General features: G+C 61.0%; 52 protein-coding genes and 1 pseudogene (1 of these 53 only partly in view). 17 read left to right on the forward strand and 36 right to left on the reverse strand.

The window, feature by feature from the left end; translation table 11 throughout:
• Nucleotides 1-1,048, forward strand: partial view of an AMP-binding protein gene (locus tag WBN73_RS14110; protein WP_337340595.1) — the 3' portion only. Its footprint begins 1,538 nt before the window's first position; 1,048 of the gene's 2,586 nt are visible here — the last part of the coding sequence; its start codon lies beyond the left edge, outside the window; the stop codon is at nucleotides 1,046-1,048.
• Nucleotides 1,049-1,265: 217 nt separating this feature from the next.
• Here the strand turns inward: WBN73_RS14110 and WBN73_RS14115 are convergent, their stop codons facing one another.
• From WBN73_RS14115 to WBN73_RS14125, 3 genes are read right to left on the reverse strand one after another with little or no spacing between them, the layout of a single operon-like run.
• Nucleotides 1,266-1,454, reverse strand: coding sequence for a hypothetical protein (locus WBN73_RS14115; protein ID WP_337340594.1), 189 nt, complete (start codon nucleotides 1,452-1,454; stop codon nucleotides 1,266-1,268).
• Between the two features lie 34 nt (nucleotides 1,455-1,488).
• A complete protein-coding gene (locus WBN73_RS14120; RefSeq protein WP_337340593.1) occupies nucleotides 1,489-1,710 on the reverse strand; it encodes a hypothetical protein in 222 nt (73 codons plus the stop codon).
• Nucleotides 1,711-1,748: 38 nt separating this feature from the next.
• Nucleotides 1,749-1,949 (reverse strand): DUF4192 family protein, encoded by a 201-nt coding sequence (locus WBN73_RS14125; protein WP_337340592.1) that lies wholly within the window; start codon nucleotides 1,947-1,949, stop codon nucleotides 1,749-1,751.
• Between the two features lie 563 nt (nucleotides 1,950-2,512).
• On the opposite strand from WBN73_RS14125, the gene WBN73_RS14130 reads away from it, so the two are divergent.
• Nucleotides 2,513-3,988, forward strand: a complete 1,476-nt coding sequence (locus tag WBN73_RS14130) for a DUF4041 domain-containing protein (RefSeq protein ID WP_337340591.1) — start codon at nucleotides 2,513-2,515, stop codon at nucleotides 3,986-3,988.
• 694 nt (nucleotides 3,989-4,682) lie between these two features.
• Here the strand turns inward: WBN73_RS14130 and WBN73_RS14135 are convergent.
• Both WBN73_RS14135 and WBN73_RS14140 read right to left on the reverse strand, forming a co-directional pair.
• Complete coding sequence (locus WBN73_RS14135; RefSeq protein ID WP_337340590.1) at nucleotides 4,683-5,372, reverse strand: hypothetical protein; 690 nt, start codon at nucleotides 5,370-5,372, stop codon at nucleotides 4,683-4,685.
• A gap of 1,831 nt (nucleotides 5,373-7,203) precedes the next feature.
• On the reverse strand, nucleotides 7,204-7,827 hold the full coding sequence (locus WBN73_RS14140; protein WP_337340589.1) for a TetR/AcrR family transcriptional regulator: 624 nt from the start codon (nucleotides 7,825-7,827) through the stop codon (nucleotides 7,204-7,206).
• Between the two features lie 186 nt (nucleotides 7,828-8,013).
• On the opposite strand from WBN73_RS14140, the gene WBN73_RS14145 reads away from it, so the two are divergent.
• From WBN73_RS14145 to WBN73_RS14160, 4 genes are read left to right on the forward strand one after another with little or no spacing between them, the layout of a single operon-like run.
• A complete protein-coding gene (locus WBN73_RS14145; RefSeq protein ID WP_337340588.1) occupies nucleotides 8,014-9,363 on the forward strand; it encodes an MFS transporter in 1,350 nt (449 codons plus the stop codon).
• Nucleotides 9,364-9,419: 56 nt separating this feature from the next.
• The gene (locus WBN73_RS14150; RefSeq protein WP_337340587.1) at nucleotides 9,420-12,107 is read left to right on the forward strand and encodes a family 78 glycoside hydrolase catalytic domain; all 2,688 of its coding nucleotides are present in this window, start codon (nucleotides 9,420-9,422) and stop codon (nucleotides 12,105-12,107) included.
• A gap of 59 nt (nucleotides 12,108-12,166) precedes the next feature.
• Complete coding sequence (locus WBN73_RS14155; protein ID WP_337340586.1) at nucleotides 12,167-13,399, forward strand: glycoside hydrolase family 1 protein; 1,233 nt, start codon at nucleotides 12,167-12,169, stop codon at nucleotides 13,397-13,399.
• On the forward strand, nucleotides 13,396-14,217 hold the full coding sequence (locus tag WBN73_RS14160; protein WP_178995623.1) for an SDR family oxidoreductase: 822 nt from the start codon (nucleotides 13,396-13,398) through the stop codon (nucleotides 14,215-14,217). Before WBN73_RS14155 ends, WBN73_RS14160 begins: the two co-directional genes overlap by 4 nt.
• Before the next feature lie 39 nt (nucleotides 14,218-14,256).
• Here the strand turns inward: WBN73_RS14160 and WBN73_RS14165 are convergent, their stop codons facing one another.
• The 10 genes from WBN73_RS14165 to WBN73_RS14210 form a co-directional block, all read right to left on the reverse strand.
• The gene (locus WBN73_RS14165) at nucleotides 14,257-14,895 is read right to left on the reverse strand and encodes a LysE family translocator (RefSeq protein ID WP_218652594.1); all 639 of its coding nucleotides are present in this window, start codon (nucleotides 14,893-14,895) and stop codon (nucleotides 14,257-14,259) included.
• Between the two features lie 146 nt (nucleotides 14,896-15,041).
• Nucleotides 15,042-16,232 (reverse strand): mannose-6-phosphate isomerase, class I, encoded by a 1,191-nt coding sequence (gene manA, locus WBN73_RS14170; RefSeq protein ID WP_337340585.1) that lies wholly within the window; start codon nucleotides 16,230-16,232, stop codon nucleotides 15,042-15,044.
• Nucleotides 16,233-16,268: 36 nt separating this feature from the next.
• On the reverse strand, nucleotides 16,269-17,210 hold the full coding sequence (locus tag WBN73_RS14175; protein WP_337340584.1) for a BadF/BadG/BcrA/BcrD ATPase family protein: 942 nt from the start codon (nucleotides 17,208-17,210) through the stop codon (nucleotides 16,269-16,271).
• Between the two features lie 15 nt (nucleotides 17,211-17,225).
• The gene (locus WBN73_RS14180; RefSeq protein ID WP_337340583.1) at nucleotides 17,226-17,711 is read right to left on the reverse strand and encodes a glycosyl hydrolase 2 galactose-binding domain-containing protein; all 486 of its coding nucleotides are present in this window, start codon (nucleotides 17,709-17,711) and stop codon (nucleotides 17,226-17,228) included.
• 9 nt (nucleotides 17,712-17,720) lie between these two features.
• Nucleotides 17,721-20,255, reverse strand: a complete 2,535-nt coding sequence (locus tag WBN73_RS14185) for a glycoside hydrolase family 2 protein (protein WP_337340582.1) — start codon at nucleotides 20,253-20,255, stop codon at nucleotides 17,721-17,723.
• A 5-nt stretch (nucleotides 20,256-20,260) separates the two neighbouring features.
• Complete coding sequence (locus WBN73_RS14190; RefSeq protein ID WP_337340581.1) at nucleotides 20,261-21,175, reverse strand: ABC transporter ATP-binding protein; 915 nt, start codon at nucleotides 21,173-21,175, stop codon at nucleotides 20,261-20,263.
• The gene (locus tag WBN73_RS14195; protein WP_178995633.1) at nucleotides 21,172-22,089 is read right to left on the reverse strand and encodes an ABC transporter ATP-binding protein; all 918 of its coding nucleotides are present in this window, start codon (nucleotides 22,087-22,089) and stop codon (nucleotides 21,172-21,174) included. Before WBN73_RS14195 ends, WBN73_RS14190 begins: the two co-directional genes overlap by 4 nt.
• Nucleotides 22,086-23,081 carry an ABC transporter permease gene (locus WBN73_RS14200; RefSeq protein WP_337340580.1) on the reverse strand — a complete coding sequence of 332 codons (996 nt, stop codon included), beginning with the start codon at nucleotides 23,079-23,081 and terminating at the stop codon, nucleotides 22,086-22,088. The genes WBN73_RS14195 and WBN73_RS14200 overlap by 4 nt, the downstream gene beginning before the upstream one ends.
• 13 nt (nucleotides 23,082-23,094) lie before the next feature.
• Nucleotides 23,095-24,084, reverse strand: a complete 990-nt coding sequence (locus WBN73_RS14205) for an ABC transporter permease (protein WP_337340579.1) — start codon at nucleotides 24,082-24,084, stop codon at nucleotides 23,095-23,097.
• Between the two features lie 3 nt (nucleotides 24,085-24,087).
• Nucleotides 24,088-25,788 carry an ABC transporter substrate-binding protein gene (locus WBN73_RS14210; protein WP_337340578.1) on the reverse strand — a complete coding sequence of 567 codons (1,701 nt, stop codon included), beginning with the start codon at nucleotides 25,786-25,788 and terminating at the stop codon, nucleotides 24,088-24,090.
• 151 nt (nucleotides 25,789-25,939) lie between these two features.
• Here WBN73_RS14210 and WBN73_RS14215 point away from each other — a divergent pair, with 151 nt between their 5' ends.
• Complete coding sequence (locus tag WBN73_RS14215) at nucleotides 25,940-27,211, forward strand: ROK family transcriptional regulator (RefSeq protein ID WP_337340577.1); 1,272 nt, start codon at nucleotides 25,940-25,942, stop codon at nucleotides 27,209-27,211.
• Nucleotides 27,212-27,228: 17 nt separating this feature from the next.
• Nucleotides 27,229-29,400, forward strand: a complete 2,172-nt coding sequence (locus WBN73_RS14220) for an alpha-galactosidase (protein WP_337340576.1) — start codon at nucleotides 27,229-27,231, stop codon at nucleotides 29,398-29,400.
• Between the two features lie 17 nt (nucleotides 29,401-29,417).
• Here the strand turns inward: WBN73_RS14220 and WBN73_RS14225 are convergent, their stop codons facing one another.
• Entirely contained in the window at nucleotides 29,418-30,323 is a 906-nt protein-coding gene (locus WBN73_RS14225; protein WP_307843795.1) for a LacI family DNA-binding transcriptional regulator, read from the reverse strand.
• A 59-nt stretch (nucleotides 30,324-30,382) separates the two neighbouring features.
• Between WBN73_RS14225 and WBN73_RS14230 the strand changes: the two genes are divergently transcribed.
• Complete coding sequence (locus WBN73_RS14230) at nucleotides 30,383-31,597, forward strand: ROK family transcriptional regulator (RefSeq protein ID WP_337340575.1); 1,215 nt, start codon at nucleotides 30,383-30,385, stop codon at nucleotides 31,595-31,597.
• Here the strand turns inward: WBN73_RS14230 and WBN73_RS14235 are convergent.
• The 4 genes from WBN73_RS14235 to WBN73_RS14250 all read right to left on the reverse strand — a co-directional run bounded on the left by WBN73_RS14235 (nucleotide 31,594) and on the right by WBN73_RS14250 (nucleotide 38,234).
• On the reverse strand, nucleotides 31,594-33,657 hold the full coding sequence (locus WBN73_RS14235; protein WP_337455589.1) for a glycosyl hydrolase: 2,064 nt from the start codon (nucleotides 33,655-33,657) through the stop codon (nucleotides 31,594-31,596). The genes WBN73_RS14230 and WBN73_RS14235 overlap by 4 nt on opposite strands.
• A 1,479-nt stretch (nucleotides 33,658-35,136) precedes the next feature.
• On the reverse strand, nucleotides 35,137-35,526 hold the full coding sequence (locus WBN73_RS14240) for a hypothetical protein (RefSeq protein ID WP_280627797.1): 390 nt from the start codon (nucleotides 35,524-35,526) through the stop codon (nucleotides 35,137-35,139).
• A 177-nt stretch (nucleotides 35,527-35,703) separates the two neighbouring features.
• Nucleotides 35,704-36,096 (reverse strand): hypothetical protein, encoded by a 393-nt coding sequence (locus WBN73_RS14245; RefSeq protein WP_337340573.1) that lies wholly within the window; start codon nucleotides 36,094-36,096, stop codon nucleotides 35,704-35,706.
• A 119-nt stretch (nucleotides 36,097-36,215) separates the two neighbouring features.
• Nucleotides 36,216-38,234 carry an alpha/beta hydrolase gene (locus tag WBN73_RS14250; protein WP_337681317.1) on the reverse strand — a complete coding sequence of 673 codons (2,019 nt, stop codon included), beginning with the start codon at nucleotides 38,232-38,234 and terminating at the stop codon, nucleotides 36,216-36,218.
• A gap of 100 nt (nucleotides 38,235-38,334) precedes the next feature.
• On the opposite strand from WBN73_RS14250, the gene WBN73_RS14255 reads away from it, so the two are divergent.
• The gene (locus tag WBN73_RS14255) at nucleotides 38,335-38,565 is read left to right on the forward strand and encodes a helix-turn-helix domain-containing protein (RefSeq protein ID WP_280627801.1); all 231 of its coding nucleotides are present in this window, start codon (nucleotides 38,335-38,337) and stop codon (nucleotides 38,563-38,565) included.
• A 25-nt stretch (nucleotides 38,566-38,590) separates the two neighbouring features.
• Here the strand turns inward: WBN73_RS14255 and WBN73_RS14260 are convergent, their stop codons facing one another.
• The 8 genes from WBN73_RS14260 to WBN73_RS14295 form a co-directional block, all read right to left on the reverse strand.
• Nucleotides 38,591-38,713 carry a hypothetical protein gene (locus tag WBN73_RS14260; RefSeq protein WP_280627802.1) on the reverse strand — a complete coding sequence of 41 codons (123 nt, stop codon included), beginning with the start codon at nucleotides 38,711-38,713 and terminating at the stop codon, nucleotides 38,591-38,593.
• A 164-nt stretch (nucleotides 38,714-38,877) separates the two neighbouring features.
• Nucleotides 38,878-39,147: a hypothetical protein gene (locus WBN73_RS14265; protein ID WP_280627803.1), complete on the reverse strand. Its 270-nt coding sequence runs from the start codon at nucleotides 39,145-39,147 to the stop codon at nucleotides 38,878-38,880.
• A complete protein-coding gene (locus tag WBN73_RS14270) occupies nucleotides 39,144-39,275 on the reverse strand; it encodes a hypothetical protein (RefSeq protein ID WP_337455590.1) in 132 nt (43 codons plus the stop codon). Before WBN73_RS14270 ends, WBN73_RS14265 begins: the two co-directional genes overlap by 4 nt.
• Nucleotides 39,276-39,308: 33 nt before the next feature.
• Nucleotides 39,309-39,434, reverse strand: coding sequence for a hypothetical protein (locus tag WBN73_RS14275; RefSeq protein WP_280627804.1), 126 nt, complete (start codon nucleotides 39,432-39,434; stop codon nucleotides 39,309-39,311).
• Nucleotides 39,435-39,642: 208 nt separating this feature from the next.
• Nucleotides 39,643-41,025 carry an MFS transporter gene (locus tag WBN73_RS14280; RefSeq protein ID WP_337340571.1) on the reverse strand — a complete coding sequence of 461 codons (1,383 nt, stop codon included), beginning with the start codon at nucleotides 41,023-41,025 and terminating at the stop codon, nucleotides 39,643-39,645.
• A 53-nt stretch (nucleotides 41,026-41,078) separates the two neighbouring features.
• The gene (locus WBN73_RS14285) at nucleotides 41,079-42,305 is read right to left on the reverse strand and encodes an NAD(P)/FAD-dependent oxidoreductase (RefSeq protein ID WP_337340570.1); all 1,227 of its coding nucleotides are present in this window, start codon (nucleotides 42,303-42,305) and stop codon (nucleotides 41,079-41,081) included.
• A gap of 3 nt (nucleotides 42,306-42,308) precedes the next feature.
• Nucleotides 42,309-42,632: a 2Fe-2S iron-sulfur cluster-binding protein gene (locus WBN73_RS14290; RefSeq protein WP_337340569.1), complete on the reverse strand. Its 324-nt coding sequence runs from the start codon at nucleotides 42,630-42,632 to the stop codon at nucleotides 42,309-42,311.
• Nucleotides 42,633-42,666: 34 nt separating this feature from the next.
• Nucleotides 42,667-43,983 carry a cytochrome P450 gene (locus WBN73_RS14295; protein WP_337340568.1) on the reverse strand — a complete coding sequence of 439 codons (1,317 nt, stop codon included), beginning with the start codon at nucleotides 43,981-43,983 and terminating at the stop codon, nucleotides 42,667-42,669.
• Between the two features lie 113 nt (nucleotides 43,984-44,096).
• Between WBN73_RS14295 and WBN73_RS14300 the strand changes: the two genes are divergently transcribed.
• The 3 genes from WBN73_RS14300 (at nucleotide 44,097) to WBN73_RS14310 (ending at nucleotide 46,313) form a co-directional block, all read left to right on the forward strand.
• Nucleotides 44,097-45,029 carry a LysR substrate-binding domain-containing protein gene (locus WBN73_RS14300; RefSeq protein ID WP_337340567.1) on the forward strand — a complete coding sequence of 311 codons (933 nt, stop codon included), beginning with the start codon at nucleotides 44,097-44,099 and terminating at the stop codon, nucleotides 45,027-45,029.
• Nucleotides 45,030-45,459: 430 nt separating this feature from the next.
• Nucleotides 45,460-45,597 carry a DUF5129 domain-containing protein gene (locus WBN73_RS14305; RefSeq protein ID WP_337340652.1) on the forward strand — a complete coding sequence of 46 codons (138 nt, stop codon included), beginning with the start codon at nucleotides 45,460-45,462 and terminating at the stop codon, nucleotides 45,595-45,597.
• Nucleotides 45,594-46,313 carry a glycoside hydrolase family 3 C-terminal domain-containing protein gene (locus tag WBN73_RS14310; protein ID WP_337340566.1) on the forward strand — a complete coding sequence of 240 codons (720 nt, stop codon included), beginning with the start codon at nucleotides 45,594-45,596 and terminating at the stop codon, nucleotides 46,311-46,313. The genes WBN73_RS14305 and WBN73_RS14310 overlap by 4 nt, the downstream gene beginning before the upstream one ends.
• Nucleotides 46,314-46,475: 162 nt before the next feature.
• Here the strand turns inward: WBN73_RS14310 and WBN73_RS14315 are convergent, their stop codons facing one another.
• From WBN73_RS14315 to WBN73_RS14325, 3 genes are read right to left on the reverse strand one after another with little or no spacing between them, the layout of a single operon-like run.
• Complete coding sequence (locus tag WBN73_RS14315; protein WP_280627811.1) at nucleotides 46,476-47,048, reverse strand: flavin reductase family protein; 573 nt, start codon at nucleotides 47,046-47,048, stop codon at nucleotides 46,476-46,478.
• A 2-nt stretch (nucleotides 47,049-47,050) separates the two neighbouring features.
• Nucleotides 47,051-48,097 carry a methionine synthase gene (locus WBN73_RS14320; protein WP_280627812.1) on the reverse strand — a complete coding sequence of 349 codons (1,047 nt, stop codon included), beginning with the start codon at nucleotides 48,095-48,097 and terminating at the stop codon, nucleotides 47,051-47,053.
• A gap of 20 nt (nucleotides 48,098-48,117) precedes the next feature.
• Nucleotides 48,118-49,110 (reverse strand): DUF1852 domain-containing protein, encoded by a 993-nt coding sequence (locus WBN73_RS14325; RefSeq protein ID WP_207597282.1) that lies wholly within the window; start codon nucleotides 49,108-49,110, stop codon nucleotides 48,118-48,120.
• Between the two features lie 120 nt (nucleotides 49,111-49,230).
• Here WBN73_RS14325 and WBN73_RS14330 point away from each other — a divergent pair, with 120 nt between their 5' ends.
• The 4 genes and pseudogenes from WBN73_RS14330 to WBN73_RS14340 all read left to right on the forward strand — a co-directional run bounded on the left by WBN73_RS14330 (nucleotide 49,231) and on the right by WBN73_RS14340 (nucleotide 52,749).
• Nucleotides 49,231-50,172, forward strand: a complete 942-nt coding sequence (locus WBN73_RS14330; protein ID WP_337340565.1) for a LysR family transcriptional regulator — start codon at nucleotides 49,231-49,233, stop codon at nucleotides 50,170-50,172.
• A pseudogene (locus WBN73_RS21460) lies at nucleotides 50,173-50,337 on the forward strand (amino acid permease); the annotation flags it as partial.
• 350 nt (nucleotides 50,338-50,687) lie between these two features.
• Complete coding sequence (locus WBN73_RS14335) at nucleotides 50,688-51,656, forward strand: alpha/beta hydrolase (protein ID WP_280627824.1); 969 nt, start codon at nucleotides 50,688-50,690, stop codon at nucleotides 51,654-51,656.
• Between the two features lie 94 nt (nucleotides 51,657-51,750).
• The gene (locus tag WBN73_RS14340; RefSeq protein ID WP_337340564.1) at nucleotides 51,751-52,749 is read left to right on the forward strand and encodes a hypothetical protein; all 999 of its coding nucleotides are present in this window, start codon (nucleotides 51,751-51,753) and stop codon (nucleotides 52,747-52,749) included.
• 852 nt (nucleotides 52,750-53,601) lie between these two features.
• Here WBN73_RS14340 and WBN73_RS14345 read toward each other — a convergent pair.
• From WBN73_RS14345 to WBN73_RS14365, 5 genes are all read right to left on the reverse strand, one after another.
• A complete protein-coding gene (locus WBN73_RS14345; RefSeq protein WP_337340563.1) occupies nucleotides 53,602-54,606 on the reverse strand; it encodes a fatty acid desaturase family protein in 1,005 nt (334 codons plus the stop codon).
• Between the two features lie 252 nt (nucleotides 54,607-54,858).
• Nucleotides 54,859-55,572 (reverse strand): GAF and ANTAR domain-containing protein, encoded by a 714-nt coding sequence (locus WBN73_RS14350; protein WP_337340562.1) that lies wholly within the window; start codon nucleotides 55,570-55,572, stop codon nucleotides 54,859-54,861.
• A 9-nt stretch (nucleotides 55,573-55,581) separates the two neighbouring features.
• Nucleotides 55,582-56,268, reverse strand: coding sequence for a GAF and ANTAR domain-containing protein (locus tag WBN73_RS14355; RefSeq protein WP_280627827.1), 687 nt, complete (start codon nucleotides 56,266-56,268; stop codon nucleotides 55,582-55,584).
• Nucleotides 56,269-56,432: 164 nt separating this feature from the next.
• Complete coding sequence (locus WBN73_RS14360) at nucleotides 56,433-57,167, reverse strand: GAF and ANTAR domain-containing protein (RefSeq protein WP_280627828.1); 735 nt, start codon at nucleotides 57,165-57,167, stop codon at nucleotides 56,433-56,435.
• 72 nt (nucleotides 57,168-57,239) lie between these two features.
• Complete coding sequence (locus WBN73_RS14365) at nucleotides 57,240-57,470, reverse strand: zinc-ribbon domain-containing protein (RefSeq protein ID WP_280627829.1); 231 nt, start codon at nucleotides 57,468-57,470, stop codon at nucleotides 57,240-57,242.
• Nucleotides 57,471-57,671 lie beyond the last annotated feature (201 nt).

The raw sequence follows: 57,671 nt of genomic DNA on the forward strand, positions 1-57,671 counted from the left end.
GCAGGAACTCGGTTACCTTCGGCGGGGATGGCATCTGATGCCCATCCGCGAGCTCACCCCCGGACTGAAACAGGCCGAGCGCGCCGGGCATACCGCCAAACCGATCCATGGGCGGGTACGCACATGGCAAAAGCGGTTGCTTGCACCGATGGAGACAAGCGTCGTCCTGCGGGCAGTGGCCATCGTCTTCATCGTTTCCACGCACATCGGCCTGTTCTCCTGGGAAGGAACAGCTCACGTACTGATGGCCGTCGCCGGCTACAACTTTGCCCGGTTCCAGCTTGAGGGAAATCGGCGTTCCCGTTTCGGACGGCACTTGCGGGCCATTGCCCGGATCGTGGTTCCCAGCGTGGCGGTGATAGCAGTCGCATTCGCTGTCACTGATGACTACGCCTGGCACAACGTTCTCCTTCTGAACTCACTCGTCGGCCCGCAAGGGTGGACGGACATGTCCCGCTTCTGGTTCGTCGAGGTGCTGGTTCACATCCTTCTCGGACTGGCGCTGCTTCTGGCTATCCCGGCCGTCGATCGGGCCATGCGTAGATGGCCTTGGGCTTTGCCGCTCGCGTTGGCGGGCTTGGATCTCCTGCAACGGTTCGACGTCGTTGAGCTGCCCTATCCCGGCCAGGGGCCTGTTCTGTGGCTCTTCGCCTTCGGCTGGGCTGCCGCCGTGTCCCATACGCTCTGGCAGCGCATCCTTCTCACCGCTGTTGCCCTATGCACGATCCCGGGATCCTTCGAAGACACCTACCGCAGCGCCACGATTCTCGCGGGCTTCCTCGTTCTCCTCTGGATTAACACCTTGCCCGTCCCGCGCGGCATGCACAGGTTCGTCGCCCTAATGGCCAGTGCTTCGCTGTATATATACGTCACCCATTGGCTCGTATACCCAATGGTCATTCAGATTGATAAGGGTCTGGCGGTGTGGGCATCCCTGGCCGTCGGCGTGGCCTATTGGGCTCTTATGATCAGGGTCATGGGGGCTGCGGAAGGTTGGCTGCGACCAGCGCGTCCCACTGCTGTTGAGCGACCTGGTTCCATGTCCTGATATGGATGTCGCCTAGCTGCCTTATCCCGGACCTGGTGGGAAGCCTTGCTGACACGGCCTCTCGAGACGACTAGGGGACAGGGACCGCCAGAGTCTTGCTGCGAGAGATGAAGGTGAACTGTAGCTGAATAAAGCAGCTTTCTGGATACCTACGGCCACGGTACTGTCCCAGTGCTCGAATAGATCGCCGCTCTGGACACGTCCAGCGCTTGGGAGTTCAAAGGATGAGCTGGTCGCGGATGTGCGGGAACTGGAAGTTGGCGATTAGGGCAGTGGTTTTTTCTTCTGTGAGGTAATCGCGGCTGTCGGGCATTGTGGTCCAGAGTTCGTGTGCCTGCCGGACGGCTTTCTCGGGGTTTAGTGACTTGATGGCGATCATGTGGTTTTCGATGACGGTTGCTTCCACAGCCTGGTGCGTTCGTGGTGGCAGGGTGATTTGGTCAGTGGGGGGCGATGGTGCTGCCGCGGTAGATGAATTCGGCGTTGACTTGGCTGTAATCGGTAGTGCTGAGTGGCAGGGTGATGTCCTGGCCCGCTCCGGTGTCATAGGGGGCGGCCGTGTCGCTACCGACGAAGATTCCGTTGCGGATGGTGACGCCGGTTCTGCGAGGACTCGGGGAGCGCGGCGTGGCCTTTCGACTGGCCAGGTTCGGAAGCGGCACTGGTATACAGGGCGAAGACAATGCTTGTGGCTTTGGAGTCATTTGTGAGGTAGCTTGGCGACGGTCCGGGCGCAGAGGACTTCGTGGCATGGCTGGCGGGAGAGGTCGATGGGGAGCGTTGCGCCTACTTTGCTGTTGTCGAGGGTGATGCAGACGAAGCTCACCTGTGGCCAGAAGCCGAGGGTGTGTCCGATGAAGCTGAGTAAATCTGCTGGGTTTTTGATGGTCAGCGAGTTCATGGTCCTGTTCCTTGCCCTAATTCGGTGTGCATGTGGTTTGTTGGGGTTGGGTGTCCTTCTGTTAGGAACCCGGGCGCTGGGGTAGGGGCTGTAGTGCAACCGGGGGGACCGGGAGTGCCGGAAAGTTCGTGAGGATGGGAGCGACGTAAGAGCGCAGAGCGAAGTTCCGGGCCGGGTCGCCGCGTCAGCGCCTTGGAATTTATGGATGAGGTGTGTCGGTCGGCTGGAGAGGGCGGGTGGTCCAGCAAGGAAAAGTGGTCGGACGTGAGACTTGTTCAGGGCCCGCAACTTTGACGCCGTGGGCAGTTGAGCCGGTTCAGCGGTGTCGGACCGTCATGCTGTTGGGAAAATGTGAGTTCCCGCGGAAGAGTCAAATGCCCGCGTTCCCTTGACCCCGCCAGAAATGTTCGTGGATTTTGAATTGCGGCACGAAATGTTTTGGAGACTTCTTCAGCTTTCCGGCACGGGTAGGGCAAGATCATGCTGGGGGAGCTAGGCATGTTGATCTGAACTGCTGGGTGATGAACCCAGCTGTTTATGTTTCGACGACGATAGGTCCCTTTGTGAGCGTTCCCGCCGGCTGGTACACCGACCCTCAAAACTCTGCACTTGTCCGCTACTGGGACGGTATGCGTTGGACCGATCACGTCCAACCTGTCCAGCCCGCACAGCCGGCGGATTTACCGAGTGCTCCCCGGGAGCCGGCCCCGGCGCGTCAACATTCTCAGGAACCGCAGGAACTGAATCAGGGACGCACAGGAGGCGCGCGCAAGGTCGGATTCTTCGGTGCCAAGAAGACAGCCGAGACCGCCCTCGCCGACGTCGAGCGACTGCAAAGAATCCTGGATGAGCGCGGCCTGCTCGAGTTCGACCAGATAGAAGCCAGCAGGGATGAACTTCGCCGCACGGTCGAGAACGAACGCCGGGAATGGGCATCCGAAAACCAGCAGCTTCAGTCTCACCTGCAGGCACTGCGTTCGGAACTTGCCGAAGCCGAAGGCCAGCTGGTGACAGCTCGCGCCTCGGCGGCGCTGCAAGAGGTAGGAATCTTCGACTTCGACCACCCAGCAGAACACTCCGCACACCTGGCAGCCAGACTGGATTCCGTCCGTGCCCAATACAAGGAAATGGCTCGGGCAAAACAGGCCATCCACGCGACATCGAACTTCACGTTCAACAACTCCGCGAAGCAGGGCATGAAGTTCGTGCACCAGATGTCGACCATCATGTTGCGTGCCTATAACGCCGAAGCCGAGAACTGCGTGAAAACGGTTAAAGCTGGAAACCTCGCAACCGCGACAGCGCGCTTGACCAAAGCGAAAGAACAGATCGAACGCCAAGGCACCATGATCAACCTACGAGTCGACGAGACCTACCACCACCTGCGCATCCAGGAAATGGTCCTCGCCGCCGAACACCTCCAAGCTCTTGCCGCGGAGAAGGAACTGGAGCGCGCCCGCCGCGAAGATCTGCGCGAGCAAAAGAAAGCCGAAGCGGAACTCGCCGCCGCCCGTCAAAAGCTCGCCAAGGAACGGGCCATGCACCAGGCAACCTTGGACGCACTCATAGCCAACGGCGACCTCGAAGGCGCAGAACGAATGCGGGCCAAAATCGCTGAAGACGAACTCGCCCTCGCCGACGTTGAACGCCGCGCTGCAAACATCCGCGCCGGCTACGTGTACGTGATCTCCAACATCGGCGCTTTCGGGGAAAGCATGGTCAAGATTGGGATGACCCGCCGGTTGGAGCCTATGGACCGAGTCAACGAACTCGGAGATGCGTCCGTACCGTTCCGGTTCGATGTCCATGCGCTCTTTTACTCCGACGATGCCCTCGCCACCGAGGCAATGCTGCATCGGACGTTCGCTGAGCAGCGCGTCAACAAGGTCAACCTCCGCCGCGAATTCTTCCGTGTCACCCCGCACCAGGTACTGGAAGTGCTGAAAGAACACCACGTCGAACTCGTGGAATTCACCGAACTGCCGACCGCCGAAGAATTCCGCCTCAGCACGCCGGAGGCAGAGGCTTTGCCTGTGTAACGCACAGCGGCCAAGTCCCGGTGAACGCATCCATAGCGCGAATGGAGTCGGCCGTTCGATCGGCGCATGTCATAGGCGCCGTTATCGGCATCCTGCGAGTTGGAGGATTACTCTGAGCCTCTCCGCATGTCACGGACTAGACGCTCTGGGCGCAGGCCGCGGACGAGTCGTCACTTTCGGTCTCATGGACGGGGTGACGGGGGAGCCCCGGGCGGGCGGGGCTTGGCAACGTTCTCGTGGTTGTGTCATGCGCGAGATCTTTTCTTGAGGCAACCTTGGCTTGAAAGGGTTGTGTGCATTGCCAAGGTCTTGATGGCCGTCGGTCGTCCCGGCGCGTGTAGAGCCGAGGTCAACTTTGCAGTGGAATGCCGCGCCCTACGACTTAACAAAAGAGGGCAGCGACGCAGTGGTGCTGCGTTGCTGCCCTCATTTCGAGAGAGATAGAGCTCTACGGTTGAACTTTGGATCCGTTGAGCAGATCGTCATTTATCCATTTTCGTACAAGAATAATGTCGATTACCACACTCACTGCCACGATAGCGAAGAATAGCCAAAGTGGCATTTGCCATAGTACTACTGTCAGCATGAGTAGAAGGATAATTCCTGCTGTGATGTAGCCATAGGCGCGACGGCCGGTTGTTGCGCGGCGTGCTTCTGCGGCCTCGCGAATATAGTTCAACAATTTTTTCTCCAATTACTGGCAGTAGCCACCAGTGTAGCGGAATGCCATTACGCCGATCGGAGCAGGTGCAAGAAGTACGCACTCGCCGCGTGCGTTGGCCACCGCGGCTTGGGCCGCGACTTGAACGGCTGAGATGGCGCACGCTGCGTACCCGATTGGAAGTCCCGCAGCGATTTTGCCACAGACCGACAGAACTCCAGCGGTAACCCTGGCGGTGCTGGTTTCGGCCTTGTTGAACCGAACAACCGGGAATGGTCCATTCCAGCCGAACTGCGGATCTGCAACGATCGGATAGACGGACGTGGCCGAGGGTGAAACGTTTTGGATCAGGCGACCACCCTCAACGCTGTAGCTGGTCGCTACATCGTTTCCGTTAGCGTCCCTTGCCCACGGCGCTTCCACGTAGTTGACGACCCGACCTGTCGCATCCATGACCACAACGCTGCCTGTAGAGCCGACGCTCAGCTGCGCCGGAGCCCCGTTGACCTCGATATCGAAGCCGAAGGATCGGGCTGCCGAGGCGTCCTTGAGAACGGCGAACCCCGCTCCGGAGGCGCCTTCCCTGGCGGCGAATACGAAGGAAGTGGACGGAGCAACTGCAATCTCGGAGGAGCTTACGTCGCCCGCTTCTGTGAGACTCACATGCCCATCGGCACTCGCGCTGACGCTTACTTTGTCGCCTTTTGCGGATCCGATCGTCATGGATCCGTCGGGGGACAACGAAATTTTTTGATCGTCGTCCACGGCTTGAGATGCATCCGTAAACGGTTGGGCGTCCAGCACGCTCTCCAAAGCAGACGGATCTGCATTAGAGGGTGCTGCTACCGCAGTCGCTGGAAGGGATGAAGAGAGAATAAGTGCCGCAGCAATCCCGGATGCCGCTAAGCCCTTACTGAATAAACGATGCATTGATTCCCCAATATAATTCCGTCGTGACACGTGAGTACACGCGGTTTGTACTGCCCTCCTGTGAGAAGGCATGGAAGCAAGCATATACGAAACAAATGATGCGATTGTGCATTTATCAGCGAGTGGTTGTTGTCGCGGCGCAGATAAGGTTGACCAGTAAGTGGTCCAGGTTGAAGAGCCTTTAAGATCATTCAAGTCAATCCGGCGGAATCCTTGCACAGTCGCTCAAATATTTCCAGTCAAATTGCATGATCAATCACTGAAGTCGTTGAATTGCATAGCAACTTGGCATCCTTGCAGATGGGCGGAGATATTTCCAGTCAACTGATTCCGCATACGAGTCGCCGAGCATTGGTTCCCGGATGCTCAGCTCCGAGCAATTAAGTGTTGTGGCCGATGTATCCGGTGCTCGATGTTGTGGGGCTGGCGGTCAACGGAAGATCCACCGTCAAGTCATACTGAGCTCGCCGGAGTGGCGGGCTCCCTTATTGCAGGGGTTCCGGACCTGACCTTCCAGTGTCGTCAGCGCGTGAGTCATTTGGTTTCGGTCACGACCTCCCTGATACATGCGAAGAAGGAGGCGTCAAGCATGCATACCCAGTTCGGAGGTGCATTCTGCTGGCGCAGAAGCGGTGTACCCGCGGAGTTAGGGCGCGTGTACTCAGTCGCGACTGAGTGCATTTGCTCGGCCGCGATACAAAGAAGAAAGATGTGTTGACATTGTCCGCACGTCTCGCCCCGGACTGCCTCGGACGGCCGCCGGTTTGGCCCGGATTCCGCATGTTTCGGCCACTTCCTAGCGTTTGTGTGCCCGGGAATCACGTTCGAGTCCCACCTCGGGCACAGCATACCCCCTCGCCAGAGGGGGTTTTTGCTTTAACGTGTTGACAATTGTTGACACGGGTCTCTGATGTGTGGTGGCGGCTTGTGCCTGACCGCCGGTTGGCCTGTTCAGTTTCGGGGAGCGGGTTCAGGGTCGTGGCTGGTGGGCCCTCCGCTGGCTCGGAAGTGGGGTTCTGCGGTCCTCTCCTGGCTCGTCCGGTGGGACATTGTTGCCCTATACCCCCTCATGGGTAGCAGGACTGAGCGCAACATGACTTCGAGATCCTGCGTCAAAGTTCTTGGTTTCGGCTTGTTGGTGGAGTTAGGAGCGTTGTATTGCGTTGACCTTCCAGAACGGTGAAGCCGCAGGGGTGCAGCCGCATCTTCATGGCCAAACCGTTGTCTATGAATCGTCTTGTTGATCCAAGGCGAACCCGCGGAAGCTGGACCGGACTCGCCGGGTATGACGAAGCAACCCGGATATACTTCGAAGCCATCGCCCAGACCCGGGCAACCGCTAGTGAAAAAACAATCACCGACTTCCGCGAGGACATCCGCCGGCTGGGACGTACTTAACCCTTAACCGGCCCTAAACCCAAAGAACCAGCCACAACCGCGAAAATAATTTCAGCGTGATCAGGACTGCGCTTCCCGCGTCCTGTGCCGCCTGGCACCATGGGTTGTCCTCCGGCTGCAGTCGGCGAACGTCTCTCATCGCCACAGATATCCGGTTAGGGGAAGGTGTCGTCGCTGGCGGCCGCGCTCTGCCGATCTTCGCGGGTCGCACGCTCATCCTCCAGCTTTAATCGTCGTCTGGGGATGCGATGAACCGCATCAGCGTTTCCATGAGGTGCAGGGATTCCCGTTCGGGGTCCAGGAGGTACTGGATCCGAAGGCCGTCCACCATGGCCATCACCATGGTGACTTTGTCGTCGGCGGTCAGTTCCTGGCTGTCTTCGGTGGTGGACAGTTTCTTGCTGGTGAAGTGATCGCGCATCTTTACGCGCCGGGAGATGAAGAAGTCGTGCGCCGGGTGGTTGGGGTTTGTGGCGGCGATGGTGATGGCGAGCCAGTTCCGGAGGTGCTCGGGGTGGGCGAACTCTTCATGAAGAATACTGCTCAGTACCTTCTCGCGAGGAACTTTTGATTCCAGGATGCGGTTGGCGAGGTCGGTGTCATCGACGTCTCTCTGGGCCAGGGCGGCCAGCAGGAGGTCGTCTTTGGTGGCGAAATGGCGGAGGAGTGCGGCGTGGGTGACGTTCGCGCGTGCGGCGATGTCCCGGAGGCTGGCCCGTTCGTAGCCGTGTTCAGCGAAGCTGGCCGAGGCGGCCTTGACTATTTCCGCGCGCCTGGCAGGTGTGGTGGCGTAGGGGCCGCGCCGGCGGGATGCTGGTTTGGAGGTTGCTTGTTCGGTAGTTGTGGTCACGGCGCCAAACCTTCTTTCCAAAGCTGCAGGCAATTTCGACGGAGGGTCTTGTCAATTGTAACCACCATGACTACTATTCACGAATAGTAACCACGATGGTTACTCTTTACTTGGTTCGACGATGTCGTCGCAGGGCCACGCTGCGGATGCCGGCAGCGGGCGACCACTTTCTTGAAGGAGTCATTGGTGACTACGAACAATCACGAGGCCCCCAGCCTCGCCGGGGGCGTCGCCGCCGCACAGCCGGTCCCTGGCAACCAGCCGCCAACCGCGGATGCGAGCACTCAACTGATGCAGGAACCTCAGAGTCCCGTCAGCAGGAGTTACATTTTTTGGCTGATGCTCGCCAGCTTCGGAGCGTCCATTGCCATGATGGTGCCGCTTTCATACGGCATCGCTGTGAGGATCACGGAGCTCGCCCCCGGCCAAGAACAGGTACTGGGCTTCATCACGGGCATAGCCCAGCTGGTCTACCTGATCATCAGCCCGATCGTGGGGATCTGGAGCGACCGGACGAGGTCCCGCTTTGGTCGCCGTAGCCCGTTCATCTTCCTGGGGACGGCCATCGGTCTGGTCGGCCTGGTAGTCATGGGTCTGGCGCCCAACCTCCTCGTGGTAGGAGCCGGATGGATCCTTGGTATGTCCGGTTGGTCGATCTCCGGCGCTGCCATTCAGAACCTGATGGCGGACAAACTGCCGGAAGCGCAGCGCGGACGGGTCTCAGCGCTAACAGGCCTCATGACCCAGATTGCGCCCGTTTTGGGCATTGGTGTTGCCTACGCTGTCTCCTCAAACACTCTCCTGGTCTTCGTGGTCCCAGGCGTCATCGGTGCAGTACTCTTGGCACTCTTCCCGCTCATCAAGCCGGAGGGCAGCTCCAAAGAAGTCGTCATTGATTCGCAGGTAACGTTCCGCTCGGTGGTTGCCAGCTACGGTTTCAGCGTCCGGAAGTACCCCGATTTCGCGTGGAACTGGTTAGGCCGCTTCGTCTTTTTCATGGGCCTGTACTTCAACACCACCTTCGGCACGTTCTTTTACGCGCAGCGCCTTGGTCTGCCCGTCCGGGAGGTCGCCGGAGTTGTGGCCACGATCGGCATGTTGGGTGTCGTCGCGGCAGCAGCAGGTGCCCTGCTGGGTGGATTCCTCTCGGACAAGCTCAGGCGGCGCAGGCTGTTCGTCATCATCGCTGCTTTGATCTTCGTGGCAGGGGCCTTGGCTGAGGCTTTCGCCTGGTCGCTTCCGCAGCTGATCATCGGTGCAGTCCTCATGCAGACTGCCATCGCCGTGTTCGCGACCGTTGACCAAGCCATCATCTTCGCCATCCTGCCCAACCGCACGGAAACTGCGCGCTACATGGCGGTGGTGGCCTTCGCGCAAAAGATCCCAAGCGCCGTTGCACCTCTGATCGCATCGGTGATCATCACCATCGGCATTACGGGAACGGACAAGAACTACACCTTCCTCTATCTGGCCGGCGCTGTCCTTGCGCTCCTTGGCGGCTCCGTCATCGCTCTCAAGGTTAAGTCCGTTCGCTAATGGAAACACCGTTCGAATCAACACCGACGAAAGTAGAACCAACCACCATGGACCACATGCCATTCGGGCTTACCGTAGACAGCGGCGGGGATCAGTTCCCTGTCACAGGGCCGGCCCCACGGTTGTCTTGGAAAGTCAGCGCAGGGATCCCGGCAAAGGCCTTCGAGCTTGAGGCGACGGTCGACGGCGTGGCGCAGCCACTTGCGTCCACGGGCGGGCGCCTCTTTGTTCCCTGGCCTTGGGCTGAACTGCGCAGCAGGCAGCGGGTCACCTGGCGCGTGCGCGCGGCGGAACCAGCGGCCGCTTGGTCGGCATGGTCCTCTTTTGAGGCGGGTCTTTTCGACGCCGACTGGACGGCTTTCTGGATTTCACCAGTTGAGAAGGGAGACAGGCCATACGGCCAGCGTCCAGCCCACGTGCTTGCTACGGAGTTTGATCTGGGAGACCTGACCGGCTCCCAGGCCGTGACCTCGGCCCGACTCTACGCCACAGCACTGGGCGTTTACACTGCCGCGATCAATAGTCAACGTGCCGGAACAGCGGAACTGTCCCCCGGGTCGACGTCGTACGACCGTACTCTCTACGCCCAGGCGTCCGACGTGACGTCGCTGGTTCGGTCGGGCGGGAACCGCATGGAAATCGAGCTCTCGGACGGTTGGTACCGGGGACAGGTGGGAGCGTTCCGGCACCCCGCGCAATGGGGAACGAAGCTCGGTGCCCGGGCTGAACTACACCTTGAATTCGCTGACGGTTTCCACCGCGTTATCGGAACGGACGGCACGTGGACCAGCGCACCATCGCCCACGACCCGTGCGGATCTCATGGAAGGTCAAACGGTCGACTTCACGGTTCCGTCCGCGGCTCCGTCCGTGGTTTTGGTGGACGAAGTGACCGCCCCGGGAATCGAATGGTCACCCGCCCCGCCGGTCAAAGTGATCGCTTCGCGCCCAGCTGAGAGTCTTCATGAACTGCGGCCCGGTGTCTGGATCGCAGACTTTGGCCAGAATGCCTCCGGTTGGATCCGGCTCGACGATCTTGGACCTGCCGGCACGCGTACCGTCATTGACTATGGCGAGCACCTTGGCCCTGACGGTGACCTGTCAACCTCGCATCTTGATTCACATCGGCCAGGTGAACCCGCCCGGATCTTCTCACAACGGGACGAAGTCTCGGCAGGGGAGGAGCGTGCTGTCTTTGAACCACGGCACACGGTCCACGGATTCCAGTACGCGCGCATCACCCGCGACGCGACAGGCATGGACCTGGCCCCGTTGGATCATGCCGGCGTCACCATGCAGGTGGTTCACAGTGACCTGCCACAAACCGGTGATTTCTCCTGCAGCGACGCGGACCTGAATGCCCTGCACCGAATCGGGGAGTGGAGCTTCCTCGGCAACGCAGTGGACGTCCCCACGGATTGCCCCACGCGTGAACGCCTGGCATGGACGGGCGACTACCAGGTCTTCATTTCCACAGCCACGCGACTGCGGGACGTGCTGGGGTTCAGTCGCAAGTGGTTGCGGTCCGTCCGTGACGACCAACTCGAGGATGGACGGATTGCAAACTTCTCTCCCGACGGCCGCCGCATCAAGAATCACCTGGATGACCAGTTCGCCATGATGACCGGTTCGGCCGGTTGGGGAGACGCCATCGTGGCGGTGCCGTGGGAGCTCTATGTGGCTTATGGAGATGAAGCAGTTCTTGCCGAGAACTGGGAGGCCATGGTCCGGTGGGTCCAATGGGCACTGGAGATGGCACGGACAACCCGACACCACGAGCGCGTGAAAGCATCGGCCACGCCCGAGCCCTACGAGCAGTACCTGTGGGATGGCACGTTCCACTGGGGCGAATGGACTGAACCCAAGAAGCGCGACGCCGAAGGGCACCTGATCGACCCCGTCCAGGACGACCCCATGGCCTGGTTCATGGAAGACAAGGGAGAGGTCGGGACGGCGTATCTGTACCGGTCGGCCGCGACTCTTGGGCGCATCGCCGGGGTTCTGGGACAGACGGAAGAGGCAACGAAGTACGCCACCATCGCGGAAGCCGTCCGCGATGCATGGCGCCTGGCCTACCTTCGGGACGATGGAACGACGGCGGCCGACACCCAGGCAAGCTACGTCAGGGCGTTGTCCTTCGGACTGCTTCCTGCAGATCGGCGCGGGCAAGCCGCGGACCGGCTGGTTGAGCTGATCCGCGAGGCAGGAACCCACCTCGGTACGGGCTTCCTGTCCACTGGCGACCTGCTTCCCGTCCTCGTCGAAGCGGGGCGATCCGACGTTGCCCATGAGCTCCTTTTCCAGCGCACGGCACCGTCCTGGCTATCCATGGTGGACAAGGGCGCAACAACCATTTGGGAGTCCTGGGAAGGGATCGACGAGCACGGTCATGCGCACGATTCCCTCAACCACTACAGCAAAGCCACTGTCCTCAGGTTCCTGCACGAGCGCACCCTGGGACTGAGGCAGGCGCCGGGATCCATCGCTTGGCGCTCCGTAGTGATCGCCCCGACGCTGGCTCCGGGCATCACTTGGGCCAAGGGAACCCACGAGTCCCCGTACGGCACCATCCGCGTTCACTGGCAGCTCGACGGCGACACCCTGCGGATCGATGCCGACATCCCGGCCGAAACAGAAGCGCGCATCGTCTTCCCGGACGGCTCCGAGCACCACGCAGGACCAGGTCGCTTCCGGGCCAGCGCACCCGTATCCATGCACGAACCCGAGGCCGTACCCGCGATTTGACGCCATACCTTCCAAACCGCTCCGAAAACACACTGACTTAACGAAAGAAGAGAACACCCATGACCACTTTCCCCGCCGACTTTCTCTGGGGCGCGGCAACCTCCGGCCACCAGATCGAAGGCAACAACGTCAACAGTGACTGGTGGGCACGTGAACTGACCATGCCAGGCATGGAACTCTCCGGTGACGCTTGCGACAGCTACCACCGTTACCGTGAAGATATCGACCTCTTGGCCGACGCAGGCCTGACCTCCTACCGGTTCAGCCTCGAATGGTCACGCATTGAACCCGCGCCCGGAGCATTCTCCAAAGCCGAGCTGGCCCATTACCGCCGCATGATCGAGCACTGCTTCGCCCGGAAGGTCACGCCCGTGGTCACTTTGCAGCACTTCACCACTCCGCAGTGGTTCGCGAACGACGGCGGCTGGTTGGCCCCGGACGCTTCGGAAAAGTTCCAGCGGTACGTCACAGAGGCCACCACCATCCTGGAAGACGTGGAGTGGGTGGTGACCATGAATGAACCCAATATGCAGGCAGCGATCATGACGGCCATGCGCCGCATGCAAGTGGCAGAGGGCGGCCAGTGGCAGAGTCCCACTGTTGAGGGAACGGAAGAGACCAAACAAACACACAGCGACTTCCTCACCTACGCGGATCCGGAGATAGGGCGGGCATTCACCGCCATCCACCACGCTGCACGAGACATCGTTCGAGCCCGTACCACCGCGAAAGTCGGGTGGACCATCGCCGCAGGGGCTCTCACCGCGGCTCCTGGCGGGGAGGAGAAACTCCTCGAAATCCGCTACGGCAAGGAAGACGTCTACTGGGAAGGCAGCCGCGGCGATGACTTTGTTGGAGTGCAGGCATACTCAAGCCAGGAAGTGGACGCCAACGGCTTGGTACCTCACCCTGCCAACCCGGACAATACGCTGGTGGGCACCGCCTACCGCCCCGACGCCCTCGCCATGGCCGTACGCCACGCATGGTCTGTAACCGGAGGTGTGCCGGTGATGGTCACCGAAAACGGTATTGCCACGGCCGATGACAACCAGCGGATCCGTTACACCACCGAAGCCCTGCAGGGGCTTCATGATGCTATGACTGACGGGATTGATGTGCGCGGTTACCTGCATTGGTCCCTGCTGGACAACTTCGAGTGGGGCCACTGGGAACCAACGTTTGGCCTGATTGCCGTGGATCGGAAAACCTTCACCCGCACACCGAAGCCCAGCCTCGCCTGGCTGGGAAGTGTCGCCCGAAGCAACCAACTCGACGTCGAGGTTTCCGCGTGACCACCGCATTCGCCGACGCTTCCCTTACCCCTGTCCGGGACCTGCTCTCTCTGACCGGCCGCACGGCTGTCATCACCGGTGCCGCCCAGGGCCTGGGCAAAGCCATCGCGTCCCGGTTGGCCGAAGCCGGGGCGGACGTTCTTCTGGCAGACATCGACGGCGAACGCGCCCGGGAAGCTGCCGCAGAAATCGCTTCACGCTTCCCAGCCCGATCGCTGGGGATCGACATGGACGTGACAGCCTCGGAATCAGTGCGCAAGGCCGCCTCGTTTGTGGCAGCTGAGCTGGGAGGCATCGACATCTGGGTCAATAACGCGGGCGTCTTTCCCAGCATCCCGGTCCTGGAAACGCAGGACGAAGAATGGGAGCAGGTGTTCGCCGTTAATACCAGAGGGGTCTTCAATGGGTCCCGGGAAGCCGCACGACACATGAACGGCAGCGGAGTGATCATTAACATCATCTCCACCGCAGGCTTTGAGGGAACAGCCCCCGGCCTTGCCTCCTATGTGGGCTCCAAGCACGCCGTCCGCGGCATGACCAAGCAGATGGCGATGGAGTTTGCACCCTTGGGAATCAGGGTGCTGGGAGTAGCGCCCACCTTCGTGCCCACCGAGGGCACCATGGCGGCTGCCGCCATGCACACCGGGGACGCTGGTCCGACGTCTGAGTCCCGGACGAACGCGGTGATGACCGGCAGCCTTATGGGACGGCTGGGAACACCGGACGACGTTGCGCGCGTAGTGCTGTTCTGCGCCAGTGATTTGTCCACCATCATGACCGGCAGCACGCTGTTGGCGGACGCAGGCAAAACCATCTGAGTTCCTTAACGCATGGGGGAGTCCGGTTTGAAGCCCGGGTCAGGGGCGGGTGTCGCTCAAGGCGAGTGAGACTCCGACGCCGAGGATTGAGATGCCGCCGCCACGCGCAGCGATGGTCATCCTCCGTGGTGACCTGGCCAGCCAGGCGCGTGCCCGGCTGGCCAGGAGGGCCCACGTAGTGTCCGTGACCAAGCCGATAAACAGCGGGATGAGGCCCAGCAGCAGAATCTGAAGGGTTGTGTTTCCTGCGGCGGGATTGATGAACTGAGGGACGACCGCAGTGAATAACACAAAGCTCTTGGGGTTAGTCAGTCCCACAATGATCCCGGTGCGTATAGCCTCCCACCGGGACTTGGAGCCTGTGGTGGCAGGTGCCGTGTCAGTGACGGAGCCAGCTTTGCGGAGGGCCTGCACTCCGAGCCAGATCAGATATGCAATGCCCGCCCACTTGATGGTCTGGAATAGAAATTCAGAGCGCTCCAGCAGTGGCCCCAAGCCAAGCGCGACGGCGACTCCCGCGAGATAGCAACCTATGGCGTTCCCCAGAACGCTCAAGACTGCATTGGTTCGCCCAAATGTCAGGGCCCTTCCCACAACGAACATGACGCTTGGTCCAGGAAGGGCGATGAGAACTACGCAGGCAAGGGCGGTGGCGCCAATCTGGGTCAGGGAAATCACCTCCTGAGTATAGGGGCGACACCGTCGGGCGCCGTTTTGCTTTGCCACTGCCCTTGGAGCCCCGGACATAGTCCGGTTGGTGACCGTGGTAGAGGACGCCTGGGCAGGCCAGAGGGATGAAGCTCACGATTATGTAGGCTGATTCATCAAGGTACAAAGGCCTGGGCTACCTCGCCAAGGCCTGCCACGTGGATTCCGCCTTCCGTCGCCGGGACAAAGAGTGCCTGCCCCCTGCTTACGGTGCAGGTCTCTGCCGAGGCCTCCGTCATCACTGTAACGCTGCCGTCGAGGCACACCAGAATGCGGGGACCGTTGCCCGGCAAAGTGATGCTGTCATTGCCGGTCTCTCCGGGACGGGCAATGCTCAACGCGAAATCGGGGACTGGTGGCCGGAAGGTGTGGGCGGCGGCATCTTTCGGCGTGGAGGCGACGTCGAAGCCGCTGGAGGAGAAGTCCACAGCCCCCAGCATTGCCTCGATGTCGATGTGTTTGCTTGTCAGTCCCAGCCTGAGGACGTTATCGGAGTTGGCCATGACTTCGAGGCCGAAACCACGTAAATATGCGTGCGGAACTCCGTCAGCGAGGAACATCGACTCGCCAGGTGCCAGGTGCACCCTGTTCAGGACCGAGGAAACGACGGTCCCGACGTCGCCCGGATAGGCGTTGGCCAGTTCGCCCACAGTGTCGCAGGCGGCCCGGACCACTGGATGTGGATGCGCCGGGGCTAATGACGCAGCGATTTCCAGCACTGACTGGATGTCCGCCTGGGACAATCCCACCAGTGTCTCCAGCATCAGCCTCATGCCATGTTCACCCGGACCGATGCTGAGCCGATCCCGTGCTGGTTCCAGCGGTCCGGCGATTTCCTCAAGGAGCAGGGCTATCTCCTGTCGCGGACGGAATCCCGCCAACCCCTCGAAATGTGAGATGGCATAAACCATTTCAGGCTTGTTGTTCGTGTCTTTGAAAGTGCGGTGGGGATCGTCCAGGGGGATGCCCTGCCGTTCCTCCTCCAGGAAACCCTTCGCTGCCAGCTCGCGCGTGGGATGCACCTGGATGGACAGGGGCTTGGCGGGTGCCAGTAGCTTCACGAGATACGGCAGGCGTCCGAAGGCAGCATCAACCCTTTGCCCGAGATTCCCGAGCCGGTCCTGGGCCACCCGCTCGTCCAAGCCCTCCGTTCCTTTGGGCCCGGTGATAGTAGATGGCCCCGTCGGATGCGCTCCCAGCCATAGCTCGGCAAAGGGTTTGCCATCAGGATCGGTGCCAAGAAATTCGGGCATGGACGTGGTGGATCCCCAGTCATAGGAGCGCCGGGCTCCGGTCAGTAAATGCACGTAATGGTCCTAACAGATGTATGGGTGGAGGTCCTGCTACGACAGGCCCTGAAGAGTCGCCGAGTGTAACTGTGGGTGGAGCGGGTGGTCCGGCGGAAGAGTGGCGAGCTGGGCAACTCCGTCCAAGGGGCCACCCAAGGGTGCAAGTATTTCCGCAGATGGCCAAGCCTGTTTGAGTTTGTGTTTCAGGGGCAAGGCAACCTTGGGGTTGGACAGGATCTTTCCCACCCAGCTGATCGCAGGACTGTCCTCGGGAGCCCACCCGGTATTGCGCAGGCTGGCTCCTACGGAAAGGGCCAGCTCATCGGTGGCATGGGCAACAATCCGGGCCGAGACTTCGTCGTGGTCCGAGAGATCTATGATTGCCCGGGCATAGGAAGCAACAAAGGAAATTCGTTCGGGATTGGACTGGATGTCGATGTACGCCGTCTCCACGTCGGGAAAGTCCCGGCGAAGGATGTCCAGGATCGCGGTGCGACGGCCACGGCCGTCATGTGCCCGCATGGCGGCGTCCAGGCCAGCCCGCCCAATCCAGTACCCGCTTCCGGCGTCACCCATGATGTTTCCCCAGCCGTCGACGCGCGAGTACCCGGCCGGGCCGGTAGCGAGGGTCACGACGCCGGTGCCAGCGGCCAACGCTGCACCACCGCGCCCGCCGAGGCAGCCGAGGTAACCCGAGATGGAGTCATGCGCCAGGCGGATTGCCGTGACGCCGAGATCTTCGCAGGCCTGCAATACTCCTACGGCGTCGACGTTATCCGGGGTTAGCCCGGAAAGCGCCGCAGCAACGTGCACTTTTTGCCTCGGTCGGTTGGTGAGGACCGAGCGGATAACGCGTTCGAGCTGGGGCATCAGCGGCGCGCTGGTACGGAGCGGCGGAAACTCCCGCTCCAACTCGGTGGTTGTCCCGGCCAGGAGCCTGGCGCGGATGGAAGACTGACCGCCGTCAATGGCGACGACGGTGGAAGGAGAGATCACAGGAGTTGCTTTCGGTCAGCTGGTGGGGTTGTTCGCGCCCGCGGGCACGGGTGGAGCTTCCGGAGTGAGGGTGACTTTGAGGGTATTGATGCCGTTCAGGAGCAATGCGTCAACGTCGTGGAATGCCGGATCCTGACCGGGGCCGGGTTGCAGGGCATGGCCGTTGATGCTTGCCGAGGCGGTAGGGGCAAGGCCGTGGAAGATCAGCTTGGCCCTGCCTTCCCCTGACGACCGCCAGGGGAAGTCCACGCTGTATTCCCATCCACAGTGCGCCACCCAATCCGCAGATTGAACCGACCCGTAAGCCCCGGACTCGGATGCCTTGGACAGGAGTCCCACTGATGAGAGGTCCTGGGAAATGGCTCCAGGCCGCGACGCAGGGATCAATTGCCCCGATACGCCGCGGGGCGCTGGTCCCTCAACGAGGCGCATGTGCCACCCGGAGCTGATTGCCCGGTTGCGGCCACCCGTTGCAAGTTCTGCCCTGAATTGATGTGTCATTGCTGGCCTCTATGCGCTGCTTGAAGCAGTTGAGCCGAGCGACTGGGTGGTTACGGCCCGCAGTTCGTTGGCCGTCCTCAGCACCCCGGAAGAAATGAACTCAGCAGGGTCCAAACCTTCGACGTCGGACATTACCGTGAAGGTCCATTCCGCTCCCGCGGGCAAACTGACCAAGGCGTGATCGATGCTGGCAGCCGGATCCACACGGTCGACGTGAACGGTGATGTCGCGGACCAGCGAGTGAGCCTTCACGGTGACCTCGTAGCCACCGGTTACGGCTTTGGCCGAGGCTTCCAGCGGGGCCGGGTTGAGTTGCAGATCGATGTCCTCCACGAAAGTGTGGACAACCAGTTCCGGCCCCAAGCCCACGGTGAGGGCTTCGTTGGACGGGTCCTGCGGTGTCTGGAGTGCCTGCCCAACCGGCAAGGAGAGGACGCTACGGGCAGGGACCTCAACCTGTTCTTCGTGGTGGTTCCGCACCTCGCCACCCAGGGTCTGCAAGGAGAAGGCAAGCGCTCCGGCCCACGGCTGGTCCGTGTCGTTCACCAGGGACACGGACAGCTGCCCGTCGCGGTCTCCAAGGGAAATGATCCGTGGTGCGTAGGCAAGGCGAAGCGCATGCCAGAGCGGCTTGGGGCGTTCCTCGGAGTCCACTGCTGCCCACGAGGTCACTGGCCAGCAGTCATTGAGCTGCCAGACGATGGCGCCGGCGGTGCGCGGCCACCAGGAGCGATAGTGCTCAATGGCGTAGCGAACAGCGCGGGCCTGGTTGAGCTGTGTAGCCCAGTGCCAGTCCTCGAAATCGGCCGGGATGCCCAGATGCGGGGCAAGGCCACGGTCGAGTTTGCCGTTGCCGTCGTCGGCTTTTTGGTGCACCAGGAAGACCGGGTCATCTTTGGGGCTGACAGCGTCAGCCAGCGGGCCGCCGTCGTTCGCGTGCACGAAGTCGCTCAGCGTCCGCCAAGTGGGCGGGCCCTGGAAGCCGAATTCCGAACAGAACCTCGGCACTTCGTTTCGGTACTCGGAGTAGTCAATCCTGTTCCAGACTTCCCACTGGTGATGTGTTCCATGGTCAGGGTGGTTGGGGTGGATGTGCTCCGGCTTCCGATCGGGGGAGTAGGGGCTGTTATCGCAGTACGGGCGCGTAGGATCGAGTTCGGCCACAATGGCACCCAGGAGCTCATGGGCGTAGCGATCTCCCCAGCTGCGGCCTGCCAACTCTTCCTTCCACCCCCAATCCTCGTGTCCCCACACGTTTTCGTTCCCGCCATTCCAGATCACCAAGGAGGGGTGGGGAGCGAGCCGCACAACGTTTTCGCGTGCCTCGGCCTCGATCTCATCCCAGACCGGTGACTCTTCCGGGTATGCGGCGCAGGCGAGCAGGAAATCCTGCCACACCAGGATTCCGCGCTCATCACATGCCGAGTAGAAGTCCTCGGTTTCATAGATGCCTCCACCCCACACGCGTAGAAGGTTCATGTTGGCGCCGAGGGCCTGATCCAGGCGGCGGTTGATCCGGTCGCGTGTGATCCGCGTCAGCAGGTGATCATCCGGGATCCAATTTGCGCCCTTAACAAAAACAGCTTTCCCATTGACGATCAGGGTAAATGCAGTTCCGTTTTCGTCCTCGCTGGTGTCCACCTGCACGGTACGGAAACCGATCCGCCGTTCCCAGGAATCCAGCTCTTCGCCGCTTGGTCCTTGCAGGCTGAGTTGCAGGGACGTCAATGGCTGATCGCCGTACCCTGCAGGCCACCACAGCGGAGCGTTGGGCACGTCCAGCGTGAGGACTGTGGAATCACTATCGGCAGCAAGGGTCGCTGTGACTGCCTGCCCCAGTACGGTGGCAGCCAAGGTGAGTGCGCCTGCCTGGCCCAAGCCCGAACGCTCAACAGATATTCGAAGCTCCACCTGCCCGGTGCCCTCGGCGGTGACCGTCACCAAAGGAGTGACCTGGGCGAGCCGCGCCACGGACCAGCGCTCGATCCTTGCCTCCTTCCACAGCCCTGCAGTCCTAAGGTCAGGACCCCAGTCCCAGCCGAAGCTGCAGGCCATCTTCCGGACGAAGTTGAAGGGCACAGGGTGGTAGGCGCTGGGACGGTCACCCAAGCGCTCGCGGAGTTCTTCGGCGTAGGCGGTGGCGGATCGGAGGGTCACAGCCAAGGACTGCTCGGTGCCGTTCGAAGCGGACCGGACATCAAAACGGTAGGAGCGGTGCATGTTGGCCGTACGCCCCAGCTCGTGCGTTCCCAGGGCAATGCTGCTGACGGTGTCCACGCCGTCGAAGACCAGGTCGACGCGCTCTTCCGGAGCCGGAACAGACAGCGTCAAGGGGAGTTCGTAGCGCCAGTCGACGTGGTGCATCCACTGCAGCTTCTTTTCATTGTCATCCAGGTAGGGATCCGGGATGAGCCCGGCTCGGAGCAGGTCAGTGTGTGCTGAACCGGGCACTTCGGCCGGGATGCGTGCCGGAAAGTTGGCGGGTACCGGGCCTGCAACGGGCGATACGGTCCATCCTGCGTTCAAAGGCGTGGAGATCATCATGTGTCCTAGCGGTGTTCGAGAGTTGAAAGGTCTGCGCTGATTTCATCCATGTGAACCCACCGTTTGCTGAAGTGGTTGAAGCACACGGTGTTGTCTATGGCGTCACGATCCGGGGGGAGCTCGCTGGCGGCCACCTTCCCGAGTCGTTCCGGATCAGGGGCAGCTTGGGCCAGGAGCTGGGTATAGGGGTGTTGCGGATTGAGGATGACATCATCTGATGGCCCTCGCTCCACCACCCTTCCCCGGTAAAGGACCAGGATTTCGTCGGAGAAGTGCCGGGCCGTGGCAAGGTCGTGCGTGATGTAGAGAACGGCCAGATTGTCCTCCCGCTGCAGCCTGCCCAGGAGATTCAATACGCCCAAGCGGATGGACACGTCCAGCATGGATACCGGCTCATCGGCTATCAGGACTTGGGCTCCGGGAGCCAGCGCCCGGGCAATGGCGACGCGTTGGCGTTGTCCGCCCGAAAGCTCATGGGGCCGCTTGGCTGCGATGACCTGCGCAGGGGTCAGATTGACGCGTTCCAGCATTTCCAGGACACGCTGATGCGTTTCGGACGCCGTCCGCGTCCTGCCGTGAATCTTCAGGGGGCGGGCAATATGGTGCTCGATCGAGTGGAACGGATTCAACGACGCAAACGGGTCCTGGAACACCATCTGAACATGCCGGCGATAGACCGATCCAAGAACTGGCGTCTTGTCATCCAGCTTCACGGAGACGGTGCCGGAGGACGGTTTCTCCATCTTTGTCAGCAGCTTGGCAATGGTTGACTTACCTGATCCTGATTCTCCTACGAGGGCCACCGTTTTGCCCGGCAACAGATCGAAGCTGACGCGATCCACCGCCCTCAAGTTCCGCCGTCGGATGCCTTCCCGCAGTGCGTAGTCCTTGGTCAGGTTGGTCACTGAGACAGACGTCATGGCTGCTCCTCAAAGTTATTGTCCCGGTCAAAGTCAGAGTCCTCGCCGGAACGGATAAATGCCCCTCTGCCGCCACTGAGGCTGGGAAATGAGGCGAGCAGCTTACGCGTGTAAGGGTGTGCTGCGGAACGGTAAAGGGCCTCGGCCGTATCCAGTTCCACAATTTCCCCGCGTAGCATCACTGCGATTCGGTCGCTGATTTCCAAGAGCAATGGCAGGTCATGGGTGATGAATATGACGGCAAAGTTCAGCTCTTCCTTCAGCCGCACGATTTCCCGGAGGATGTCCCGTTGAACCACCACGTCAAGGGCTGTGGTGGGTTCGTCCATGATCATGACCTGTGGTTCCAGCAGCATGGCCATGGCGATCATCACCCGTTGCCGCATTCCACCTGACAGCTCATGCGGGTATGAACGCACGCGCTTCGGATCTACCCCCACAAGCGTGAGGACCTCTGCGCACCGGTCTTGGCGGGCTGCCTTCCGGAGGCTTTGGTGATGCGCCCGCAAGGTGTCATCCAATTGATCGCCAATAGTGCGGACGGGGTTCAGGGCATTCATGGCACCTTGGAAGACCATGGACAGCTTGGACCAGCGGAAGCGGCGGAGTGCTTCGTCTTCAAGGGCAAGGAGGTCGATGTCCTGGCCGTCGCGGTCGTGGAAGGTGACCTGGCCGGCCGAAATGCGGGCCGGCGGCTGGTGCAAGCGGTTGATGGCATAGGCCAGGGTGGTTTTGCCGCAGCCCGATTCTCCTGCAAGGCCCAGAATTTCACCGCGGCCAAGCTGGAAGTTTGCGTTCCTGACCGCGGGGACAGGATGCTCCGTTTCGTACACGACACTTAGGTTCCGGACCGTCAGGACAGGCCCGCGGGACGTCACCACGGGTGCGTGTTCCAAGGAGAGATCGGCGCTCATGACGTCACTGCTTTCTTCTGGATCCGGGCTGCTTGGCGTGCGCGTTTACGCGCCAAGCGGGCATTCTTGAGCTTCGGATTGATGATCTCGTCAATGGAGAAGTTGATCAGTGAGAGTCCCATGCCGAACAACGCGATCATCAGGCCCGGCGGCAGGAACCACCACCAGGCTCCCAACGGCAGGGCAAAGCCGTTCTGCGCATAGAACAGCATGGTTCCGAGCGTGGATGAGCTGGATGCGCCCAGTCCCAGGAATGACAATCCGGCTTCGCCAAGGATCGCGGCGATCACCGCGAACACGAACTGGGAAGCCAGCACCGGCAAGAGATTCGGGAGGATTTCGACGGCGATGACACGCCAGGCGCGTTCGCCGGACACCCGGGAAGCTGCAACGTAATCCCTGTTCCGCACGGACAGTGTTTGTGCCCGCAGCACGCGGGCCGACGCCGCCCAACTTGTCAACGCCAGCACCACTGCAATGGTCCACAGACCGCGGCTTTCGCGGGGAACGAAGCCGGAGATGACGATGACCAGCGGGAGGCCGGGGATCACCAGGAACACGTTGGAGAGCAGGGAGAAGACTTCATCGGCGAACCCGCCGATGTAGGCGCCATAAATACCGAAGAACGCTGACAGCAGGGTGGCAAGGACGCCCACCAGGAAACCGATCTGCAGTGAACCGCGGGTTGCGTGGGCAAGTTGGGCCAGGACGTCCTGGCCGGTTTGAGTGGTGCCCAGCCAGTGGTCAGCAGAGGGGCCGCTGAGTCCTGTATTGCTGATGGCGGCGGGGTCGCCCACCAATAACGGACCGACGGCTCCAAAAATTATGATTGACCCGATCAGGATGAGGCCCGTGATCAGCCAGGGAGTCGGAGTGGGGAGCATGAGCCGCCAAGCCGGCTTGGGCCGCTGGCCCCGGCCGCGGGAAATGTTCGCAAGTTCCTCCGTGGGACTGGCTTGCGTCTGCCCTGTCATGGATTGAATGTTGGTCATGTGAATCTGCTCCTTAGCCCCTGGCCCGTGTGCGGGGATCGACCAGGCTGTAGAGGAGGTCGACCAGGAGGTTCGCTGCCAGGACAGCGATGGTGATGTAGAGGAACACGCCCTGCATGAGTGCGTAATCGTTGTTGGTTACTGCTGCCAGCAACCGGGATCCGATTCCCGGGTAGGAAAACACCTGTTCGGTCACCACGGAGCCTGAGACGACGAACCCCAACGAGATGGCAAAGCCGGCTACGGATGGGAGGACTGCGTTACGGGCGGCATAGTTACGGAGGATCCAGCGATCTGGCAGCCCTTTGGCCCGCGCCGTAAGGACATAGTCCTCGGACAACGTGGAGACCATCATGTTGCGCATGCCGAGCAGCCATCCACCGAGGGAAGCGATGACGATTGTTAGTGCCGGGAGGATGGCGTGTTCTATGGCTGACAGGATGAAGGGTCCGTTGAATCCGGGGTCCAGGACCACGTTGTAGCCGCCCTGTCCCGGGAACAGTCCGAGTCCGCGGGAAAGGATGTACACCAGGACCAGGGCCAACCAGAAGTACGGAACAGCTGCAAGGAGAGTGGTTGCTGGAACCAACGAGTCCAACCAGGTGCCAGGCTTCCAGCCAACCAAGGCTCCGAGCACAATTCCCAGGAGTGCCGCGATGACGGTGGAAACACCCACCAGGATCACGGTCCAGGGCATCGATGCTCCGATCACGTCAGTAACCTTGGCCGGGAAGTAGCTGATGGATACGCCGAGATCACCCTGGAAGATGTTGACCAAGTAGGTCCAGTACTGGGCCAGGATGGGCTGGGTATCGTCGCCGCCCAGGAGGATGGCGTAGGACTTTCGGGTCTCTCCGGTGATGCTGCCTCCCCGCTGCTGGAGCTTTGCCAACAAAATGTCTACGGGGTTTGCGGGCAGCAGCCGGGGAATGATGAAGTTCAGGGTCAGCGCCGCCCACAGGGCAGCGGCGTAGAAGCCCAGTTTTCGGATGACGTAATTCACGATTTAGCCTTCGGCAGGCTTGAGGGACTTGAAGACCTGCGCTGCATCCAGACGGGACCACACAGCGGGGAAGGCGTACATGTTGTCCTCGCTCGGCCAGCCGCTGAACTTTGCCTTGTTCCAAATGCTCGTGGTGCCGCCGGTGACAACGGGGATGTACGGCATATCCTCAACGATCGCCGATTGGATGATGTCGAACTGCTGCTGCCGTTCTTCCTTGTTGTCGAACGGGAGGTTCTTGACTGTTTCCAGGGCCGCGTCAACGGAGGGGTTCGAGTAGCGCGAGTAGTTGGTTCCTGCCGACTGCCCCACGGGGGCGGAGGTGGCGGAGGAGAAGAAGTAGTTGTAGACGTAATACGGATCCGCGGCAGGGCCTTGGTAGAGGGAGTCGATGGCCAACTGGAACTTGCCCTTGGTTCGCTTGTCAGTCCACTCGTTCCAGGAAGACTGTGAAGCCTGAACGTCGATGCCTGCCGCCTTGGCCTGCTCTGAAATGGTTTGAATCGCCGTGATGTAATCCGTCCAGCCGGTGACAACTTCAACGGTCAAAGTCAGCTTCTGGCCGTCCTTGGCGTAGATTCCGTCACTGCCCTTGGCCCAGCCGGCTGCCTCCAGGGTCTTCTGCGCAGACGACGCATCCGCCGTTTCCGGCGCGATGGCGGGTTTGACAGCCGTCGAGATCCATTCAGACTGCGTATCTGTCAGGGCGAAGGAGGGTGAGATGGGTGAGGCCGTGTTTTCGTAGGCCAGCTTGTTGAGCTGGGTCCGGTCGATGGCCAGGTAGAGGGCCTTGCGGACGGCAGAGTCCGTTTGCGGCCCCGTGCAGCCGAGCTGGACGTTGGCGCAGGCGGCGAGGACCTGCTGGCTCTGGGCGACTGTTTGTTTTTCATACTTGGGGAAGTTCTTGGACACGTTTTGGATGTCCGGAACGGGCCCTGTCTGCCAGTCGATGGTGCCCGAGGCGATGGCGTCTGCGCCGGCGGTGTTGCCCGAAAGTGCGATGTACCGGACGTTCTTGACGGCTGGTTCGCCGCCCCAGTAGGTGGGGTTGGCTTTGAGGGTGAACGCTTGCGGCTTGAAATCGGCCAACTGGTAGGCGCCAGTTCCCACAGGCTTTTCCACCACATCGGTTTCGGGGTTGATCTTGGACCAGATGTGTTCGGGAACGATCACGGCCTGGGTAAGGATGTCCGGTCCGGTGACGAAGGCCGGAGTGTCCCAAACGAACGTTATGTGGTTCTGGTCCACCACGTTCACGGTGCCCTTGAAGCCCAGGCTGTTCAGGGCCGGATGCTGCTTGAGCAGGTTGAACGTGAAGGCTACGTCATCCGCTGTGAAAGCTTCGCCATCGCTCCACTTCACACCGTCCCGCAGGGTGACTGACAGCTGCGTACCGGTGGCGTTCCAAGCAAACTCTGTTCCCAGGAGCGGCTCGGGTTTGGCGTCTGCTGATGCCTTGTTCTGGTAGAAGAGCGGCTCGAAGATGGCTCCCGGCCCGGCCACCTGGGAGGGGGAGAAGGGGTTGAAGTTGATCTGGTAGTCGCCGGCCTGGCCGGTGTATGCGATCAGCGTTGAGTCGTTGGCCGCAGTGGTTCCGCCGCCTGAGCAGCCACTGAGGAGGAGGCCGAGTGCGCTGGCGCCGGCGGCCAAAGCGAGCATGCTGCGCCGGGAGGTGGAAGCCCGGTTTCGAGAGGTGAGGAGCATCTCTGATCCCTTTCATCTAGCCGGACCACTGTGACCGGCTGGGGTTTTGTGTGCCGTGGATCACGGCCTACGAAAAAGTTAGGTGATTAAATTAAGTGAGTCAAGTTATTATTGAATAAGAATCCAAGACGACCAACCGAAAAGGAAAACGGTGACCACCATCACGACGCATCCACCGCCCACGGCCTCCACCAAGGCAAGGCTGCTGGACATCATGCGCACCCGCGGAACAGTTAGCAGGGTGGAACTTGTTGGCGCTACCGGCCTGACGCCGGGAACCATCACCAACGTGATCCGTGAATTGCTCGACGACGGATTGGTTCAGGAAGCCGGGCAGGCGCGCTCCACTGGAGGGCAGCCGAGGCGGCTCCTTCGGCTTCGTGGCCAAGCCCACTATGCAGTGGGAGTGCAGATGGATCGGTGCACCAGCTCCGTGGTCCTGACTGACTTCACCGGGCGCCTTGTGGCGCAGAAAACCCTTCAAGGGTCCGGGAGTCACGCTCCCAAGGAGATGCTGGAGATACTCGCGGGGCAGATCCACAAGCTCCTCGAAGCCGAGGACATACCGTTCGAAAATGTCCTCGGAATCAGCCTGGTCACACATGGGCCCCAGAACCGCATTGAAGGAACTCTCCTGGCACCACGTCCCACTCCCCAGTGGTACGGCTATCCGCTGGTGCCCGCGCTGTCACGGCTGACCGGGCTGCCTGTCATTCTTGAGAACGATGCCACCGCCGCAGCCATGGGTGAGCAATGGCTGGGGGACGTCTCCGCAGAGTCCTTCGGAGTGATCTACATGGCAAGTGGCCTCGGTGGCGGGGCCGTAGTGAACAAGGAGGTTTACCGAGGCGGAGGCTCCAACACGGTAGAAATCGGACACATCTCCTTGGACGCCTCCGGTCCGCCCTGCGAGTGCGGCAACAGGGGTTGCGTGGAGAACATTTGCGGTACTGCAGCAGTGGTAGCCCGCGCTGTCCGGGATGGTCCGCTTCGCGACAGGCTGGGGCTCAAAGACAACCGGGCGGAAACGCTGAGCGACTTTGAACGCATATCGTCCGCCGCAGTGGCCGGCGACCTTGACGCCCGGCTTCTGCTGGAGGACGCCGCACGCGGTCTTGGGCAAGCCGCAGTCACCTTGGTGAACCTTTTCGATCTCAGCACCGTGGTGCTGGCTGGGCCGGCCTTCTCCACGGCGGGTACGCTCCTGCGGGACAACATCTCAGCGACGGTTAATGCCGCAGCCTTCAACCGGGAACTGCAACCCATCGACGTGGTCCTGTCCTCACACGGTTCGCTTGCCGCAGCGATCGGAGGGTCATTACAGGTACTCCGCACGGTTGGTGACACCAGAGACCGAAGAACCGTTCCGCCGTCGTTCCTTACTCGACCCAACCAGCCCCAACTTGCCAGCCTTAACCCCTGAAAGATCCGGAGAACAGCATGTCCCAGTCCCTTCAGCCCTCAGCCACCATCCAGCAGGTGCAGCCGTTCACGTTGCTGCGCCGCGACGGCGTCAGCATCGTCCTGCGCCACCTGCCCACAGGACTTCCTTCCGTGCTGCACTGGGGCGCCGACGTCGGACCATTGTCCACTGAGGACCTCAACGCGATGGTCCTCGCCAGTGGCCGCCAAACGGCGCCCGGAACGCTCGACGCCGCATGGCAGCTCAGCATCCTTCCTCAGGAAGGCGACGGCTGGGCAGGGCGGCCGGGGCTCGCAGTGACTCGAGAGGGAAGGCCGGTCTTTCCGCGATGGACCGTCAACGAGGTCACCGCCGACGAACACGAGGCTTTTATCACTGGTTCCGATGCCGGCAGCGGCCTGGAAATCCACAGCTCATTCGTGCTGACACCCGGCGGCGTCCTCACGGTGGCGCATCGCGTGGTCAACCAAGGAACAACTCCGCTGGACGTACATTGGGTTGAAGCCACACTGCCGCTACCGAAGACCGCGGATCATCTGACATCGTTCACCGGACGATGGACCAGGGAAAAAGCTCCGAACACCACGGACATGCCGCGCGGTGCGGTCAGCCGCGAAACACGACGCGGCAGGGGCGGACACGATGCGCCCCACCTGGAAATTGCGAGCATCGGCAAGCCTCGGAACCGTGCCGGCGAAATGTGGTCCGTCCACTTGGGCTGGAGTGCCGACTGCACCTACCGTACGGACCGGATGACGGACACCGTAACGCTCCTGGGAGCCGGCGAGCTGCTGCGGGCCGGTGAAATCAGGCTCTCTCCCGGTGAAAGTTACAGCACCCCCAAAGCCTGGTTCGCCTGGTCGAATACGGGGCTCGACGGGCTCTCCGCACGGTTCCATGAGGCACTGCGCTCACGCGATCAACACCCCAGAAGCCCCAGGCCGTTGGTGCTCAACACCTGGGAAGCCGTCTACTTCGATCATGATCCGGCCACACTGACGCGCTTGGCAGAACGCGCAGCCGAAGTGGGAGTTGAGCGTTTCGTCCTGGACGACGGCTGGTTCATGGCCCGCCGCGACGATACCAAGGGGCTGGGGGACTGGACGGTGGATCCCGCCGTGTGGCCGGAGGGGCTGGGGCCGTTGGCGCATCGAGTCCATGACCTGGGAATGCAGTTCGGCTTATGGTTCGAGCCCGAGATGGTGAACTTGGACTCCGACCTTGCGCGGGCGCATCCCGACTGGCTGCTTCACAACCCGGACCACGTTTGGGCTTCTCCGGACGAGCTGTCCTGGCGGACGCAGTACGTCCTGGACCTGGCCAACGCCGCGGCCTATGAGCACGTCCGGAGCCACATGAACTCACTCATCGACGAGCTTGGCATCGACTTCATCAAATGGGACCACAACCGTGACCTGGTGGAATCCGTGCATTCGGGACTTCCCGGCATCCACGACCATACCCTGGCCACGTACCGGCTGATCCGTGAGCTGAAGGAGACCCATCCCGGCCTGGAAATCGAGTCATGCTCCAGCGGTGGCGCCCGCACGGATCTGGGAATTCTCGAGTTCGCTGACAGGGTGTGGGCATCGGATTCCAACGACGCCGTGGAGCGGCAGGACATTCAACGGTGGACACAGTTGCTGCTTCCGCCCGAGATGGTGGGAGGCCATGTTGGCCCCACAACCTCACACAGCTCCGGCCGGACCTTGGACTTCTCCTACAGGGCCGCCACCAGCCTGATGGGATCCGCGGGCTTCGAATGGAACCTGCTGGAATGCGGCCCTGATGAGCTTGAAACAGTGCGCGCTTTTGGTGCCCTCTACAAGGAGCTGCGTCATGTGCTGCACACGGGAATGTCAGTGCATGCAGATGTCCTTGATCCGGCCCTGCGGGTGACGGGAGCTGTGCTTCCGGATCAGAGTGAGGGCGTCTGGACCATTGCATCGGTTGCCACCCTGGAGGATGCACTGCCGGAGCGGGTCAGGCTGCACGGTTTGGATTTATCGCGGCGTTACCGGGTGCGCGTGCGGAAGGATCTCGGCGAAGCCCAGCATGGGTGGATCACTCCACCGTGGGTTTCGGCCGGTGAAATCACGCTCCCCGGGAGTGTCCTGGTCCGGGATGGCCTGCAGATTCCGCTGCTGTGGCCTGTCCAGGCGCTGGTGCTGCACGTCCAAGGCGTGTAGGCGGTTACACTGCGCTTTTAGGTGCGCCGACCGTGCGCGGGGTCTGCTGACTGGCCGGATCCCGCGCCGTCGGGCTCGGCCGTACTGCTTCTTTGCACGATGCGGCCCGTGGGTACATGGACCACCGTCTGGACTGCTCCCGAGTATGTCTCCATCAAAACATCAGCCACCGTGCGCCCAAGCTCATGGACATCCAGACTGAGAACGGACAGAGGCGGTGAGGCGAGCCGGCAACCGGGCCCGTCATCCCAAGCCAACAAGGACACGTCACGTGGAACTTTCAGTCCCAGGTCCTTGGCTGCTCCCAGACCAGCTACGGCCATCATGCTGTTGTCATAAATGACGGCGGTGGGAGGAATTGGAAGTGACAAGATCTCCCGTGTCCGCAGATCCCCGGAAGCGGCCGAGTAGTCACCTTCAATTGACAGCCCCGTGACACCGCGTCGCTCAAGAGCTTGGTCAAATGCGACACTGCGGGACTTTGTATGGTGAAGGTGCTCCGGTCCGGAGACCCGTCCGATGACCTTATGCCCCAAGTCGGAGAGGTAAGTGACGGCCATTTCCATCCCGCCGGAATTATCAACATCAACCAAGGAGGCGCCATCCACGGGTGGGCCACCCAGGATGACTACGGGCAGTCCAAGCTCCAGACAGAGTTGCGCCCTTGAATCGTCCTCTTGGGAATCCGCAATGACTACGGCGTCCACGTCACCGCTTTCGGCCCATCGGGGATAAGCCTCCAGTTCCTCTCCATAGGAGGTGAACTGCCGCAGGAATACGCTGGCACCTGCCAGATCTAAAGCTTCTTCCATTCCTGCCAGTAAATCTTCAAAGAACGGGTCTGTTCCGTGGGGTCCGTTCTTACTCTGAACACCCAGACCAAAACGAGGTGGCCGGTTTCTCATCACTTCGGCATTGTCCATGTGCTAAGTATGGCTTCGACCCGCAATACTTAGCACATGAGCCGAGCCCCGAAACGTCCATGACCGTCCTGCCCTCCTCTTCCATTACACCCACCAGCAGGGCCTTGATCCTTGACCGCGTCAGGGCCGAAGGCCCGGTCAGCCGTGTCCAGTTGGCTGAAAGAACCGGTCTGACGCAGGCGTCTATTTCCAACCTGGTCCGCGCTCTTTTGGGTGAAGGTTTGCTCGTGGAGACGGGAGAACGGACGTTCACCGGGGCAAAGGGTAAACCCCGCGTTCTTCTTGGGCTCAATCCCCGTGCACGCTGCAGTGTGGGTGTCCAGTTGGGCGCCGACTGGATTGTTATTCTCGTGACGGATGCAGCCGGGTCGGTCCTCGCCAGGACACGAATACGGGGTGCCCGCTCGCGGAACCCCCACGAAGTCGTTCAGGACGTTGCCAGCCATGTGAATGTACTGCTGGGAGTGGCAGGCCAAGAGCGGAACATCGTGGCGGGCATCGGCCTGGTGGCGCCCGGCGCCCTGGACCTCGACGCCGGTTCCATCCTTTCGTCCCCCAGCATGCCTATGTGGGAAGGCTTCCCCGTAAGGGAGGCCATGAGGAAAGCTTCCGCTTTGCCGACGTTGCTGGACAATGTTGCCACCGCTGCTGCCATGGGCGATTTCTGGAGCGGTGCCATCCCGAATGCGACAGCTCACTGCACCGTGTACATGGGTGCCAGTATCAGTGCCGGCTTGCTCAATTCTGGGTCGCTCTATCGTGGCGCCAGCTCCAACGCCGGTCCCCTGGGAAGCGTGCGCTTCCAAGGGGGCCGGCGGTCGGGCTTGACGCTGGAGGAAGTGGCTGGTCCCCGGGCTGTTGCCGAGCGGGCGCGCGAGGCCATATCAGCCGGCCGGACCACCACGGTGAAGCTCTCCGATGACAACGATCCCTTCAGTGATTTCGCTGTGATTGCAACAGCTGCTGTCCACGGGGATCCATTGTCAGTTGCCCTCATTGAGGAATCCGCGGACTATGTGGCCGACGCCGTCCTGGCTTTGGTCAACATCCTGGATCTGGATTCGGTGACCTTCGCAGGACCTTCTTTCACCACGGCTGGTTCGCTGTACTTGCCTGTGGTGGAACAACGACTCCGTGAGGAGGCATTTGCCGCACTGAAGCACAGCGTCACGGTGCGCTTGGCTACACAGGTAACGGACGCGGCGTCGGTGGGTGCCGCGGCTTTGATGCTCCAACACAGCATTAACCAACCGGTGTCCACGCGGTCGGTTTAGCCGGCTTTGAGTTCATCCATATAGATCGTTCCCGTTGTTGTTTTTGCGTCGGGAACCTGGTTGATGAAGATGTTGAACTGGGAGAGATCCTTAAGGTCCTCGGCCGTAATTCGCCGCGCGGCATTGGCCGTGTCCCAAGGTGCCGGCCGGAAATCGGCAAAGGGGATGCTGATGTTTTGGCCTTCCGTTCCGCCGAGGGAGGGATACGCCTCATAAGCCACTCCACCGCAGACCAGTTGGAGAACCAGTTTCTGCTGTGATCCGTCCGCCTTCAGCCACAGGGACAAGGCGTTGAAGCCGGACCAGTCGCCTTCTATACGGCGGGTAATCCCGGTGTAATTCTGTAGGCGGAAGTCGTAGTCGAAGCGCAACGACCGTTCTCCGCCTCCCACAGGGCTGTCGGACAGCGAAATGGAGTTGGCCCCCACCGCGCTATATGTAGCCCGGAGCTCACTGTCATCGGCATACGTTTCAAAGTCGTCCACCACACTAGGAGCCGCAGCTGGCTTAGCGCCGAGGACCAATTGCTGCTGCGCAGTGAGCTGGGTCTTCCCGGCGAGCTCGGCAGTCACAGTGATGCTGGTCCGCGTGTTAGCCAGTGCAGCTTCGGGCACAGTCAGGGTGCCGGCGAAGAATCCGGAAGCGGCATCATAGGCCAGATGCTGTTTGGCTCTGTCAGCGCCCACGGTGAACCATACGTGCTTGGCCTTTGCATCGCTGACCCGGACTCGGACAGTTGTGTTGGTCTCTGTAATCCGGGCTCCATCAACCGGGGACACCACGTGCATGGCGGGTGCATGGTCCGCGGCCTTCACCTTTCGCTGCCAGACCTCGCTCTTCGTCAACCCTCCGCTGAAAACCGTGAAGTCATCCGCCGCGAAGGCACGGAAGTCCGGGAGCATTTCGTGCTCCGCCAACTCTCCGGTTGCCGGATAGGGCACAAAGAACTGACCGGTCCCGTAATTGGTCCATGTCAACATCCACGCCATGCGCCGGGCACCGGGGTCCGATTTGAGGGCTGCCAGCACATGGCTGTACCAAGTGATATCCGCGTTCTGCCCGTTCGCCTTGAGGGCTCCGCTGACGCCAACTTCTGTCAGTGCTGCCACTTTGCCCCGTTCATCGGCTAGGCGCGAGATCATGCCCAGATCAGCTACGAGCCCATCCAGCCATTGTTGCGAGCCGCCGGAACTGTCGTAGTTGTCGTACCCGAGGACGTCCACAAAGTCATCACCAGGGTAGGTGCGCAGAAAAACATCACTAGTACCGCTGAAGCCGCCGCCCGGCGAGTAGGAGTAGAGGAAATTGTGGACTTCTTTTGTGTCTCGGAGATATTCCACGGTGTAACGGAATAGTTCGATGTACTGGGAAGAGGAGGCGTGTGCTGCCCCCCACCAAAACCACGATCCTGCGTTTTCGTGGAAGGGACGGAACACGATCGGGATGGGCTCACCGTTTTCGTCAACAGCGGCCTTTGCGATCCTGGCTACGCGGTCAAGGTAGTCCGTGAACGCCCTGTTCTTATCCCCACCAGGCATGATCCGCGGGACCACGCCACCATCCGTGTCGTCAAAGGCTCCACCAGTAACGAAGTTGTCCATGTGTGCGGAGAAGGTCTGAATGCCTCCAATTTTGTCCGCGGCTTTGACCAAGCCGACAGTGTGCTGGAAGTTCTCCTCCGGGGTGGGGCTGCCGGGGGCAGAACCGTATCCTTCATGGCCAAAATCCCAGCCGAAGACGGCTGGATGCTCTCCGGTAGCTGCTTTGACGTCCGATTGGAAACCGTCGGCGCTCTCCGCTGGAAACGTTACACCAAACTCGGTGTCCTGCTGGTGGCCGAAGAGGATGCCTTTGCCCTGCTGCGATCGCAGATATGCGAACAATGAGGTCGTCCGGGGCGTTGCCTTGGGATCCACGATGGAAACACGCTCAGGAGGGCCTGAATTGCTCGGCGAAGGCGCTGCCGAGGCCGGCGCAGCTGTTGAGGACGCCAATGCGGCTATGAGTACGGTCAGGCCGCATGTCCTGAGGCGGCGAAGAAACTCACTTGATGATTTCAATGTGGTCCTGTCTTCTCGGGGGATGCAACGGCGCATCACCTTCGGACCACACTAAGTTATTAACTTAAGGAGGTAAAGTAAATTGAAGTTCCCGTCTACAAGTTGGGCGCTGCCAGTGAAGTGTCACGGCTAGGTGGCGTCGCTGCTTCAGGTGCACGACGGTAGGTCGTACTCGGGATGAAGCTAAGCGCAGGCGGCACCCGAAGCCTTTCGTTCACTCTCCAGATTCGTGGCGGACTAGAGGCGCCAACTGGCGTCTCGAAGAGGAACTCAGGTTCGCTGACTATTGTCATGTGCTTCCGGGAACGGAATGTCATGAAGTATATGAAAGGAGGCGAACCGGATGACTGTATTTGTTGCTTCGGCGCCACCCACGACAACGGTGCTTTGGCTCGAGCTTTCATGCCCAGCTACGGCCGCGGGGATGGTCGCCACCAGGCAAAGAAAAGTGTGGACAATGTCCACACTTCCCGCCCCGGACTGCCTCATACAGCTGCCGGACTGCCCCGGATTCCGCATGTTTCCGCCACTTCCCAGTGTTCCCAAGGCCCGGAATCGCCTTCGAGTCCCACCTCGGGCACGGCATACCCCCTCGTCGGAGGGGTTTTTGCTTTAACGTGTTGACAATTGTTGACAGGAGCCTCTGATGTGGTGCCGGCATGTGCCTGGCCGCCGGTTGGCCTGTTCAGTTGTGGAGAGCGGGTTCAGAGCCGTGGCTGGGTGGCCCTCCGCTGGCAGTGTATGGGGGTTGTACGTCTCCTTTCTCTGGTCGTCCCGTAGGTCGTGGTTGTCCTACACCTCTTCATGGGTAGGGGGAACGAGCGAAACATGACATCGAGATCATGCGTCGATTCCAGCCGGCCTGGGCTCGTGCCTGGAGAGAGGGGGATGGGCCAGCGGTGTTTGCGCTGGCCCATCGGTGCCAGCTGCGGGGGATTGTCCCATTCGATGACGAGCCGGTCGTTCAACGGCGCGAGAAAGTCGGAGGGTCGCAGATCAAAATACCGCTCAGACGTAGTACGTTCAGCGATGATTTCGCCGTGGTTCTCGAAGGCACCCCACAGTCGCGATCGTTTTTGGCCGTCGGCGGCAAGGATGATCCAGTATCGCGGTGGGACGGCAGGGAAACTGCGCGGCAAGACACTCTGCTCCCGGGTGTAGGTAAGAACGCGTTCGGGCGTCAGGTCCTCGGGGCCTCGCAAAGCCTGGGGATCGCTAGGGCTGAAGGTGTGCCGGATGACCAGGATGTCTTCCAGCTGCACAACTGGATCGTGGTCCGCGCCCATGCCAACGAGAACATGACCAAGGGTCAGAGCTGCGCGGGGGGGTGACTCCGACAGGAGTTGCAGCGTTCTCATGGAAGCCGAGGAGTTCAAGATCTGGCACGTGATCACTGTAAGTCATCGTGGCTTAGCTTGTGGCTCTGCTGTCATCTGCGACCAGGGCTCACTGTGGCCCGGCACGTCATGGTCAGCTCGGCTATCCCTGGCTCTGCGGATCAGGAACGCAGCGGCTATTGCCATCGACTACTGTGCCAAGGTCGCCCGTGTAGAGCTGGATAACTAAGCCATCTGGTCCAAAACCATTAGTCATGATGAGCTTGTTTGTGGTCGTAGATTGATCAAAGACCTTTACGCTGTACCCGCGGGACTCATAGAAATGTTCGACTTTCTGCCGAAGTGTCTCCCGCTCGGTGGCGCTGAGGGGTCCCATGGTCCGCGCACCAGCGAACGACTTGCCGTTTCCGGTTCCCTGGAAGCTGCAGTAGCCACCTGCCGGAACATCCTTATTGGTCCAATCGCCCGGTGCCATCGCTTGGATCTCGTCGAGGAGTCCGAAGAACTCCGTTTTGGCCTCTCCCGGTGTCATGGTTGCCCCTTTCCCGTCATCGGGAAGTCTCTTCGTTGCGGTGGTTTGAGAGGGTGATGGGGCAGTATCAGTGCCTTTGCCCGGAGACGCGGGGGCGCATCCGGACACGAGCAGCAGCAGGACGGCACTGGTGGAAAGGACGCGCCAGTACCGGTGGACCTTGTTGGTCACTGCTTGCTACCGGAATTGGCCCTCGGGATCCGGCGCGCATCGGGTGTTGCCGCCGAGCGTGGTGCCGAAGCTGCTCGTTCCAAGCTGCATGGAGAACTTGCCATCGCCAAAGCCTGTGGTCGTCTGGTCTCGGTTCGCTCCCGAGGGCTGGGTTTGTACAACTCTTAGCCCTTTGCTCTCAAAGACTTCCTTTAGCGTCTTATGTATGGCTTCAGCCTGATCTTCTGAGATCACGCTGCGTGTACTGTCAAAGCTGAATTGAGTCCCTTCAATGCCCTGGGGCAGATCGCAGACATCCCCCGGTGCCTCTGGTGCAACTTTCGTCCAGTCGCCAGGGGCGAGAGCTTGAATTTGTGTGAAGATGTCGAGGTATTCCGTGCGGGCTTGTTCTGGTCCCATAGTCTGCTCCGCGGTACTGGTAGGTGGGTTGGTGCTCGGCGTAGTTCCACACCCAGTGAGGGCAGCGAGGATGGCAACGACAAGGCCTTGGATGAGAAATCTTCGCGAAGACATGGTGATCATCGTTTCACATTCGTAAGTTGGTCACTCAAGCCCAAGGCGATCTTGGCTTGATTGCTGCTTGACTCTGTGCCGCGATCAAAATATCCATAGACGCCGTCCTTGCCGCCGGTCTGTCCGTCGTGGGTTTTGGTGGGGTTCTCAACGGTGCCATCGGGCGCGGTGGTGCCGTTCGTGCCGAAGGTGACGGCACCGAATCCGGGGTCTTCGGTACTTCTACGCTGCCAGCCGAGCCCATGCCCGACCTTGGCTATGTGGTCCCAGTCGTAGGTTCCCCGGTATACGGTGCCGCCGGGGTTCAGATGGAGATCGTTCACGGAGGTCACGTTATCAGGGGCACCAACGTCACCGACGAGAACGAGGTTATCGACAGGCAGCCCGGTTTTTGCCGCCTCCATGACCCCGAGGGAACCCATGGAGTGCCCGACTGCTGTTGTCCTGGCAGTGTTCTCGAGGTTCTGATGAACGGCGTTGAACCCTGTCACGTCGTTGCGAAGAGCAGGACCCACGACTTTTGCCTGGTCATTGCTGAACACACCCAGACCCTGGGCCGGCTCAACACCAATCCAGGCAACAACAGCGATTCGATCAGGATCAATTCCATTACGTGAGGCGAGGGCACGCTGATCAAGCCTTTGATCCTTGGCCTGTTTGGTCTTGGATGCCACGTCTTTGCCGATGGTGGTGTCCAGCCCGGGGAGCTGGTAGCTGACGTGCTTGGCGGCATCGAGGTCTCCCACGGAAATAGATGCACCGAACCCGGTCTCCGAACCTGTCCCGAGACCAAAGGGAGCGAAGCTGATCAGTTGCCGGATGTCGGATGGATCCTGAGGATTGGTTTTCGGCCTGCCCTCGCTGTCGTAGAGCGATTCCCAGACTTTGTTGACCATGCCTTCCTGGGAGCCTTCATCGACTTTTCCGCCGTGCTCGTCGCGGTACTTTTTCCAGCGGTCGTGCATCTGCAGTAACTTTTTGCGGTTGGCAAGGTTCCGGGCTGTCGCGGTGACACCGTTCAGGTTCCCTAAAACGTCCGGAAGTTCATCGATCAGGAGCTGCTGTTCTTCACCGACGGTGACTTTCCCAGTGGCAGGCTCGACGGTGTGGCCGAGACCAGACCACCACGTGGCTGTCGCTACGGGGTCCAGTCCTGGTTGGGTCAGGAGTTCCCGCGGCCTGGCGCTGCCACCATTACCCAGCCAAACCTTCAGTTGCGCTGCACTCATGGTTCCGATGTCGTTCAGGCCCACTTGGTTTGGTGCTGCGTACTGGATGAAGAGCCCGTTGAGCATGCTGTCCGCTATAGCGCCGCTGCCGGCTGTTTCGAATGCAGTGGCGACCTGCTCTATCCAATCGGCGTCTGCTGCGTTCGCGGCGAGCAGCCGCTCAAAACCAGCAACAAACGACTCAGTCTCGATGGTCACCCAGGAACACGATGCTGTGAAACCGCTCCAGGCATTCCGGACTGCGACAAAGTGTGAGTTCAAGGTGTTCGTGGCAGTCCGGGACACTGACGCGAAGCCGCGCAGCTTGCCCGGATCAGCCGAGGTGGTTCCGGTTCCCGGCCCGCCGGCGAACCGGGGCCGGTCCCGCGCGGAGAAAGCAGCTGAAACAGCCGGTGGCGGGACTGGCGTGCTCTCGGGCATCGGGTCCAGGACCATGGTGGCGACTGTCGCGGATGCTTCTGCGATGTTCCCGGAGAGCAGGTGCTGTTTGCGGATGTTGTCGCGTTGCTGCCAGGCTTCCATGTTCTTTTGCCGGGTTTTCTCTTGCTGTGCCCTGTGCTTGGCCTCGCCGACGTCCTCGGCCAGAGCCGCGAGGACACCTGCCAGCTTGCCGCGATCATCGGACCTGATGCCGCAGGCGTCCGTGAACAGACGCCCGTAGCCGCCGATGAAGTCCTGCACTGCCCGCTCCACGGCCCCGTTCAGGAAGCCTCCCTCGGCACGCAGAACCTCGTCGGCGGAGTTCGCGGCAGTGATCAGCGCGTCGGCCGCGCCGTCATCAAAAGCAATTCCCATGCAAGGCCCCCAACCCAGAACAATAAATCCAACGACTAGCATAACTGCTCATTGCTTCTCTTAAGGGTCTACGCAGCCGGACGGTTTTAAGGATGGACGGGTGTCCGACAAAAAGAAGAAGCGCCGGTTCCTGACTATTGAACAGGTCGCCCAGGAACTCAATATCTCCGTGAGCCAGATCAGGACGCTGCCGAAAGCCGGGGATCTGCGCGGCATCCAGGTTGGAGGTAGAAACATCTGGCGCATTGCTGCCGCGGATGTCGAGGACTACATCATTGCGGCGTACACTCTGACCGCCGAGAGGATTGCCGCCGGCGAGCTGCCGGAATGAGTGCCTGGCCTATCCATCAGCGATGTCACCAGATGTCCCAAACGACTCCGGCGAACCAGTCGGCTGTGTTGGATCCGGATTCCTCGTCACCCAGCGGTTCCAGCACGCACAGCAGGGCCCGGGCGAATTTTGCACCGGAATTTCCCAAGATGAGCTCCGCAGCGGAGCACAGTTCCAGTTAGGTCAGGGGACCATGCAGGTCACGCACATCCGGAAAGGGTGTGCCACCGATGATCTTCTTGAGTTCCTGCCTGACCGCCTCTGCGCGGCGGGGTCGCCGTCGTATTAGTCCTCCCAGAACCCGGGCACCTGTCAGGTGGCGGTTGCGAACACCGGCATGACGCCCTCATGGATGCGGGCCTCCCAACTTTCAGGCACGCTTCCATCCACGGTGATGAACGCCGTGGAGTCGAACCAGGCAAGACTGTGACCGTTGTCGGTGAGACGCTGCAGGTCAACACGGCGGCCTGCATGAGCGAGCTGTGAGACGACGTGGTACTCAGCGTCGATCGTCAACCATGAAATTGGCTCCAGTGTTGTCCGTTCGTCGTGGGTGAGGACCGGACTGTATTTGACCTTCATGGTCTTTCGTCCAGCGGGTCGGCGAGCCAGCCCAGCAGCTGTTCCTGTTCATCGCCAGGCATCGGCAAGGTCGCCTGCTCGACCCAGAGTACGGTTCCCACGGCGCAGACCCGAAGACCCTTGAACATTCGCAGCTCATCACCGGGCCGTACTTGCTCCGGCTATTCGAGGGCTGTCAGGGACGTGGAGTCCGCGACCCAAGGCTCGTGGACGCGACGCTTCAGGTCCAAGCGGCGGTTCAGGCCCAACTCCTGCCGGGCCAGCTCTCGCCCCTGGCCCTCGGGCAACGACTCCTGGTCCGCTTACGTGTCAGCGCGGGGCCATCAAATTCCTCGGCCTCCCTGCAGAGGTCGTCAAACACGGTCGGGAGAACGAGCTCACGAGTTGCATCATGGCAAACCCCGCGAATCGGGTCCAGGTACTGCAACCTTACAAAGCCCTGCGGGCTCCCGGCATAGTGTGGAGAGCCCGCAGGGTTTGGTGTGCTCTATGTCGCTAGATGGTCGCTTTGTCGTAGGCCCGTTCCCGGCGCTGGTCGAAGATGGTGGCTCCGACTTCTTGCTCGGCTTGGTTGTTGATCGAGAGGTCTATGCCTGGCCTGTCCCGCAGGATCAGTACCGCAATGACAGACAGTATGGTCATGCCGAGCAGATACAGCGAAACCGCCGCGCTGCTTCCGGTGGATTGTATGAGTGCTTGGGCAATGGTTGGTGCGAATGCCCCTCCGAGGATGGCCCCGATCGCGTACGAGATGGATACTCCGGAGAAGCGCACTGAGGCCGGGAATATTTCGCTGTACCAGGCTGCCTGTGGCCCGTAGCTGAGTCCCAGACCGATGGTGAACAGGCCTAGCGCGAGGTAGAGCATGGGCAGCGAACCGGTGTCGATGAGCCAGAACAGCGGGAAGACCATGAGTGCCTGGGATCCGAAGCCGATCAAGTAGGTGCGTTTGCGACCGATCTTGTCGGCGAGGTAGCCCGAGAGAAGTGTGAAGAGGAACCACATGGCAGCGGCGAAGGTGATCGCAAGGAGTACGTCGGTGCGGTCCAGGCCTACTTGACTGGTGGCGTAGCTGGGTATGAATCCTCCTGTAGCCATGTAGCCTGCTGCGTTGTTTCCTGCGAAGACAAGTGCGGCGAGCAGGACCAGTATCCAGTGTTTGCGGAACAGTTCGGCGGCCGGGACTTTGGTTTGCTGCTTTTTGGTGGCGATCTCCTGGAATACGGGGGATTCGTCGACGGCGCGCCGGACCATGTATCCGACGGCGATCAGAACGATACTGAGCAGGAATGGCACGCGCCAGCCCCATTCGATGAAGGCTGTTCCGGGGGAGACCCATCCGGTCATGACGGCGGTGACTCCGGAGGCCAGGAGCATGCCCAGCGGTACGCCTAGTTGGGGGAAAGCTCCGGCGCGGCCACGGCCATTGCGTGGGGCGTGCTCGACGGCCATGAGAACAGCGCCTCCCCATTCGCCGCCTGCCGAGATGCCTTGGAGAATTCTGAGGAGCAGCAACATGACGGGGGCCAGGATTCCTGCAGTTTCGTAGGTCGGGAGGATACCGATGAGTGTGGTGGCGGCTCCCATCAGGATGAGTGTGAGGACCAGCATGGGTCGACGGCCGATGCGGTCGCCAAAGTGCCCGGCTAGGAAGGCTCCGAGCGGGCGGAAGAGGAAACTTATCCCCACGGATGCGAATGCCAGCAAAAGCCCGATCGATTCCCCCGCAGGGGCGAAGAACACTTGGGCAAAGACGAGACCGGCGGCTGTGGCATAGATGAAGAAGTCGTACCACTCGATGGTGGTTCCGACGATGGTGGCGAAGGCGACGCGTCGTTGCGTCTTTTTCGCCGCGGCGTCGGTTGATGCACTGGGCATGGTTTCTCCTGCGTTGGGTGAGGGTGGTGTTGATGGGGAATGCTATGCGGGGTTTAGCAGAGCCTGTTTGTATGGGCTTTCAGGCTGAAACCTGGAACCTGGGCTTCTTCGGGTGATGGTCCCAGGCCTGCTGTTAGAAGTTTCCGGGCAGCCATGTGATCTGCTGCGGCATTCACGGATTCGACTGCTACGAGTTGGCCGTCCCGGTGGCAGAGGACCGAAAATTTTGCTGTAGCGGGGTCGCCGATGAGTGTGGTTGTGTCATCGGCGCTGGACATTCCGGCCATTTGCAGCCGCAGTGTGCCCTGTGTTGACCAGAACCAAGGTGTTTCTTCGTAGTGGTCCGATGCGCCAAGGACGACCTGTGCTGCGTGACGTCCGTGCGCCGCTGCGTTCTGGACCGACTCGAGCCGGGTTCTGGTCCGGGTATGGGGGTTCGGGTAGTTGGCGCAGTCGCCGATGGCCAATATCCAAGGGTCTGAAGTTTTCAGGGACTGGTCCACCACGATGCCGTTGTTTGTTTCCAGTCCGGCCCTGGCGGCAATCTCGTCGTTGGGGATGACGCCCACACCGACAACAACGAGGTCAGCCGGGTAACGCCGATTTGTGGTGGAGTGGGCGGCACAAACTCCGCCATCAGGGCCAGCCTCGAAACGACTGATGCCTTCACCCAGGCGAAGCTCGATACCGTTTCGTTGGTGCGCGTCGGTAAACCACTCGCTCATAGCAGGGGTCAGGGCCCGGGCCATGGGGCGGGAGGCAAATTCCAACACAGTCACGGAGCATCCGTGGGCTCTTGCGGCTGCGGCGAATTCCAGGCCAATAAATCCTGCTCCAATGACGACGATGTCCCGCGCTTGAGTGAGAGCGGCGTGCAGTTCTTCTGCGTCCCGCAGAGTCTTCAGGCTGTGAATGCCTGTCGCTTCCGCTCCGGGACAGGTCAGTTGACGGTTGCGGGAACCAGTGGCCAGGACAAGGTGGTCGTAGGGAAGCGCAGTCCCGTCCGAGATGGTGACGGTCTTGTTGTCCCGGTCGATGTCCGTTGCGGGGACACCGCTGCGCAGGTCGATGTCGTTGTCGGTGTAGAAGGAGGCCGGCCGCAGTGGCAGGGGCACGGGGCTCCCGCCCGGAGCCAGGTAGTCCTTGGACAGTGGCGGGCGCTGATAAGGCAGGCACCCTTCCTCGGCGAGGATGGTAATGCTGTCGGTATATCCGCCGGAACGGAGGGAGTCGGCCGTTTGGATGCCGGCTTGGCCGCCTCCGATGATGATTACTCCCATGGTTTAGACCTGGTCCGTGGGAATGTCGACGATGATTGCGTCAAGGTGTGCGCCGACACTCACCTGGCATCCGAGGCGGGACTGGCTTGTCCGTTCTGCCGTGGTGCAGTCGAGCATTTCGTCTTCGTCGTTGCTGAGACCGGGCAGGGCGTCCTCGAATTCGGGGCGAACATACACGTGGCAGGTGGCGCACATGGCTTGGCCGCCGCATTCGCCGACGATGCCTTCTACGCCATTGGTGACCGCAGCTCGCATGAGAGACGTCTCTTCTTCCACGGAGACGATGTCGGATTTTCCGGTGGGCTGTACGAAAGTGATGGTTGGCATGATTCTTCCTTGGAGTGCTGGGTAGGGCTGGGTTTCAGTTCCACAGGACTGGCATTTTGGTCAGTCCCCGGAATACCCAGCCGGCGTCGATAGAGGGGTTATCAGGGTCCAGCCGCAGACTAGGCAGCTTGTCGAAGAGCGCGGGCATCGCTACTTGAGCCACTTGGGCACGGGCGACCCAGGTCCCGGCGCAGAAGTGTGCGCCTCCACCGAAGCCAAGGTGCGGCTTCTTTGGCCGGTGGATGTTGAACGTGTCCGGGTCGGTGAACACGGCAGGATCGCGGTTTGCGGCGCCGAGCACGACGCCCAGCCGTGCGCCGGTGGGGAGGCGCACACCTTCGAGGACTGTTTCGCGGGTCGTCTGCCGCGGGTACATCCCGATGGGCGCGACCCAGCGGACAGACTCTTCGAAAGCGACCGAAAACAATTTTGGGTTAGCCAGGACGTCGGCCAGTTGGTCCGGGTTGCTCAGCAGGGCCCAGACCGTTGTGGCCAGCACGTCGCGGGGCTCGTTGAGGCCCCCGCCGATGGTCATCTTGAGGTTGGCCCGGATCGACTCCAGCGGAATAGGCATGGACGCCAGCCCTGAGAGCAGCGATGGATCGGGGTTCTTGCGCAGGTACGGGATCATGTCATCAATGGCCGCGTCTACCTCTTTGGACGATGCTTCGCTCTTGGTCCAGACGGAGGCGTCGTCGGCATAGTTGCCGGTGCCATCGATCATCGTCTGGCTCCAGCGCTGGAAGTCCTCCTGGGTGGAGTTGTGGAAGCCACAGATCAGCCTGAGGTTTTCTGCCGCGTAGGGAGCGGCGTAGTCCCAGACGAAATCAGCGCCCGGACCCTTGGCGGCGAGCTCGTCCAGGTACTTGGTGTTGTTCTTTTCGAAGATCGACGCCCAATGATTCTTGATCGTTCCGGGGCGCAGCGTGCTGCCGTATGAGTCCCGGTCCACTTTGTGCTCCGGGTCGTCTTTGCGCAGCATTGAGTGGCCCATGGCCCGCTTCATGAGTGAACCGGATTCGTTGGCGGAGTAAGTGTCCGCGTCCTGTTCTATGGTGTGGCAGGCAGCGTAGCTTGTGACCATGTAGCGGTTCACTGCCGGCACCCAGTGCACTGGTGCCTCTTCACGCATGCGCCGGTAAATAGGGAACGGGTTGCTGTACAGATCGGGAATGGATACCCAGTCTGCTAGAGGGGCCTCAATGAGTGCCTCGGCAGTTGGGGAATCTGAGGCGCCAACGTGGTCTGCTGGAACTGAGGCAAGCAGGGCATTCCGCTCCGCTGTATCTTCGGGGAGCGCCCCAGTGAACGGGCAGCCTGGGGCTTTTGGGGTTCCTTGGGTGATCATCATTGGTCTCCTGAAGTCGTGGGCAACTTTGCCTGAACTCAGTGTGGAACAGAACACATCCCCGGTAAAGTACAAGTATCTGCGATATATCCACGGTTTTAGCGAGGAGGCAAAAGGTGGCTCGATACACACTTCGGCAGCTCGAAATATTTGTCAGCGTGGCGGAACACGGCACCATGACCGCAGCTGCGGACACCCTGCTCATTTCGCAATCGGCAGTCGCAGGAGCAATCAACGCACTTGAGCACGCCTTCGGAACGCAGCTGACCATAAGGCGCAAGGCTCACGGCGTGGCACTGACCGCGGCCGGACGTTACGTCCTGGACCGCGCCAAAGGGCTGCTCCATGCGGCCACCGATTTGGAGCTTCACGCCGCCGACGCCGGAGCTGAGTTACGCGGGTCCCTGACGTTGGGCTGCTACGGGACACTGGCGCCTACCGTACTGGCAGCGCTCATCGACAACTACAGTAAGCGGCACCCCTACGTCGACCTCGACTTTTTCGTCGGCCCGCAATCAGACGTGCAGGAAGGGCTCAAGTCCGGAACGTTGGACTTGGCCATCGCCTACGACCTGTCACTGCCCAATGGGCTGCGGGGCCAACGGCTCTTCGACACTTCGCCGGCCATCGTTTTGGCCGCTGACCATCCACTCGCCATTTACCCGACGCTGCGCTTGGAGGATGTCGCTGACGAGCCGATGATTCTCTTGGACGTCTACCCCAGCCGCGAAAACACGATGATGATGTTCTCCAGCGCGGGTCTGGACCCAAACATCCGGTTCAGGACCTTGGATTACGAAGTGACCAGATCGCTGGTAGGACGCGGAATGGGTTACGCCATCCTCGTGCAGCAACCAGCCTCCAACCAATCCTATGAAGGGCGACCACTCGCAGTTCGACCTATAAACCCCGCGGTGCGCAGCGTTCCCGTTTCCCTCATCTGGCCAGCTGCCATAAAACAGTCTCAGAGCGTCGAAGCCATGATCACACTCGCGAGGCAGCTGTACACCCCACCGATCAACGCTGGTTCGAAACACGGAGACATCTGAACGGAAGGTCTGGCAATACTATCCGTCGGACAGTTCCGGAAGCTTCGCCAGTACGTACAGCCTGACCGGCCCGTACAGCATCGGCACCGCGCACCCATCGAGAGCAAGGCGATATCTGTTGATGTGCCCTTGGGACCCTGCCACTAGGGCATACCACCGACACCAGAGGCAAGGTTTTCGTTCCATCTCGCCGCCGACTTCCGGAAGTTTGTCGGCGAGCAGCGCCGCGCTGGAAGTAAGTGGGCGGTCCGGATGCAGGAGCAAACCAACTTGCTGTTGCGGGGGACGTCAGCGAAGAGAATGCCGTTCAGCGGGTAGAGGCTGCCGCGGGAAGCCCCATCGGCGCGCTGGCTGCCTCAGACGGTCAAAAGTGGGCGGACGGCCTCTTTATCTTCGCCCTTAGCCCCGGGGGAGACACGTGGGCACGTATATGGGTGAGGACCGGAAGGTATCTCTTGAGCAGCGGGATGATGTTCAGGAGGCGGCCAAAGAACGTCTTCGCGACGCCCAATGGACAGATGGAACCATCGCAGGGGTCCGGCGCGCGGCGCATGGTCAAGGCCATTGAAGCCGGCTGCGACCAGTTCGGTGGAGAGCCTGCCCCGAAATCCTGGTGGTTTAGTCAAGTCGGGCCGCATCCGGGTTCAGCGCACCGACGAATCCGTGCGACGGTTGCTGAAGGCCGTCGTGGGCAACGCCGAATTCCGTGAGGAGGGCCTCAAAGTACAGAGCCGCTCCGTGGTGGCTCTTAAAACTGCAGCGGGTGTCTTTCCTCTGAGGTCCTCGACGCGGGTCTACGTGGAAGGGATGTCCCCTGATGCCCTCGCTGATTGTGCTGTCATCGCAACTGCTCCGGACGATGCCGACGTCGCGATTGTCCGTCTCGATGCCCCTTACGAGCCACGAAATGATCTGTTCCTTGAGGCGATGTTCCATGCCGGGAGCCTGGATTTCGATGCCGCCACCGTTGCGCATACTGAAGAACTCGCCTCGAAAGCACCCGTGGTCCTTGTGATGAGCCTCGACCGTCCGGCGATACTCACGCCGCTGGAACCGCAATGTACGGCTCTCTTGGCCACGTTCGGAGTCTCCGACGAAGCCCTCGTGCGGGTGCTGGCTGGCAAGGTAAATCCCGAAGGCCGGCTTCCCTTTGAATTGCCCCGATCAACTCAAGCCGTCCTGGAGGCCCACAGCGATGAACCAGACGGCACACGGGATCCTCTGTACACGTACGGGCATGGACTGGGTGGAGTGGCTGTTCCCGCATGTGAGACGGACGGTTGATCTCCAGCAACCGAAGGCGAACCGAAGCGTCGCATGCGTGCAGACCAGGGTGCCCTTCAGGAAGTCGCTGGACGCGCCGATGTTAAGGAGGACGACGGCGGGAGTGATGCTCCCGCCGTCGCGCGCCGTTCTGCTTGCTGCCTCGCACTGTTGGCGCGGCATTCAGCCTTCGTGCTTGGAATGCTCGCCCAAACGGTGCCATGAGCGGTTGTGGTAGACCAGAGCGTCGCCGGCCTCGCCCGCTTGGACGTCACGCATCACGCGGGACTCCAGGGCGTGAACGGCGATGATGGTGGAAGTCCCCACCTCCATGCGATTGATGACGGCGCAGCGCACCCACGCCCGGACATCGTCATAAACCGCTTCGCCGGTGGCAAGGGTCGACCAGCGGTGCGTCTGGTCAAAGCGGTCTGCGCCGGGGGTCGCTCCAAACTTCGCCAAGTCGATGTCGTGCGCGTCCAGCAGATGCACGACGACGGTTTCAGCGCGTGAAAGCACCTCAGAGGCAGAGGACAGTGCCGAGACCGAGAAAATCAGCAACGGAGGTTCCGCACTCACTGACACGACCGACGATACCGTCAGTGCCACCGGTCCTTCGCCGGCATCCGCCGTGATGACGGCGACACCTCCCGGGTGGCCACGGAACAGTGCTTTGAATTCGTCGGCCGAGAGGGAGGACGGGAAGCTTTGCTTCGGAGCCTCGACCCAAGTGTCTGGGGGGTAGGCGTGAAACATGGTTATGACACCCGGGGGACGGAGCGGGCGAGTTCCTCGCGAATGATGTTCGTTCCTGCGCTGAGAGCACTCAGCTTGGCCAGTGCGACGTCGCGGGGGAACGGTGCCATGCCGCAGTTGGAGCTGGGGATGAGCTTGTCCGCATCGACGAACTGCAGGGCCTTGCGGAGGGTGTCGGCAACCTCCTCCGGGGTCTCGATGGTCTCGCTTGCGACGTCGATTGCCCCGAGCATGACTTTCTTGCCGCGGAGGAGCTCGATGAGGTCCATGGGCACGTGGGAGTTCTGGGATTCCAGCGAGATGATGTCGATGCTGGAGTTCTGAAGCAGCGGGAACGTTTCCTCGTACTGCCGCCACTGTGAGCCGAGCGTCGCCTTCCAGTCGGTATTGGCCTTGATGCCGTAGCCGTAGCAGATATGCACGGCCGTCTCCGCACGCAGTCCCTCTGCCGCTCTCTCCAGCGCAGCCACGCCCCAGTCCTTGACCTCATCGAGGAAGACATTGAACGCGGGCTCATCGAACTGGATGATGTCCACCCCGGCCGCCTCCAGCTCTTTCGCCTCCTGGTTCAGGATCGCGGCGAACTCCCACGCCAGCTTCTCGCGGCTCTTGTAGTGATCATCGAAGAGCGTGTCCACCATCGTCATTGGACCGGGAAGAGTCCATTTGATCGGCCGGTCGGTGGTTGCGCGGAGGAACTTGGCGTCATCGACGAATACCGGCCGCTCGCGGCGCACTGCTCCGACGACGGTCGGCACGCTTGCGTCGTAGCGGTCGCGGATGCGCACGGTCTTGCGCTGTTCAAAGTCGACCCCGCTGAGATGCTCGATGAAGGTGGTGACGAAGTGCTGGCGGGTTTGCTCGCCGTCGCTGACGATGTCGATGCCGCGTCGGGTCTGTTCGTGGATGGCGATGCGCAGAGCATCCTGCTTGCCCTCGAGCAGCTCATCTCCCTCCAGTTTCCACGGGGACCAAAGAGTTTCCGGCTGCGCGAGCCACGATGGTTTCGGCAGGCTTCCGACAACGGTGGTGGGCAAAAGTGTGTTCATGATTGACGATTCTCCGTGGGTCAGTTGACGAGGGCGGGGTATTTGGCGGTCCACCGGTCCAATAGATCCTTGTGGGGAGTGATGAAGTGCTCCTCCGTGTACTTAGCCTGCTTGATCGCGAGCTGACTGCGCTCGACGCGGTCGTAGGCGATCTGGGTCCGTGAGTAGTCCTGCTCTCCCAGGCTCGGCTGGTAGACGACGGCGGCGGCGGAGTTCGCGTTGTAGACCTCCGGGCGGTAGATCTTCTGGAATGTTTCCATGGTGCTGATCGTGCCGATGAGCTGCAGGTTCGAGTAGTCGTTGAGCAGGTCGCCGCGGAAATAGAAGGCGAGCGGGGCAACGCTGCCGCGTGGCATGAAGTAGCGGACCTGCAGCCCCATCTTTGCGAAGTACGCGTCCGTCAGCGAGAATTCGTCCTGCTGGTACTCGACGCCCAGGACCGGGTGATGGTTCTCCGTTCGCCGGTACGTCTTGCTCGTGGAGACGCTGATGCACACCACTGGCGGTTGCGGGAAGCGTTCCTTGCATGCGGGGGAGTCGAGGAATTGCTGGAACAGTTTGCCGTGCAGATCGCCGAAGTCCTCGGGAACGGTGGGCTTGCCTGACTCTGCTGCTGCCGCTGGCAGTACGACGCTGAAGTCGAAGTCACGGACGTAGGAGGAGAAGTTGTTCCCGACGATGCCTTGGTGACGGACCCCATTCAGCTGGTCGACGATCTGGATGTCGAGAACCTCGAACAGCGGGAACTGCTGATCCGTACCTTCCGCGGTGAACTCAATCTGCACGGAAACGATCTCAAGCGCGAGGGTGTAGCGGTCCCGGTCCGGGTTGTCCCAGCTTGCGAGATCGTTGAAGCGGCGCCGAATCATGGTCAAGGCGTTGCGGAGGTTCTCCTGGCGGTGCTCGCCCCGTGCCAGGTTGGCGAAATTCGTGGTGATCCGCGAGCCTTCCGACGGTGAGTAATCCTCGTCGAAGGGGGTCGTGGTGATGCTGAAGGTGAAGTCGTCTGCCATGTGCTGCCAATCCGTTGATGGGCCGGAGACGGCCTTTCAGAAGGTGATGTATCCATGGTGCAACCTACCGAGGGGTATCGGGTAACTAGGCGTTACTATGCATTCATATAGAATCTTCCTATGGCCCAGATTTCGAGCGGATTGACGCTGCAGCAGCTCCGCTACTTCATCGAAGTTGCAGCTGAGGGGTCGATCTCCGCGGCAGCCGATCTTCTTTACGTAGCCCAGCCGACAATGTCCGCCGCGATGAAGGACCTTGAGGCGCGGGTGGGCCGTGCGCTCCTGGTTCGCTCCGCCCGCGGTGTCACTCTCACCGCCGACGGAGTCGAGTTCCTCGGCTACGCGCGGCAGGTAGTGGAGCAGTTTGCTCTCCTCGAGCAGCGCTACCTTGGCAGGCCACCACGGCGACGTCTGCTCGGGGTGTCAACGCAGCACTACTCGTTCGCGGTGGACGCCTTCGTCCGGATGGTCAAGGCCAGTGACGTGGCCGAATACGAGTTCTCACTGCGTGAGTCACGCACCTGGGACATCATCGAGGATGTCCGGACGCTCCGCAGCGAAATAGGCATTCTCTACCGGAACGATTTCAACCGGAAGATCATCGACAAGCTACTCCGGGAGTCCGGGCTCGCGTTCACTCCGCTTTTCCTCGCCGATCCGCACATTTTTATTTCAAGGAAAAACCCGCTCGCCTCAAAGAAGGGTGCGACTCTCGCCGATCTCGCCGGCTTGCCGCGGCTCACCTTCGATCAAGGTGCGAACAACTCCTTCTACTTCGCCGAGGAGATTCTCTCCACCTTGTCCAGCAAACAGGAGATCCGGGTCTCTGACCGTGCGACGATCTTCAACCTCATGATCGGGCTCCACGGCTACACGATCTCGACCGGCATCATCAGCGGGCAGCTCGACCCGGAAATCGTCGCCATCCCGCTCGACGTTGATGAACGCATCGAGATCGGCTGGATAGGCCACGCAGCGATTCCACTCACCGACCAAGCGCAGCGCTATCTGAAGGAATTGCGGGCCGTCGTGGCGGAGTTCGGCGTGGCGCTGATCGACTGACTGCAGCTGGGTGGGCGGGTCTTTGCCGCCGCAGGGTTGATCCCCCTCGGCGAACTGGCCGACGCAACCAGTATCGGCACCTTGTTTGCGTTCTCTCTCGTCAGCATCTCGGTCATCGCCTTGCGGCGTAACCAGCCTGACATTCCACGTACTTTCCGGGTTCCCGCGGGAAGCCACCTTGCTTCCACCGCGAAGTCTTCCGGGTCAGCCCGAACCAGGTCCTGGAAGTACTGAAGGAGCACCACGTTGAACTGGTCGAATTAACCGGGCTGCCTACGGCCGAAGAGTTCCGTCTCAGCACCCCGCGGGCAGGGGCTTGCCCGTCCAGCGCGCAATAACCTCGTCCCAGGTGGTGCCGGCAGCGGCAGTAGTCCGGAGCCACCAATGGTTTCCATTGACCGCCACATGGCGCCCGTAGTCAGCCTTTTGAGTGCCTTTGGCGGGTAACGTATGGCGCCAGCAAGCCTAGGCTTGCTTCAGGTCACGACGAGGTGGCCGTCAGGATGGAGGTTGAGATGTCACCGAAGTATAAAGTGCCACCTTTCGATGCTGAGCTGGGTGCCACGCTGGGAGCGTTGGGCGACTTGATAGGCCCAACGTTGACGCCCGACATGATCAAAGGCATGCGCGAAACCCTGGTTGCACCGCCTATCGAGGATCTTCTCGCTGGACGCCCCGTGACACATTTTGAGCGGACGATCCCCGGTCCGGTGGGCGCTCCGGACCTTACTGTCTCCATCTTCCGCCGGGTCGATCACGCGCCCGGCGGACCAGGCATCTATAACATTCATGGCGGGGGAATGGTTATGGGCGACCGTTTTCTTGGAGCGGATTCCCTCGTTGACTGGGTTGAGTCCCTTGATGCAGTGGCCGTTTCAGTGGAGTATCGACTTGCCCCCGAACATCCCGATCCGGCGCCGGTGGAGGATTGTTATGCAGGCTTGGAGTGGATGGCCGCCAATGCCGAAGAACTGGGTGTCGATCCCCACCGGATCGTCGTTGCAGGCGCCAGTGCTGGCGGCGGACTCGCTGCAGGGGTGGCGTTGCTCTCACGCGACCGTGGTGGCCCTTTCCTGGCCGGCCAGTTGTTGATCTACCCCATGCTGGATGATCGCAATGAGACCGTTTCCAGCCACCAGTTTGATGGCATAGGTGTATGGGACCGTACCAGCAACGACACTGGCTGGAATGCGCTCTTGGGGGAACGGCGTGGAACCAACCAAGTTTCCATCTACGCCGCCCCTGCGCGCGCTGCGGACCTCTCAAACTTACCTCCAGCGTTCATCGATGTCGCTTCAGCCGAGGTTTTCCGGGATGAGGACATTGCCTATGCTTCAACCATCTGGATGTCCGGTGGGGAGGCCGAATTGCACGTGTGGCCGGGTGGCTTCCACGGTTTCGACATCTTCTTTCCCCAAGCGGCGCTCTCGATATTGGCCCGCGAAGCCAGAACCCGGTGGCTACGACGAGCGTTGGGCGCCTGACCGGCTCAGCCGGCTGGGAGATCTTCGTTGCCGGATTGGCCGGAGTGGCACACCATAGAGTTCGTAGAGACCGACGACGGAGTGGGTGGTATCAGTGCAGGGACTCGTGTGGCGGCTCAAAGCGCTCGATCCGGTAGCCTCGGAAAGCCTCAAAGTCATCGCCTACTTCGATACCCTGATCAACAGCCGGGCCAACGCAGACATGCTCATCCGTGGGGCAGCAGCCCTGTGCGGCTGCCCCGTGGGTTATTCGCTGGAAGGCCGGAGCATCTGTGTAGATGCATCGGGCCAGAAAATCACCAGCGAGCAAGGGCAGTGGCCCTCCCAGCCATTCGGCATTGACGGGAAAGCATGGATCCAACGCGCCAGGCCCGGGTTCGTCAACGACGAGCTGATTCTGGAACGCCTCGCACTCGCCTTGGGCGTCTTTTGGGACCGGACCAGTCCGGTGGCCATCACGCGACGGGCGATGGAGGCGGTCATCGACGGTGATATGCCGGAGGAAAAGCGTTCTGAGGGGGCAAGGCTCCTGCACCTCGAGCGGGACAGGATGTATCGGGTTCACGCAACGCCGGTAACGACATCCATGCCTGGTCCCACTGCATTGGTCCAGACGCCCTTCGGACCCATTAAGGCAGGGATCCGCCCATCCACAGAAGCGCTTGAGGAGGTTGGCCCCACAGGAGTAGGCCTCGCGCGGGCCCCCCGCGAACTCTATTACTCCTGGGAAACGGCCCTGCTGGCCCTCCGACTCACCACTCCACGCCACAGTGTGCAAACGGCTGACGGGCTCGGAAGTCTCATCGTCCTGGCCGGGCGGGCAGACGACTCCGGGCAGGAGCCGACCGATGTCACCAATTTGAGGCAATTGGTGGAGGGTCAGCCGAAAGCGTTGCCCATGCTCGAAGCCATAGCGGAGTCCAGCAGCCTGCGATCTGTTGCCGGACAGCTCCATCTGCACCATTCAAGTGTTCAGAGCCGTGCTGCAGAACTCTCAATCGCCTTGGCTTTCGATATCCGGACGCCAGTTGGGCGGGTTCGCCTAACGCTGGCTCTGGCTCTTTTCCGGCTTGCAACAAATCGTTTCGACTGACGTGCTGCCCATGATGAATCAGATCCCCTCAGGTGCGAAGGGACCTTCAAGTTGCAGTCCCTATCCGCGGTGGCCCGGCGGACGCGCCGGTTTGTCACGGCAAAGGTGGTGGGATATGGGCGCTGGGAGTCGTACCTGCTTGCTCAGGCAGGCAATTCCAGCCGGAAGCCGCAGCTCACGCAGCGCAAAATCTGGGTTCTAAGCCGGACGTCAAGCAGTTGAGACAAGTCATCTCCAGGAATGCTGCTGGCGGTAAGGGTCCGTCGCACTTCGAGGGGTACTCTGGCCATGGGCTCGCTGCAATGAAGGTAGCTGTCGCCGAAGAGGATGAGCCCTTCGAGATTCGTTCCGGTGTTCAGCCGTGCAGCAACTTCGCTGAATCGCGTGAAGTGCGAGAGTATCGAACCGCATCCGGTACAGCTGTAAGAGACCTCTACGACGAGGCCGACTGTGTGGGCCCGTGCTGTTTCAATCGCGTGTAGCACCAGGTAGCCGTCGGTCCGGCACGTCGGGCACCACATTCTCGACCCTTGGGGCAGGGATGTCCCACCCGATGGAATGGAGTTCTCTGCCATGACGGCTACCGGTCCTCCTCATCCGTGAAAGAGGGGCTGCTTTCCCGGTAGGAATGGACGCGGCAGACTATCGGGCGATTAGTCGGCTTCCCTGCTGTGGCTAGGGCCGTTGGGGGCCGGTTGATGAGCGACAAGATGTTGCCTCCTCGTTGCGCTGGTAAGGCGCTGCCGGGGCCTGGGGCAACAACACCAGCGTAGGCACCAAGGAGGCCGCGAGTCCATAGTAAAGAACCCTGTGAGGGCGAATCCTCTCAAAACAAAGGCCCTGAGCGCTCCGTTAGCTCCGGTGCTCCCCTGCGAGGGGGCAGGTGAACGGGTCAGCCGCGGCGAGACCTACGGTATTGAGGTAGCGGATCACGATTCCGTAGGAGTGCATCAGCCTGGTTTCGGTGTATGGAATGCCCGTGAGAACGCAGTGTTCTTTGACAAGTTGGCTTGCTTCTCGCAGATGCTGGCGGGGCATGTCGGGAAACAGATGGTGTTCAATCTGGTAGTTGAGCCCACCCATGAAGAACGTCACGAACCTGCTGCCGGTGATATTGCGGGACGTGAGCACTTGCCGGGTCAGGAAGTCGGCGCGACTGTTTTCGGGAAGTATCGGCATCCCTTTGTGGTTTGGCGCAAAGGTTCCTCCCATGTAAAGCCCGAAAACGGCGACCTGAACCCCGATAAACGCCGCAGCGATCCCAGGGGACAGCGTGAGGAACAACAATCCGATGTAGGTGCCAAAACGCAGGCCCAGCAGGCCAAGCTCAAGCCAACGGAACTTCACGGGGCCGCGGCGCAGCAAGTACCTGAGCGAGTCGATATGCAGCGTCCAACCAAGGAACAGTAGCAGTGGGAAGAGGAGGTAGCCCTGTCGTTTGCCGAACGCCCGGGAAAATCGTCCACGGTTGTTGGCCACTTCGTTGTGAAAGACGATGGCACCGGGAGCGATGTCCGGATCCCGGTTAACCACGTTCGGCCGGGCGTGATGCCTGGAGTGCTTGTCGGTCCAGTAGGCATAGCCCATGCCCACCATGAGGGTGGCGATCAGGCGTGCTGTCCACTCGTTTGCCGCCCGGGTGGCAAAGACCTGAAGGTGCCCTGCTTCGTGCCCGACCAAAGCGAACTGCGTGAAGACAACGCCGAGTGCCGCCGCTACTGCAAGCTGGAGCCACGAGTCGCCCAGAAGGAAGAACGCCGCCCAGACGCCGGCACCCGCGATGATCAAGAGCATCAGCAGCAGGATGTAATAGCGGCGGCACCGCTCGAGCAGCCCCGCTTCCTTAACTGAGGTCAAAAGGCTCGCATAGCTGCTGGTGACTTTGTTGATGCGAATTGCGGACGTCGTCTGCCTGGCTGCTGGTTTGACTGTGGGTACGACCGGTGGGGGGCTCTTTGATGAGCGACAAGATATTGCCTCCTCGTGTGTGCTCTGAATGCACTGCCGAGGTCTGGGGCAACAACACCAGCGTAGACACGAAGGACACTGTGAGTCCATAGGGAACGGACCCGGGCGGGCAATCCTTTACAGCCGGTCACATGGAAAGTGCTAAATCTTCAGAGTGCGCTTGACGATGCTTTCGGCGACATCGTGAAGGTTTTGCCGCGAGGATCGGGCGTGTGCGCGCAGCACGTTGAAGGCACTGTCCATGTCGAGGTTTTTGGTCTGGGCAATGACGCCTTTGGCTTGCTCGATGAGCACCCGGGTGGTCAACGCGCGTTGGAGTTGGTCGTTGAGGACGCCAGCTTCGCGGATGGTGCGCTCCTGCAGAAGGCTGATGGTGGCAACGTCGGCCATGGCCTGGGCAATGGAGGCGTCTTCGGGGGACAGGGCGCCGGTTTCGGCTCCGAACAGGCCCATGGCGCCGATGACCCTGGTGTGGACGCGCATGGGTACGGCGTGCACTGACCTGAAGCCCATGTCCAAGGCGATTTGCTGGAAGGCCGGCCAGCGGTCACCAAGGGCGCCGATGTCATCGACGGTGATGACTGTTCCTGTGTGGTAACACTCCACGCACGGCCCCGCTCCGGCTTCGAGTTGGAGCAGTTCCACCAGTTGGCTTTGCTCGCTGGTTGAAGCCAGCAATTGCAAGTCGCCGTCGGCGTCGGAGAGCAACAGCCCGGCTTGGGCGGCGTCGAGTAAATCGACGGCGTCCTCCACGAGCGTGTGGAGCAAGTCCAGGACGTCGTAGTCGGCAACGAGGGTGTCGGTAAGCTTCACGAACGTATCGCTGAGACGTTCGGCTCTGCTTTTGTTTACCATGTCTGCATTTTACTGTGATCCGGTTTCTGCGGCGCCCGCGGCCGGCGTGAAATCCAGCTTTCGGCTGACAACGTCCAGCGCGGTGTCCTGCAATGATCGTCCGCTGGCGAATGCATGACCGCGCAACAGCAGCAATGCTTCATCGGCGGTGCTGTCGGTCTGGACCAGAACCATGCCGGTTGCCTGGTGGATTTCACGCCGGGCCAGTGGAATGGCCGCCGATCCGGCCTCATTGCCGGGCAATAATCCGCGCAGCAATGTCCAGGCGGTCCGGCTGGCGATTTGTGCGGCCCGGCTGACCTGGGCGGGGCTGAGTTCCCGCGGTGAGGTGCAGTACAGTTCTGCTACCCCGATGACCAGGCCGCCGGCGAGCAACGGAAAAACAAAGAACGCTGCCGCCTCCGTTCTGGTGGCCGCCTCGGAAAAGGCCGGCCACGACCGGACCCCTTCGGCGGTCAGGTCGGGGATCACCACCGGCAGGTGGGTGCGGAAAACATCCCACCGTGGCCCGTCCCCGAGGTCGTACTGGAGCTCATCGAGCCGGCCGGCCGTAGCGTCGGACGCGCACATCAACGTTTCGGCGGCTGAACCACCGAAGACAGATACAGCTGCGCCATCAATAGGCAGTTCCTGGAGGAACGCGGCACACAGATCGCCGTGGGGTGCGTTCCACGGCGCGGCTGTCAGGTCAGGCACGCTTGATCAGAGCTCCCGCGATGGCTCGGCTGCACCAATGACCACCATTCCTGTTTTTCCTGGACAGTCGGACTCTGACTGCTTCCTCAACCATAAACCCGACGGCGGTTGAGGCCCTCGACGGCGGTGGTCGCCACGGTCTGCTCATCACCTTTCGAGAGGCGTTATTTCTCGAAAAAGGTTGAAGTGTAGGTCGCGTTGACCCGCTGGACGATGTTTTCGGCGACTACGTGGAGTTTTTGGTTGCGGTCGCTGGAGGCTTTCTTAAGGATTTCCATTGCCCGTACCTGGCTGCATCGGTTCTGGGCCATGATCATTCCGCACGCGAGGTCGATCACGGTCCGGCTTTCCAATGCAGATCTAAGATCGTCGGCCAGCTGTTCTGCGGTCGTGATCCTGACAGCCAGACGAAGGGCCCTACCGGCCATATCGCCAAAAACCCGGGCATCTTCAACGGTATTCGGAGTAAACTGATCTGCCGGTGCTGCGAAGAAGTCGAGGACAGCGTCGGCGTCGGCCCCCAGCTCAAGGGGGATACCCATGGCACTGCGGTACCCCTCGTCGGTGAGGGTCCTGCAGTAGTTGGGCCAACGTTGGTCGGCCGCAGCATCCGAGACAATCATGGGCTTTCCCAACTCCAGTGCTTCCACGCAAGGTCCTTCGCCGAGGCGTTGTTCGATTTGATCCAGCCAGAGGGCGATGTCGCTGCTGCCGGCGATCGTGGTGCGGCGTTTGCGACGGTGCAGCGCTACCGCGCATTCGATCTGCGTTCCCTCGGTGTGGGTTAGCTTTTCCGACGCGAGCCCAGCCATGCCCTGAAGGAAGCCCTTGAGGTCGTCGGTCGACGTTATCAGCCGGTTCAGGTGATCGAAGCCTTCCTCCAGCTCGTTGTCCGTCATGCGTCCAATCTAGGGTTTGGCGTCCTGATTCACAATGAATGGTGGGTGGCGTCCGGTCAGGACGCCGATTGCTTAGCTGGCTAGTGCGTTCTTCTGCCGCGTGGTGATGCTCGATGGTCCGCCGCAGTGTGTGCATCTGATGGTGTAGGACTTGGACGTCGTGAAGACGGGGACGAAGAACAGGGTGAACTTCGTGGCGCGTTGCTGCAGGTGGTGATGAGCGAACTGGCCGCAAAACCGGCAGGTAGCCATTCGTCCGGGCAATTCCCGGATGGCGGTTTTAAGACCGAAGATGAGAAACATCGGAGATGCCTTTCAGGGAGTTCGTGGGGTTTTCTGGTGGGGACATTCACTTCCGTCGGTACTGCGCGCAGGCAAGCGACCCCAGAGAAGATAAGCAAGCTTTCCTACCCAGTCTACGCATAAAGTCTACAGTGTAGAAATATCTATCCCTGCCGTTCTGGCAAGTGGACTCGTGAAGGCCGGTTACCGAAACCACCACCG

It is taken from the genome of Paenarthrobacter sp. CCNWLY172, from assembly GCF_037402035.1.
GTDB lineage: Bacteria > Actinomycetota > Actinomycetes > Actinomycetales > Micrococcaceae > Arthrobacter.

Coding starts and splice junctions, on each gene's coding strand:
- WBN73_RS14125 (WP_337340592.1), bottom strand. CDS start 1,949: ATGAACTCGCTGACCATCAAAAACCCAGCAGATTTACTCAGCTTCATC.
- WBN73_RS14135 (WP_337340590.1), bottom strand. CDS start 5,372: ATGACGATCGGATCCGCAAAAGGCGACAAAGTAAGCGTCAGCGCGAGT.
- WBN73_RS14150 (WP_337340587.1), top strand. CDS start 9,420: ATGCCATTCGGGCTTACCGTAGACAGCGGCGGGGATCAGTTCCCTGTC.
- WBN73_RS14155 (WP_337340586.1), top strand. CDS start 12,167: ATGACCACTTTCCCCGCCGACTTTCTCTGGGGCGCGGCAACCTCCGGC.
- WBN73_RS14180 (WP_337340583.1), bottom strand. CDS start 17,711: ATGACACATCAATTCAGGGCAGAACTTGCAACGGGTGGCCGCAACCGG.
- WBN73_RS14185 (WP_337340582.1), bottom strand. CDS start 20,255: ATGATGATCTCCACGCCTTTGAACGCAGGATGGACCGTATCGCCCGTT.
- WBN73_RS14190 (WP_337340581.1), bottom strand. CDS start 21,175: ATGACGTCTGTCTCAGTGACCAACCTGACCAAGGACTACGCACTGCGG.
- WBN73_RS14195 (WP_178995633.1), bottom strand. CDS start 22,089: ATGAGCGCCGATCTCTCCTTGGAACACGCACCCGTGGTGACGTCCCGC.
- WBN73_RS14200 (WP_337340580.1), bottom strand. CDS start 23,081: ATGACCAACATTCAATCCATGACAGGGCAGACGCAAGCCAGTCCCACG.
- WBN73_RS14210 (WP_337340578.1), bottom strand. CDS start 25,788: ATGCTCCTCACCTCTCGAAACCGGGCTTCCACCTCCCGGCGCAGCATG.
- WBN73_RS14220 (WP_337340576.1), top strand. CDS start 27,229: ATGTCCCAGTCCCTTCAGCCCTCAGCCACCATCCAGCAGGTGCAGCCG.
- WBN73_RS14225 (WP_307843795.1), bottom strand. CDS start 30,323: ATGGACAATGCCGAAGTGATGAGAAACCGGCCACCTCGTTTTGGTCTG.
- WBN73_RS14230 (WP_337340575.1), top strand. CDS start 30,383: ATGACCGTCCTGCCCTCCTCTTCCATTACACCCACCAGCAGGGCCTTG.
- WBN73_RS14240 (WP_280627797.1), bottom strand. CDS start 35,526: ATGACACCGGGAGAGGCCAAAACGGAGTTCTTCGGACTCCTCGACGAG.
- WBN73_RS14245 (WP_337340573.1), bottom strand. CDS start 36,096: ATGGGACCAGAACAAGCCCGCACGGAATACCTCGACATCTTCACACAA.
- WBN73_RS14250 (WP_337681317.1), bottom strand. CDS start 38,234: ATGGGAATTGCTTTTGATGACGGCGCGGCCGACGCGCTGATCACTGCC.
- WBN73_RS14265 (WP_280627803.1), bottom strand. CDS start 39,147: ATGAAGGTCAAATACAGTCCGGTCCTCACCCACGACGAACGGACAACA.
- WBN73_RS14270 (WP_337455590.1), bottom strand. CDS start 39,275: ATGTTCAAGGGTCTTCGGGTCTGCGCCGTGGGAACCGTACTCTGGGTC.
- WBN73_RS14280 (WP_337340571.1), bottom strand. CDS start 41,025: ATGCCCAGTGCATCAACCGACGCCGCGGCGAAAAAGACGCAACGACGC.
- WBN73_RS14285 (WP_337340570.1), bottom strand. CDS start 42,305: ATGGGAGTAATCATCATCGGAGGCGGCCAAGCCGGCATCCAAACGGCC.
- WBN73_RS14290 (WP_337340569.1), bottom strand. CDS start 42,632: ATGCCAACCATCACTTTCGTACAGCCCACCGGAAAATCCGACATCGTC.
- WBN73_RS14295 (WP_337340568.1), bottom strand. CDS start 43,983: ATGATGATCACCCAAGGAACCCCAAAAGCCCCAGGCTGCCCGTTCACT.
- WBN73_RS14305 (WP_337340652.1), top strand. CDS start 45,460: ATGGGTGAGGACCGGAAGGTATCTCTTGAGCAGCGGGATGATGTTCAG.
- WBN73_RS14315 (WP_280627811.1), bottom strand. CDS start 47,048: ATGTTTCACGCCTACCCCCCAGACACTTGGGTCGAGGCTCCGAAGCAA.
- WBN73_RS14320 (WP_280627812.1), bottom strand. CDS start 48,097: ATGAACACACTTTTGCCCACCACCGTTGTCGGAAGCCTGCCGAAACCA.
- WBN73_RS14325 (WP_207597282.1), bottom strand. CDS start 49,110: ATGGCAGACGACTTCACCTTCAGCATCACCACGACCCCCTTCGACGAG.
- WBN73_RS14330 (WP_337340565.1), top strand. CDS start 49,231: ATGGCCCAGATTTCGAGCGGATTGACGCTGCAGCAGCTCCGCTACTTC.
- WBN73_RS14335 (WP_280627824.1), top strand. CDS start 50,688: ATGTCACCGAAGTATAAAGTGCCACCTTTCGATGCTGAGCTGGGTGCC.
- WBN73_RS14350 (WP_337340562.1), bottom strand. CDS start 55,572: ATGGTAAACAAAAGCAGAGCCGAACGTCTCAGCGATACGTTCGTGAAG.
- WBN73_RS14360 (WP_280627828.1), bottom strand. CDS start 57,167: ATGACGGACAACGAGCTGGAGGAAGGCTTCGATCACCTGAACCGGCTG.
- WBN73_RS14365 (WP_280627829.1), bottom strand. CDS start 57,470: ATGTTTCTCATCTTCGGTCTTAAAACCGCCATCCGGGAATTGCCCGGA.